The 57,671-nt window shown below is 36.0% G+C and carries 54 protein-coding genes and 4 riboswitches (2 of these 58 cut by a window edge); of the genes, 47 read left to right on the top strand and 7 right to left on the bottom strand.

Going from position 1 to position 57,671, the window contains the following annotated elements:
• The 14 genes from K412_RS0100815 to K412_RS21250 form a co-directional block, all read left to right on the top strand.
• Positions 1-321, top strand: partial view of a radical SAM protein gene (locus K412_RS0100815; protein ID WP_024831341.1) — the final stretch only. 636 nt of this gene lie to the left of the window's left edge; only the last 321 of its 957 coding nucleotides appear in the window; its start codon lies off the left edge, out of view; its stop codon occupies positions 319-321.
• Entirely contained in the window at positions 311-925 is a 615-nt protein-coding gene (locus tag K412_RS21265; protein WP_051461003.1) for a glycosyltransferase family 4 protein, read from the top strand. Before K412_RS0100815 ends, K412_RS21265 begins: the two co-directional genes overlap by 11 nt.
• Positions 926-948: 23 nt before the next feature.
• On the top strand, positions 949-1,434 hold the full coding sequence (locus K412_RS21260) for a glycosyltransferase family 4 protein (protein WP_340139731.1): 486 nt from the start codon (positions 949-951) through the stop codon (positions 1,432-1,434).
• Positions 1,431-2,870, top strand: a complete 1,440-nt coding sequence (locus K412_RS21255; RefSeq protein WP_024831340.1) for a tyrosine-protein kinase domain-containing protein — start codon at positions 1,431-1,433, stop codon at positions 2,868-2,870. Before K412_RS21260 ends, K412_RS21255 begins: the two co-directional genes overlap by 4 nt.
• Positions 2,863-3,591 carry a tyrosine-protein phosphatase gene (locus K412_RS0100800; RefSeq protein ID WP_024831339.1) on the top strand — a complete coding sequence of 243 codons (729 nt, stop codon included), beginning with the start codon at positions 2,863-2,865 and terminating at the stop codon, positions 3,589-3,591. The genes K412_RS21255 and K412_RS0100800 overlap by 8 nt, the downstream gene beginning before the upstream one ends.
• Positions 3,592-3,610: 19 nt before the next feature.
• Positions 3,611-4,279, top strand: coding sequence for a sugar transferase (locus tag K412_RS0100795; RefSeq protein ID WP_024831338.1), 669 nt, complete (start codon positions 3,611-3,613; stop codon positions 4,277-4,279).
• A 23-nt stretch (positions 4,280-4,302) separates the two neighbouring features.
• Positions 4,303-5,676 carry a UDP-glucose dehydrogenase family protein gene (locus K412_RS0100790; protein WP_117385183.1) on the top strand — a complete coding sequence of 458 codons (1,374 nt, stop codon included), beginning with the start codon at positions 4,303-4,305 and terminating at the stop codon, positions 5,674-5,676.
• The gene (locus K412_RS0100785; protein WP_024831336.1) at positions 5,663-6,934 is read left to right on the top strand and encodes an oligosaccharide flippase family protein; all 1,272 of its coding nucleotides are present in this window, start codon (positions 5,663-5,665) and stop codon (positions 6,932-6,934) included. Before K412_RS0100790 ends, K412_RS0100785 begins: the two co-directional genes overlap by 14 nt.
• Positions 6,935-7,138: 204 nt before the next feature.
• Entirely contained in the window at positions 7,139-8,326 is a 1,188-nt protein-coding gene (locus tag K412_RS0100780; RefSeq protein WP_024831335.1) for a glycosyltransferase family 4 protein, read from the top strand.
• Between the two features lie 20 nt (positions 8,327-8,346).
• Positions 8,347-9,321, top strand: coding sequence for a class I SAM-dependent methyltransferase (locus K412_RS0100775; protein WP_081741709.1), 975 nt, complete (start codon positions 8,347-8,349; stop codon positions 9,319-9,321).
• Positions 9,322-9,345: 24 nt separating this feature from the next.
• Complete coding sequence (locus K412_RS0100770; protein WP_024831333.1) at positions 9,346-10,020, top strand: methyltransferase domain-containing protein; 675 nt, start codon at positions 9,346-9,348, stop codon at positions 10,018-10,020.
• A gap of 181 nt (positions 10,021-10,201) precedes the next feature.
• On the top strand, positions 10,202-12,487 hold the full coding sequence (locus K412_RS0100765) for a Calx-beta domain-containing protein (RefSeq protein WP_024831332.1): 2,286 nt from the start codon (positions 10,202-10,204) through the stop codon (positions 12,485-12,487).
• Positions 12,468-12,998: a cadherin-like beta sandwich domain-containing protein gene (locus K412_RS0100760; RefSeq protein WP_024831331.1), complete on the top strand. Its 531-nt coding sequence runs from the start codon at positions 12,468-12,470 to the stop codon at positions 12,996-12,998. Before K412_RS0100765 ends, K412_RS0100760 begins: the two co-directional genes overlap by 20 nt.
• A 115-nt stretch (positions 12,999-13,113) precedes the next feature.
• Complete coding sequence (locus K412_RS21250) at positions 13,114-15,009, top strand: leucine-rich repeat protein (protein WP_024831330.1); 1,896 nt, start codon at positions 13,114-13,116, stop codon at positions 15,007-15,009.
• 405 nt (positions 15,010-15,414) lie between these two features.
• Here the strand turns inward: K412_RS21250 and K412_RS0100750 are convergent, their stop codons facing one another.
• Positions 15,415-16,470 carry a hypothetical protein gene (locus tag K412_RS0100750; protein ID WP_024831329.1) on the bottom strand — a complete coding sequence of 352 codons (1,056 nt, stop codon included), beginning with the start codon at positions 16,468-16,470 and terminating at the stop codon, positions 15,415-15,417.
• Between the two features lie 326 nt (positions 16,471-16,796).
• On the opposite strand from K412_RS0100750, the gene K412_RS0100745 reads away from it, so the two are divergent.
• Positions 16,797-17,708: a dockerin type I domain-containing protein gene (locus K412_RS0100745; protein ID WP_024831328.1), complete on the top strand. Its 912-nt coding sequence runs from the start codon at positions 16,797-16,799 to the stop codon at positions 17,706-17,708.
• 260 nt (positions 17,709-17,968) lie between these two features.
• Positions 17,969-18,922 carry a hypothetical protein gene (locus K412_RS0100740; RefSeq protein WP_024831327.1) on the top strand — a complete coding sequence of 318 codons (954 nt, stop codon included), beginning with the start codon at positions 17,969-17,971 and terminating at the stop codon, positions 18,920-18,922.
• 308 nt (positions 18,923-19,230) lie between these two features.
• Here K412_RS0100740 and K412_RS0100735 read toward each other — a convergent pair whose 3' ends face one another.
• Positions 19,231-19,851 carry an SOS response-associated peptidase gene (locus K412_RS0100735; protein WP_024831326.1) on the bottom strand — a complete coding sequence of 207 codons (621 nt, stop codon included), beginning with the start codon at positions 19,849-19,851 and terminating at the stop codon, positions 19,231-19,233.
• Between the two features lie 134 nt (positions 19,852-19,985).
• Between K412_RS0100735 and K412_RS0100730 the strand changes: the two genes are divergently transcribed.
• On the top strand, positions 19,986-20,273 hold the full coding sequence (locus tag K412_RS0100730; RefSeq protein WP_024831325.1) for a hypothetical protein: 288 nt from the start codon (positions 19,986-19,988) through the stop codon (positions 20,271-20,273).
• A gap of 3 nt (positions 20,274-20,276) precedes the next feature.
• Here K412_RS0100730 and K412_RS0100725 read toward each other — a convergent pair whose 3' ends face one another.
• Both K412_RS0100725 and K412_RS0100720 read right to left on the bottom strand, forming a co-directional pair.
• On the bottom strand, positions 20,277-20,510 hold the full coding sequence (locus K412_RS0100725; RefSeq protein WP_024831324.1) for a hypothetical protein: 234 nt from the start codon (positions 20,508-20,510) through the stop codon (positions 20,277-20,279).
• Positions 20,511-20,519: 9 nt separating this feature from the next.
• Positions 20,520-21,761 (bottom strand): DNA polymerase Y family protein, encoded by a 1,242-nt coding sequence (locus K412_RS0100720; RefSeq protein WP_024831323.1) that lies wholly within the window; start codon positions 21,759-21,761, stop codon positions 20,520-20,522.
• A 187-nt stretch (positions 21,762-21,948) separates the two neighbouring features.
• A riboswitch (FMN riboswitch) is annotated at positions 21,949-22,074 on the top strand.
• A gap of 83 nt (positions 22,075-22,157) precedes the next feature.
• Here K412_RS0100720 and ribD point away from each other — a divergent pair.
• The 5 genes from ribD (at position 22,158) to K412_RS0100695 (ending at position 27,067) form a co-directional block, all read left to right on the top strand.
• Positions 22,158-23,261, top strand: coding sequence for a bifunctional diaminohydroxyphosphoribosylaminopyrimidine deaminase/5-amino-6-(5-phosphoribosylamino)uracil reductase RibD (gene ribD / locus K412_RS0100715; protein ID WP_024831322.1), 1,104 nt, complete (start codon positions 22,158-22,160; stop codon positions 23,259-23,261).
• Positions 23,262-23,280: 19 nt separating this feature from the next.
• Positions 23,281-23,925, top strand: coding sequence for a riboflavin synthase (locus K412_RS0100710; protein ID WP_024831321.1), 645 nt, complete (start codon positions 23,281-23,283; stop codon positions 23,923-23,925).
• 25 nt (positions 23,926-23,950) lie between these two features.
• On the top strand, positions 23,951-25,207 hold the full coding sequence (locus tag K412_RS0100705) for a bifunctional 3,4-dihydroxy-2-butanone-4-phosphate synthase/GTP cyclohydrolase II (RefSeq protein ID WP_024831320.1): 1,257 nt from the start codon (positions 23,951-23,953) through the stop codon (positions 25,205-25,207).
• The gene (gene ribH / locus K412_RS0100700) at positions 25,197-25,664 is read left to right on the top strand and encodes a 6,7-dimethyl-8-ribityllumazine synthase (protein ID WP_024831319.1); all 468 of its coding nucleotides are present in this window, start codon (positions 25,197-25,199) and stop codon (positions 25,662-25,664) included. The genes K412_RS0100705 and ribH overlap by 11 nt, the downstream gene beginning before the upstream one ends.
• An 84-nt stretch (positions 25,665-25,748) precedes the next feature.
• A riboswitch (M-box (ykoK) riboswitch) is annotated at positions 25,749-25,917 on the top strand.
• A gap of 220 nt (positions 25,918-26,137) precedes the next feature.
• Entirely contained in the window at positions 26,138-27,067 is a 930-nt protein-coding gene (locus K412_RS0100695; protein WP_024831318.1) for a magnesium transporter CorA family protein, read from the top strand.
• 37 nt (positions 27,068-27,104) lie between these two features.
• Here K412_RS0100695 and K412_RS0100690 read toward each other — a convergent pair whose 3' ends face one another.
• Positions 27,105-27,329: a hypothetical protein gene (locus K412_RS0100690; protein ID WP_024831317.1), complete on the bottom strand. Its 225-nt coding sequence runs from the start codon at positions 27,327-27,329 to the stop codon at positions 27,105-27,107.
• A gap of 319 nt (positions 27,330-27,648) precedes the next feature.
• Between K412_RS0100690 and K412_RS0100685 the strand changes: the two genes are divergently transcribed.
• The 20 genes from K412_RS0100685 to K412_RS0100580 all read left to right on the top strand — a co-directional run bounded on the left by K412_RS0100685 (position 27,649) and on the right by K412_RS0100580 (position 49,870).
• Entirely contained in the window at positions 27,649-29,115 is a 1,467-nt protein-coding gene (locus K412_RS0100685; protein ID WP_024831316.1) for an NAD(P)/FAD-dependent oxidoreductase, read from the top strand.
• 19 nt (positions 29,116-29,134) lie between these two features.
• Positions 29,135-30,373, top strand: coding sequence for an NAD(P)/FAD-dependent oxidoreductase (locus K412_RS0100680; RefSeq protein WP_024831315.1), 1,239 nt, complete (start codon positions 29,135-29,137; stop codon positions 30,371-30,373).
• On the top strand, positions 30,366-30,746 hold the full coding sequence (locus K412_RS0100675; protein WP_024831314.1) for a DUF1667 domain-containing protein: 381 nt from the start codon (positions 30,366-30,368) through the stop codon (positions 30,744-30,746). Before K412_RS0100680 ends, K412_RS0100675 begins: the two co-directional genes overlap by 8 nt.
• A 13-nt stretch (positions 30,747-30,759) precedes the next feature.
• The gene (locus tag K412_RS0100670; RefSeq protein ID WP_024831313.1) at positions 30,760-30,945 is read left to right on the top strand and encodes a hypothetical protein; all 186 of its coding nucleotides are present in this window, start codon (positions 30,760-30,762) and stop codon (positions 30,943-30,945) included.
• Between the two features lie 96 nt (positions 30,946-31,041).
• Positions 31,042-31,263, top strand: coding sequence for a FeoA family protein (locus K412_RS0100665; RefSeq protein ID WP_024831312.1), 222 nt, complete (start codon positions 31,042-31,044; stop codon positions 31,261-31,263).
• A 35-nt stretch (positions 31,264-31,298) separates the two neighbouring features.
• Positions 31,299-33,122 (top strand): ferrous iron transport protein B, encoded by a 1,824-nt coding sequence (gene feoB / locus K412_RS0100660; protein WP_024831311.1) that lies wholly within the window; start codon positions 31,299-31,301, stop codon positions 33,120-33,122.
• 189 nt (positions 33,123-33,311) lie between these two features.
• Positions 33,312-33,752: a Fur family transcriptional regulator gene (locus K412_RS0100650; protein ID WP_024831310.1), complete on the top strand. Its 441-nt coding sequence runs from the start codon at positions 33,312-33,314 to the stop codon at positions 33,750-33,752.
• A gap of 136 nt (positions 33,753-33,888) precedes the next feature.
• Complete coding sequence (locus tag K412_RS0100645; protein ID WP_024831309.1) at positions 33,889-35,484, top strand: alpha/beta hydrolase family protein; 1,596 nt, start codon at positions 33,889-33,891, stop codon at positions 35,482-35,484.
• Positions 35,485-35,551: 67 nt separating this feature from the next.
• A riboswitch (TPP riboswitch) is annotated at positions 35,552-35,649 on the top strand.
• A 76-nt stretch (positions 35,650-35,725) separates the two neighbouring features.
• Positions 35,726-35,824: riboswitch (TPP riboswitch) on the top strand.
• 113 nt (positions 35,825-35,937) lie between these two features.
• Complete coding sequence (gene thiD / locus K412_RS0100630; RefSeq protein WP_024831308.1) at positions 35,938-36,750, top strand: bifunctional hydroxymethylpyrimidine kinase/phosphomethylpyrimidine kinase; 813 nt, start codon at positions 35,938-35,940, stop codon at positions 36,748-36,750.
• Positions 36,747-38,057, top strand: a complete 1,311-nt coding sequence (gene thiC, locus K412_RS0100625) for a phosphomethylpyrimidine synthase ThiC (RefSeq protein ID WP_024831307.1) — start codon at positions 36,747-36,749, stop codon at positions 38,055-38,057. The genes thiD and thiC overlap by 4 nt, the downstream gene beginning before the upstream one ends.
• Positions 38,058-38,072: 15 nt before the next feature.
• Positions 38,073-38,894, top strand: coding sequence for a hydroxyethylthiazole kinase (thiM, locus tag K412_RS0100620; RefSeq protein WP_024831306.1), 822 nt, complete (start codon positions 38,073-38,075; stop codon positions 38,892-38,894).
• Positions 38,884-39,516, top strand: coding sequence for a thiamine phosphate synthase (thiE, locus tag K412_RS0100615; protein ID WP_024831305.1), 633 nt, complete (start codon positions 38,884-38,886; stop codon positions 39,514-39,516). The genes thiM and thiE overlap by 11 nt, the downstream gene beginning before the upstream one ends.
• 165 nt (positions 39,517-39,681) lie before the next feature.
• Complete coding sequence (locus K412_RS0100610) at positions 39,682-41,025, top strand: glycosyltransferase family 2 protein (protein WP_024831304.1); 1,344 nt, start codon at positions 39,682-39,684, stop codon at positions 41,023-41,025.
• Between the two features lie 233 nt (positions 41,026-41,258).
• A complete protein-coding gene (gene chvE / locus K412_RS0100605; protein WP_024831303.1) occupies positions 41,259-42,395 on the top strand; it encodes a multiple monosaccharide ABC transporter substrate-binding protein in 1,137 nt (378 codons plus the stop codon).
• A gap of 145 nt (positions 42,396-42,540) precedes the next feature.
• Positions 42,541-44,076 (top strand): multiple monosaccharide ABC transporter ATP-binding protein, encoded by a 1,536-nt coding sequence (gene mmsA, locus K412_RS0100600; RefSeq protein ID WP_024831302.1) that lies wholly within the window; start codon positions 42,541-42,543, stop codon positions 44,074-44,076.
• Positions 44,076-45,248: a multiple monosaccharide ABC transporter permease gene (mmsB, locus tag K412_RS0100595; RefSeq protein WP_024831301.1), complete on the top strand. Its 1,173-nt coding sequence runs from the start codon at positions 44,076-44,078 to the stop codon at positions 45,246-45,248. The genes mmsA and mmsB overlap by 1 nt, the downstream gene beginning before the upstream one ends.
• A gap of 158 nt (positions 45,249-45,406) precedes the next feature.
• Positions 45,407-46,465 carry a substrate-binding domain-containing protein gene (locus K412_RS0100590; RefSeq protein ID WP_024831300.1) on the top strand — a complete coding sequence of 353 codons (1,059 nt, stop codon included), beginning with the start codon at positions 45,407-45,409 and terminating at the stop codon, positions 46,463-46,465.
• Positions 46,466-46,467: 2 nt separating this feature from the next.
• Entirely contained in the window at positions 46,468-47,997 is a 1,530-nt protein-coding gene (locus K412_RS20220; RefSeq protein ID WP_242835498.1) for a sensor histidine kinase, read from the top strand.
• A 48-nt stretch (positions 47,998-48,045) separates the two neighbouring features.
• Positions 48,046-48,231 carry a sensor histidine kinase gene (locus K412_RS22630; protein WP_242835496.1) on the top strand — a complete coding sequence of 62 codons (186 nt, stop codon included), beginning with the start codon at positions 48,046-48,048 and terminating at the stop codon, positions 48,229-48,231.
• A gap of 4 nt (positions 48,232-48,235) precedes the next feature.
• Positions 48,236-49,870 carry a response regulator gene (locus tag K412_RS0100580; RefSeq protein WP_024831299.1) on the top strand — a complete coding sequence of 545 codons (1,635 nt, stop codon included), beginning with the start codon at positions 48,236-48,238 and terminating at the stop codon, positions 49,868-49,870.
• A 127-nt stretch (positions 49,871-49,997) separates the two neighbouring features.
• Here the strand turns inward: K412_RS0100580 and K412_RS0100575 are convergent, their stop codons facing one another.
• Positions 49,998-51,362 (bottom strand): MATE family efflux transporter, encoded by a 1,365-nt coding sequence (locus K412_RS0100575; RefSeq protein WP_024831298.1) that lies wholly within the window; start codon positions 51,360-51,362, stop codon positions 49,998-50,000.
• A 104-nt stretch (positions 51,363-51,466) separates the two neighbouring features.
• Between K412_RS0100575 and hemW the strand changes: the two genes are divergently transcribed.
• The gene (hemW, locus tag K412_RS0100570; RefSeq protein ID WP_024831297.1) at positions 51,467-52,609 is read left to right on the top strand and encodes a radical SAM family heme chaperone HemW; all 1,143 of its coding nucleotides are present in this window, start codon (positions 51,467-51,469) and stop codon (positions 52,607-52,609) included.
• A 48-nt stretch (positions 52,610-52,657) separates the two neighbouring features.
• Here the strand turns inward: hemW and rpsT are convergent, their stop codons facing one another.
• Positions 52,658-52,915, bottom strand: a complete 258-nt coding sequence (rpsT, locus tag K412_RS0100565) for a 30S ribosomal protein S20 (RefSeq protein WP_024831296.1) — start codon at positions 52,913-52,915, stop codon at positions 52,658-52,660.
• Positions 52,916-53,172: 257 nt separating this feature from the next.
• On the opposite strand from rpsT, the gene gpr reads away from it, so the two are divergent.
• The 4 genes from gpr to K412_RS21245 all read left to right on the top strand — a co-directional run.
• Entirely contained in the window at positions 53,173-54,180 is a 1,008-nt protein-coding gene (gene gpr / locus K412_RS0100560) for a GPR endopeptidase (protein ID WP_024831295.1), read from the top strand.
• An 88-nt stretch (positions 54,181-54,268) separates the two neighbouring features.
• Complete coding sequence (locus tag K412_RS0100555) at positions 54,269-54,973, top strand: M50 family metallopeptidase (protein ID WP_024831294.1); 705 nt, start codon at positions 54,269-54,271, stop codon at positions 54,971-54,973.
• Between the two features lie 63 nt (positions 54,974-55,036).
• Complete coding sequence (gene ligA / locus K412_RS0100550) at positions 55,037-57,007, top strand: NAD-dependent DNA ligase LigA (RefSeq protein WP_024831293.1); 1,971 nt, start codon at positions 55,037-55,039, stop codon at positions 57,005-57,007.
• A gap of 294 nt (positions 57,008-57,301) precedes the next feature.
• A protein-coding gene (locus K412_RS21245; RefSeq protein ID WP_024831292.1) for a hypothetical protein crosses the window boundary here: on the top strand, positions 57,302-57,671 show its 5' end (the start). Its footprint extends 1,970 nt past the window's final position; only the first 370 of its 2,340 coding nucleotides appear in the window; the start codon lies at positions 57,302-57,304; the stop codon falls past the right edge of the window.

Below are 57,671 nucleotides of genomic sequence, written 5' to 3'. Positions count from 1 at the left end.
TTCAACGAAGGATTGGTCAATTTTATCCGGGGAAATGAGAGGCTTTTGCCTTGTGGAATGGGTAAAGATGTGTTTTTTGTGGACCCTTTTGGCGATATTATGCCGTGTAATGGACTGAATATGTCTATGGGAAATATAAAAGAACAATCATTTGAAGAAATATGGTTTGGTCAAAAGGCAAAGGAGGTTAGGTTGGCAGTTAAAGAATGTGACAAGAACTGTTGGATGGTTGGTAGTGCATCTCCTGCAATGAAAAAATCTATACTTGTTCCAATAAAGTGGATATTGCAGAACAAATGGAGAAAGGAAATTGGTAACTAAGATGAAGATTGCAATGATTGGACTCAAGGGGGTTCCGTCAAGAGCAGGAGGTATTGAGATACATGTAGAGGAGATAGGAAAGCGTCTTGTGAAAATGGGACATGAGGTGTGTGTTTATACAAGACCTCATTATATCGACAAAGAAGTGAAGGAGTTCGAAGGTATGGTTCTTAAAAGCATTCCAACCTTTCATACTAAACACCTTGATGCAATAGTACATACATTCTTGTCTTCTATTGATAGTTTGACAAGGGGATTTGACATAATTCATTTTCATGGCGTAGGTCCTTCTACAATGTGTTTTATACCAAAACTGGCAGGGAAAAAAGTGGTGTGTACAATTCATGGACTAGATTGGAAAAGAGATAAATGGGGGCCCTTTGCAAGTACGTATTTAAAACTAGGCGAAAGAATGGCAGTCCAAGTACCGGATATGACCATAGCTGTATCAAAAACAATGAAATACTACATAAAGAAAAAATATGCAAGGGACTGTCACTACATACCTAATGGGGTAAATATTGTACAGAAGTCCAAAGCCGGAATTATTAAAGAAAGATACTCCCTTGAAAAGGATGGTTTTTTCTTTATCTATCCAGACTAGTTCCGGAAAAAGGAGCCCACTATCTGATACAGGCTTATAAGAGACTTAAGACAGATAAAAAACTGGTAGTCGCAGGCGGAGCAAGTCATTCTAAAGAGTATGAAAAGTTTTTAAAAACTCTGGTGGAAGATAATAAGGGCATAATTTTTACCGGGCATGTGGAAGGCAGGGAACTTAGTGAATTATTTAGCAATGCATATACTTATGTTTTACCATCGGAAGTTGAGGGGATGCCAATAGCCTTATTGGAGGCCATGAGTTACGGGCAGTGTGTAATAGCAAGTGATATTAATGAAAACTTAGAAGTTTTGGAAGACAAAGGTTTTAGCTTTATAAGTGGAGATATAGAGAGTCTGTACGATATTCTGGCTTACACAGATGCTCATCCACAGGAAGTAGCAGCACAAAAGATGATGGCTGAGCAGTATATCCTATCCCAATATGATTGGGATAGGATAAGCTATGAAACCGAGGAGATTTATAAGGGTGTCCTGAAGGATAAGGTATGAACATTTCCATGAAAATTGATTTTTTTATAAAGGGTATATGCATAATATTGCTGCTTGGTTCATTAGGGTGCGGGATTTCAGCGTATATTTCTCTAACAACATATATTCCACAATACAAGGCAACCGCAACCATAATCGCTATAAATGAAGTAAATAGTTCTGCTATACAACAGACATATGCTGATATATTGGCGGGGCAGCAGTTGGTAAAAGAATTCAAGGAAATTATTAGGAGTAAATCAGTGACGGAAAAAGTTATTGAAGAGCTTAAATTGTACAATATGAGTCCTGAGGAACTGGCCAAGGATGTAACAGTAAAGCTTGTAAGTGATACTAGGATAATTGAAATTGAGGTGTTGAGCGTTTCACCAAAAACGTCTGCAAAGCTTGCAAATAGCTTTACCGAGGTTTTTAAAGAAAAGATACAAGAGATAATGAAAGAGCAAAATATTGTTGTTATTGATAAAGCTGAAGAAGGGAGCAAGCCGGTTGAGCCCCAACACAAAAAGAATGTTGTTATCGGAGGATGTACAGGATTACTAATGGGGTTCCTCATCGTCTATTTAAGACAGGAATTAGATAAAACAGTAAAGTCAACAGAGGATATCGAAAAGTTGCTGGAAGTAAAAGTTCTGGGAGTGATACCGAAGTCTAAAAAGAAAACGGTGAGTGGCAGTAGACGGAATAGATATAATAGGATATACAATGTAAAAAGTCCACCCATAGAGGAGGCATATAAAGCATTAAGGGTAAACGTGAAATTCAATACATTCAACAGTAAATGCATAGCCATTGCCATAGTTGGCTTTGCTCCGAAGCAGGGGAAGACATTTGTTGCAATAAACCTTGCAATTTCTTTTGCAAAAGACAATAAAAGAGTATTACTTGTGGATGCGGATTTGCGAAAGCCGTTAGAACTAAAACGGTTAGCCGGATATAATTCAGAAGGACTTGCCAGCTATCTCAGTTATGAGCAAATATCTTACGAGGAGATAATTCTTAAAACCAACATTGAGAATCTGTCATATGTACCTGCGGGAAGAAAACCCCACAACCCGACAGAGTTACTTGATTCTTTTAGGTTTACCGAGTTCATGATGAAGGTCAGGGAGAGTTATGACATTGTACTTGTTGACACTCCTTGCCTTGGAAATGTAATAGATGGGGCTATTATTGCTTCAAAAACAGACGGTAGCCTCATTGTAATTGCTCCAGACTCAGTTGATTGCAGTAGGGCCAAGGCTTTGAAACGGCAGTTGGAGGAGGCGAGTTCAACGGTTGTTGGAGCGGTCTTTAATAAGGCATCAGACTATTTTGATAAGAATAATGATTATTTTAATGAATTTTCATACTTTGATTCTATTAAAGATATTAGAAAATATACAAGGCAAAAATTTGTGAGGCCCAATAAGGGTAGGTGGAGAACTGGTGATTGACTTACATTGTCATTTGCTTCATGGCCTTGACGATGGTCCGGCTACAATCAGTGAATCGATTAGGATGATAAGTGAGGCGGAAAAAATCGGTATAAAGGAGATAATTACAACACTTCATTTACACGGCAATGTATTTAAATATAATGATGAGGACATATGTCAAAAGTTTTTTGACCTTGAGAATAAAACTAGTAACTTTAATATTTCTGTCAAAATTGGATTTGAAGTGTTTATAACATCTGTCTGTAAAGAAAATATGAACCTACTTGTGAATTATACCATGAACAATACGAGATTTATGCTTGTAGAAATTCCATATAGTGAATTCTCACTTCAGACATTTGAAAGAATACAACTACTAAGAAAGTATAGAATTATTCCAATCATAGCTCACCCCGAAAGATGCTGTGCTTTTTTCAAAAATTATAACTTGATAGAAAGCTTGATTGATAGCGGATGTCTAGTTCAGATTGATGCTCCGAGCATATTGGGGGTATATGGGAGCAGTGCGAAGTATCTGGCCAAAAAACTTATAAAGAATAAGGCTGCACATTTTATTGCCTCAAATGCACACTTTGCTTCGGATTATTCAGAATGGTATGAAAGGGCCTATTACACTGTGAAAAGATGGGCTGGAAACGAGTACGTGAAAAGGTTGTTTTGTGATAATGCTGAGTCTATAGTTCAATGTAATAAGAATAAAATCTCAAAAATTATTTAATACAGCCAAGGAGTTAAAAATGAATATTTTGCAAAACAAAATTAAAGAAGTTGTTGATGAAGGAGCCCTATATACAAATAAAAATTATTTATATGTTATTGAAAAAAGAGTGTTCGACATTGTGATATCGTCAATAGCTTTGATAGTATTGTTCCCATTGTTTATAGTTATCTCTTTTGCTATTAAGGTGGATTCACCCGGACCTGCTATTTTTAAACAAGAGAGAATGGGTTTCAGGGGCAAAATATTTAACATGTATAAATTTCGTACAATGGTTAACAATGCAGAGCAGCTTTTAGAAGAGGTTCAGCAAAGGAATCAGATGTCAGGACATATGTTTAAAATCAAGGATGACCCCAGGATTACAAAGTTAGGAAGAGTACTTAGAAAAACCAGCATTGATGAATTGCCTCAGCTTGTAAATGTGATAAAGGGAGAAATGAGTCTTGTAGGGCCTAGGCCGCCACTTATACGAGAAGTGGAAAAATATGACATATGGCACCATCTTAGGATGTCCATCAAACCTGGGTTAACAGGGATATGGCAGATTAGTGGAAGAAATAAATTGGGTTTTGATGGGATGATAAGGCTGGATCTTAAATACATAAGAGAAAGAAACTTTTGGTATGACTTGAAAATTATTATTAAGACTATGCCGGTGCTTCTTGGAGACAGGAATGCATTTTAATTATTGAAGGAGAGTGGCTTTTGATGAAAATTTCGATTATAGGGACAGGGTATGTGGGGCTGGTGACAGGAGCTTGCCTATCAGATTGCGGAATGGATGTTACTTGCATGGATATGGACGAGGAGAAGATTGCCAATTTGAGAGAAGGAATATTGCCAATTCATGAGCCGGGACTTCAAGAGATAGTTGAAAGAAATTATCAGGCTGCCAGACTGAAGTTTACTACAAATATACAGGAAACTGTTACGAGAGCCGAAGTCATTTTTATAACTGTAGGAACTCCTCCCCAGGAGGATGGTTCGGCTGATTTGAAGCATGTAAAAACAGTTGCAGGAGAACTTGCACAGTATATTAATGGGTATAAGGTTATCGTGAGTAAAAGTACTGTACCGGTAGGAACTGCGAAGATGCTCTCTTCTTTGATTCGTGAGAAGATGAACAGGCTAAAGAATGGGTTTGACTTTGATGTAGTAGCCAATCCGGAATTCCTTGGAGAAGGAACAGCTGTAAGAGATTTTATGCATCCAAGCCGTATTGTAATAGGAACCAGAAGCATAAAGGCACAGAAAATACTTAAAGGGATTTATGAATCATGCATAAAGGAGAAAGTTCCATTTGTACTGACCAATTTTGAAACAGCTGAGTTAATCAAATATGCATCAAATGCATTCCTTGCTACAAAGATTAGCTTTATTAACGAAATATCTAATCTATGTGACAAAATAGGAGTAGATATATGTGGTGTGTCGAGGGCTATGGGAATGGACAAAAGGATTGGCGAACGTTTCCTGCGTCCCGGACCGGGGTACGGGGGAAGTTGCTTACCAAAGGATACACGTGCATTAATAAAAATGGGCGAAGAATCAAGAGTGGACATGAGAATTATCAAATCGGTCTGTGAAGTGAATTATAACCAGAAGAATATAATGACAGATAAGATAGAAAGAAAACTACACGGTGTAATCAATAAGGTTATAGGTGTCCTTGGTCTTTCATTCAAGCCCGGAACTGACGACATTCGGGAATCGCCTTCCATTGGAATCATTAAAGAATTGCTAAACAGAGGTGCAAGTGTGAAAGTATATGACCCCATAGCAATAGAAAGTGTTCGTAGACAGCTAACTTTACATAAAACGATAAAGTATTGCAGTGATGAATATGAGTGTGCCAGGGACGCAGATGCAATTGTTCTGGCTACCGAGTGGGATTGCTTCAGGAATCTGGACCTCATGCGTATGAAAGCAAATATGCACGGCAAATATTTCTTTGATTTCAGAAATGTATATGACCCCAAAAAAGTGATTGCTTCAGGTTTTTATTACGAGGGGGTGGGAAGGAGCAATATAAGCACAGAAATAGAGTCGGTAGGGAGAGACATTTTTAATGACAATAAGTAAGAAAAAGGTTATAACCCGTGCTACATTTCTTTATGTGGGAGAGATAGTAAGTAAAGCTGCTTTGTTCTTAATGAATGCCATAGTAGCTAGAAAACTGGGTGTTGCCGGTTATGGGGCATATATATACGGTATAAATCTTGGATTACTGCTGATTAACTTTGTAGACTTTGGCACCAATAATTTTATACTGAAAAAGCTTTCAGAAGAAAGAGAAAAGAATGCGGTGTATATATGGAAGGTTATTGAATTTGAAGCCTTAGTTTCAATTATTTCATTTGTGGGACTTTATATTTATGTAACCAATTTTGAAAACTCTCAGTGTATCAGAAATGTTGTTATCATACTTTTCGTTTCAATTATATTTGAAAACCTTACAAATGTTTTCCGAAATGTGTTAAGGGCTATCGGCAGGTTCGCACTAGATGCATTTATAAGTATATTTAGTAGCTTTCTACGGCTAGGTTTAGGCCTAGCACTTTATTATCTTACATACAATATATACGGATTAAGTGCCGGAATCACCATCAGCACCCTTTTAATACTGTTTGTAGTGACATATATTATTTGGAGTATTTTTGGAGGGCCGAGGGTAATGTTGAAGCATCCCTCCTTAAATCTTAAGGTCATATTTAAAAGTTGTATTGTTTTTGCCATACCTATAATTATAAGAGGAGTATACTTTCGTGTTGATTCAGTACTGGTAAAGAGCTTTGTGAACAGTGCTGAAATGGGATTGTATAGCAGCGTGACAAAGCTTTTGTTTATACAGCAATTTCTTCCTAACGGATTAATACAGGTGATTTTTCCGATTTTAACAAACCTCTATTACAATAACGATTATAACGGAGCAAATAATCTATTTAATAGGATTTATATAGTTTTTATTGTGTTCTTTAATTTTATTCAGATGGTTCAGTATATTTTTTCAGATTATATAATTAAGTTGGTATATGGTTCAGAGTTCTTAGGAGCAACATTAATATACAAAACAATGATACCGTTCTTCGTTTTTACATCACTATCATTTCTTCTGGCTTTTTTGTTTATATCAAATAATAAAGTGAGCATGATGTATAAGTATTATCTAATTTGTCTGATTGAAAAAATAATATTGGTTATAGCTTTAACACTAAAATATGGTGCTATAGGGAGTGCTGTCGCGTTTCTTATCAGTGAATTTATATTGTTTGGGGTGCTTCTCTTTTCACTTCTATTAAAAACAATATCAATTTTAAATCAAATTACCTTACGACAGTAATTGCAATAGTTGTTGTTGATATGGGAGTTATGCTGTTTGGGAAGAGTGTCTTATTTCAAACCGCTATATTGATATTAGGACATATAATAATTTGCTATCTATTTAGAGTGAATTTACCGGGATATTTTAAAGAACTATTTATGAAAAAAAGTGATAAGAAGGTTACCCTTGATAATAATTAAAATGTAGATTTGAGGAGAGACTATGAAAATTCTTGATTCTCATGAATTTATTGAATTGTACAGAGGCGATAAAGATTTGAAGCTAGGCTTCCTGCTGTGTGAGAGGTATGATGACAAGTATACATTTCTATGTCCCAGAGTCAATAGTTATGCAGATGAGAAATTTTTTGGACAAAAATATTTTGACATAGGGAACGTCAAAAACATACTGGGGGATGTCCCCCGAAATATGAGATTTTACTTTTATAACTGCATAAGACTATATAAAAAAATATTCTATTTCAAGAAAGTTGAATCCACGAATTTTTTTAATCTGCCCATTGGCTACTTACTAAAACTAATACGTATAAAGCCTGATGTAATCATTGAATCGAATTATACAACATTGACTCCTAGGAGTTATTTGAACTATATGGCAAGCAGGATTTTTAAAATTCCTGTTTTATGGATAGATTGTGGAGACGGTGGTAAGATGATGTTCTTCAGAAGACTGGAGAAGATAATCGCCGGAAATGTAGCTAGAATAGTAACATATAGTCATGGTGGAAAGCAACGCCTTATAGATAAGTACAATATTTCTCCCCAAAGGATAATTGTTAAGCCTAAACCTATTGATTTGGAAAGATTTAAATTTTCCTTAACGAAGGAAAAAAGGAGAAAATGCTTTTCTATTGGATATATTGGCAGACTGGCGGAAAATAAAGGTTTTGGTTCTTTTGTAGGGTTAGCAAGACACTATTTACATAAGGATATATTTAAGTTTATTGCCGTGGGAGATTTTACTAGTCCCCACGAACGAGAGAAATATTTGCCTCTTATTCCTAGTAATATGCTACTTAGCGGTTATGTAGAAAACAAAAGCATACCTGAATATTTGGCAAAAATAGATTTGCTTGTGATTCCAAATATGACAAACCCTCCTGCATTTACCACTGTACTTGCAGAGGCTCTTGCAAGCGGTGTACCAAGCATTGTAGGTATTAAAGGCTATGAAGAATTCATACCTGTAAACAGACAAAATGCATGCTTCATTGTTGAACCTGACAGAATTGAAGATATTGTGGACAAAGTTGAATTTTTAATAAATAAGCCGGTGGACGAATATAACGAGTTGAAAAAACAGGCTAGAGCATATGCGGAAAAAGAACTATCATGGGATGCACAGTTGAGTTTTTATAAGTCCATACTGGAGGAATTGACACACAAATAATAAATCTGGATGAGGTAATTATGATGAAAACAACAACCTGCCCATTATGCGGGAAAGATGATTTACAACTTTTGCATGGTGAGAGCGGATTCAGTTTGCTTAAGTGTTTAAAATGCAGTCTGGTTTTTAAGAGTCTTGAGAACTCACTAGCGGAGCATATCGGAGATATGCCTGACAGACTGTATAATGACGTTGAAATCCGGGGAAGGGAGAAATCAAATATACAGAGGGCTAGAGATAGGCTGAATATCCTAAATAGATATAAGAAGCAGGGAAAGTTGCTTGAAATCGGATGTGCAACAGGTGAATTTTTGGAGACTGCCCAACATGTAGGATTTGATGTTTCAGGATTGGATGCATCCCAGGTATATGTGGAATATGCGTTTGGAAAAGGCTTGAATGTAAAGTATGGCCGACTTGAGGATTTCGATTATAATAAGGAAGAATTTGATGTGATTTGCATGTTTCATTTGATTGAGCACATACAATACCCTAAGGAATTTCTCAAACAGGTCCATGAGTACTTGAAGCCTGGGGGACTGCTATATATAATTACCCCGAATCTTGAATCTCATACTGATAAATTGTTTAAATACAAGCATCCCAATTTTGCTCAGGCAGACCACTTATTCTTTTACTCGAAGGATGTGTTGGGAAAGCTTCTCTCAATATCAGGATTTAGTATGGGCGGGGTGTATTCAAAGGAGTATGTTTATCATATTTTTACTTCATTTATACAGTTTCTAGCCACAAGGTTGAAAAGATATTCTTTGAAGTCTCGCACCCATTTATGTGACAAAGGAAGTTCAGAGTTTTTAAAGAGACAGAATAAAGGAAATTCCTTTATAAAAAGAATGGTGTATAAAATTTCCTTTTTAGTCGCTTACCTGTTTTATCCTGTTCTGAAGCCATATGGACTCATCCTTGACAGGTACAAAAAAGGGCATGAGTTGATTATTATTGCAAAAAAGCGCCCCTGTGTGAAAGGGCTATAATTATTTGAAGAGGAGATTTAGAGTATGTCTAGACTGGTTAAAGAGTTAGATTTTAAGTCGCAAAAATCCATATCCTACAAACTGAGAAGAAAAAGGATGCAATTACTTGAAAGGCTGCTTGAAGGTGTATGTCATGATTCGAATGGGTTAAAAATTATTGACATTGGTGGGACACAGGCTTTTTGGGACTGTTTGGCTCCTGATTTCATCAGCAGATGTACAGTAACATTATTAAATCTCAAGATAACTGCGGCAAATAGGGACAATTTTATAAGTATTTTGGGAGATGCGACTAATATGTCTGAGTTTGGGGATAAGACCTTTGATTTAGCATTTTCAAATTCTGTTATCGAGCATATAGGTGACTTTGAAGCACAGAAGAAAATGGCGATGGAAGTACAAAGGGTCGGTAAAATGTATTTTTTGCAGACACCTAATAAACACTTTCCGGTAGAACCTCATTTCATATTTCCATTTTTTCAGTATTTACCTCTTTGCATAAAAGTTTTTCTTATCTCGCACTTCAATTTGGGACCTTATAAAAGAATAACGGATAAAGATAAGGCGAAAGCCTTGGGACAATCAATTCGGCTGCTCACAAAAAAGGAGTTAAAAAAACTTTTTCCCAGCGCTAATATTTATGAGGAGAAGGTTTTAGGGTTGACAAAGTCTTTTATCGTTTATGATTTTAGGGTCTGACTTTACATTATAATATGTGGAGAGTGATTAACGCTTTCGCAAATATGGGTGTACATAACGCTATGTACAATCATAAGTCTACATGGTAAAATTTATTATTAATTACATAATAAGGAATATTGGATACTACTATAGAATCTGATCAAGTACTTACAAAATTCTTGGGAAAAGGAGATAAATTATGGGGTTTAGGAAAAAGTGTTTTGTATTTATGAGTAGTATTATATTGCTTTTAATGTTCATGCTTTCAAGCATATCTGTGTTTGCAGACGGAAATAATACTTGGACGAACAATGAAATGACTATAGCAAGGTCAGAATCTGAAGAAATAAATATAAACTTCCAACCCGCTGGCTCAGAGATACCGGAGGGATACATACCCGACTATGGAGATGTCTATGGGGTACGTAACGGTTACAGTTACGGTTGGAATGTATCGTATGCCGGAGCAATGAGGGACAGAAATCTAAATACAGATCAGAAGCTGGATACACTGATAATGCTTTACAAAGCTGGTAAGTGGGAGATGAAGGTAGAAAACGGTTTCTACGATGTTACGGTATGTGCAGGAGATGCAGAGTTTACTTCTACACCAACTGTGAACGTGGAAGGAGTCAACTACTGGTCTGGCATAAATCTTGGTGTAAATCAGTTTTCGCAGGTAACAAAGACTGTGATGGTGACTGATGGAAAGCTAACAATAGACAATGGTGGGACTGCAGACCAAATAACAAAGCTAAACTATGTGAAAATGGTTAAAAGCGATGTTACATTCCAAACTCCTATAAATATAAAAACAACAGCAGAAGATGAAAGCATCACCATATCCTGGGATATGGTAAACTATGCTGCAGGCTATGAGGTTGAAGCAGATGGGCAAAGCTATACGGTAACAGAGACGTTTTTTAATCATCAGTGGCTGGAAGTAAATACATCACATACATATAGGGTAAGAGCAGTGAATAATGGAATCAAAGGGACATGGAGTGAACCTGTCACAGCGACTACACTGCCAGAATCACCTGGTACAATAAAGATAAATTTCCAACCCGCTGGCTCAGAGATACCGGAGGGATACATATCCGATTATGGAGAAGTCTATGGGGTGCGTAACGGTTACAGTTACGGTTGGAATGTATCGTATGCCGGAGCAACAAGGGACAGAAATTTAAATGATAATCAGAAGCTGGATACACTGATAATGCTTTACAAAGCTGGTAAGTGGGAGATGGAGTTAGTAAACGGTTTCTACGATGTTACGGTATGTGCAGGAGATGCAGAGTTTACTTCTACGCCAACGGTGAATGTGGAAGGAGTTAACTACTGGTCTGGCATAAATCTTGGTGTAAATCAGTTTTCACAGGTAACAAAGACAGTGATAGTGACTGATGGAAAGCTAACAATAGACAACGGTGGGACTGCAGACCAAATAACAAATCTAAACTATGTGAAAATAGTTAAAAGCGATGTTACATTCCAAACTCCTATAAATATAAAAACAACAGCAGCAGATGATAGTATCACCATATCCTGGGATATGGTAAACTATGCTGCAGGCTATGAGGTTGAAGGGGATGGACAGATTTATACGGTAACAGAGCCGCTATTTATTCATCAGTGGCTGGAAGAAAACACCTCACATACATATAGGGTAAGAGCAGTGAATAATGGAATCAAAGGGACATGGAGTGAGCCTGTTACAGCGACTACACTGCCCGAAGCACTAGATATTTCAATAGGTGACACAACAGTTAATGAGGCTGACGGAATAGCTTATTTCACTGTTTCTCTTTCAGGAGCATGCAACAGAGATGTGGCAGTCAGCTATACTATTTCTGAAAATACTGCAGTAGCGGAAGTTGATTACACAAGTGTTTCTGGTACAGTAGTTATTCCCGAGGGTAATACATCTGTAAATGTTACAGTTCCAATAATTGACGATACGGATTATGAAGAAAATGAAAGCTTTTATTTAAAATTGACAAGAACTAGTGCAGGCAGAATAGCGGACAGTCAGGGAGAATGTATAATTATTGATAATGACAGCCCACCAACTGTTAACTTAAACATATCTGAAAGCAGTATTTCAGAGAATGGCGGTACAAGCGTAATCACAGCCACATTATCTAATAAGTCATACCAAGATGTAACCGTCAATATTGAGTATTCAGGAACTGCAATCAACGGAACAGACTATATAGCCTCAGGAAACTCAATAGTTATACCTGCAGGGGAACTGTCAGGTTCAGTTACTCTCACCAGTATAGATAATTCACTTTATGAGGCTGACAAAACAATAATAGTAGATATATCCAGTGTAATCAACGGAACAAAGGGAAGTATACAACAGGTGACAGCAACCATTAAGGGTGATGAACTGAATACAAGTCAATATCTGTCCGACCTACAAATAAGCAGTGGAATACTTAGCCCAATATTTAACAAGAATGTTTATAGTTATAAGTAGTGATGTTACCAGTATTAACGTCATACCGATTGCTGAAATAGCAGAATATATGGGTAAGAATGCAATAATAAAAGTAAATGGAACTGTTGTGACCAGCAGTTCGGGTGTAAATGTGGGCTTGAATTTAGGAGAAAATATTATAAATATTGACGTTACATCTGCAGTAGGAGGTGTGACACAGAGGTATACAATTGTTGTTACCAGAGTAGATACTTACCTCTCGGATATATCAATTAAGGCTTCTAAAAAACAGATTATTAATGATTTTAATATGTATACTACCAGTTATACTGAAACAAGCCCTAGTATTACCGCATTAACCATAATCCCAACTGCAAATGATCCTAATAATGTAACAATATATGTTAATGGGACAGCAGTTGTAAGCGGGAACAGTATAAATGTTCCTGTAACCAGTGGTAAGACTAATAATATAAGTATCATAGTTAAATCAAACATCTATTCAGACTATATACTTACTTATAATTTTGAAATTATGGTGGGCAGTTGAGCTAACAATGCAAAATATATGATTTTATAATCACACTATGTATCAAAAATCACATAACATAAAAGCTCTTTTTGTTATGTGATTTTTATATCCAATTTTACAGGGGGAATGTATTATGAATAAAAAATTATCAAAAGTAGTAGTAATGCTATATATCATAAGTATCTTGGGGATATTTAATTTGCAGCCAAATTCTGTTTTAGCGGCTATACCTTCAGATCAGTTATTTGACGGAAAGAGCTTAAGCGGAGTAAATTCACTGGTGCTAGATGGAATACGGTATACTACAAATAATAATACTGATTCACTTTACAACGGAATATGTGTTGGTGGGTGCGATGCATTTTGTTTAAACTATGGAAGTGCCAATAGTACATACTATTCGGGTCATGCATTGACAAATGATTTTAGCTTTTCTAAAGCTCCCACATTTTTTCAGATAAGCTCAGAGGATCTGGCTTTTAATTTTAAGATAAATTCAATGTATTATATAGCCACTGATGATGGTACCGGACATAAAATTAATATTGAGGGCTACGACGGAGATACTTTAGTTGCTAGTGTTTATGGTGTGGATATGGGTAAGTCGGGTACTTATGGGACCGGAATAAAAACAGTTACTTTGGAAAATGACATAAACAGTCAAGAAGATGCGGAGTACGGTGGACTTCTGACATTTGATTCCGGTTGGACAAATATTGATACAATACGTATAACCAACAATAATAATGGAGGTTCGGTATATGCTGTAATTGATTCACTGGACTTCTTGGAGAATGTAGGTACCGATGGAAGGCCTGTTGACTTAAGTTTATGGAATTATAGCAGTAATGGTAATTACTATACACTAATAGGTTACAAAGGCAGTATTAAAGACGGTAAAATTGAAGGAAGTGTACCTGCTATAATAAATGGACTGCCGCTTAAAGCAATGTATAATACATTTAGAGACTGTACAGGATTAACACAGGCCCCAGAAATACCGAATAGTGTAACGAATATGAGTTTTACATTTTATAATTGTATAGGATTAAAACAGGCCCCGGAAATACCGGAGGGTGTAACTGATATGAGTTATACATTTTCTGGTTGTACAGGATTAACCCAGGCCCCGGAAATACCAGAGGGTGTAACTGACATGAGTAATACATTTTTTGAATGTAAAGGATTAACTCAAGCCCCAGAAATACCGAATAGTGTAAAGGACATGAGTTATACATTTTATGGTTGTACAGGATTAACCCAGGCCCCGAAAATATCGAATAGTGTAAAGGACATGAGTTATACATTTTATGGCTGTACAGGATTAACCCAGGCCCCAGAAATACCGGATAGTGTAAAGGACATGACATGTACATTTTGGGATTGTACAGGATTAACCCAGGCTCCGAAAATACCGAATAGTGTAATTGATATTAGGTTTACATTTTGTGGTTGTACAGGACTAACCCAGGCCCCGGAAATACCGGAGGGTATAACGAACATGGATTATACATTTTGTGGTTGTACAGGACTAACCCAGACTCCGAAAATACCCAAGGGTGTAACATCCATGTTTTCTACATTTGCCTATTGTTCGCAATTAACCTGGGCCCCGGAAATACCGAAGGGTGTAAAAGATATGAGTTGGACATTTGGATATTGTACAGGACTAACCCAGGCCCCGGAAATACCCGAGAGTGTAAGGAATATGAGTCTTACATTTTATGGTTGTACAGGACTAACCCAAGCCCCGAAAATACCGGATAGCGTAACGGATATGAGTTGGACATTTGCATATTGTACAGGATTAACCCAGGCCCCGGAAATACCAGAGGGTGTAATTGATATGAGTAAAACATTTTATGGGTGTACAGCACTGACAGGAAATGTATATATTCCGGATTCAGTAATTAATTTAGATAATATTTTTTCGGGTACTTCAAAACCCATAAATATGGTTTATTCATCTACAAACAAAGTTGCAGGGGCATACTCTGCTCCAGGGAATGTAACAAAGATTGAATATTAATGTACCTGATAGTATTTGCTATAAAGGACATATTTCATTAAGTGCATGTATAAATGCAACTGATAATTATTGATTTACGGATAGGCTGTTCTGATTATATTATGTCGTCAGGGTGATATGTAAAAAAATGTCATTCTGGCGTTTTCTTTGTATGCAAATAACTTTAAAAATGATTATTATATATCACACAAGCTCAGAGGATTTGGCTTTTAACTTTAAGATAAATTCAATGTATTATATAGCTATTAATTCCTGCAGTTAATATATCTGCAAAAATTTCGGTTCCAATAAATATCTACAAAAATCAAATCAAAACACTGCATTTCAGCAATGGAATGCAGTGTTTTGTTGCAACGAATATTCTACATGTGATGTACTATATCATAATGATTTCATTTTTTGCTGTTAACTGAATTGTAGTGTGTTTAAGTCAATAAGATATGTTTTTCCATTACCAATAGTCGAATAAAATTGATATGTATCATATGTTAACAAAGTCCCAATTTCGAATTCATTGTTTGACCAAAATAAAATATTTTTATTGGCAATTTCATTCCCGAGTATTCTATCAACTCTGTATAATTCATTATGGCCACTTCCGTCTGAATACCAAGATGCCCTTCCATATATAATTCTGTTACCGCAAGATACCCAGCTTACAAAGTATGGTTTATTTCCTGTCGGATCGTATCCACCATCAATTATTTTACTTATAGACGGGTTAAAAAAATCAAATAAATAGAATGTCCTATACTCTCCAAATTCTGTATGTGAATACTTTTGAATAGGTACATATGCACTAATGATTCCGGCTCTGATGGAAAGACCGTTATAAGCACTTCCGCTGCCATAGGTTATCCCATTAAACCCTTTGCTGTAGCGCCCATTATTATATAAAGGATGGCTCTTATAATTCTGATTATATACAATTAAGCCGTGATCCTCAACTACAGGGCTTCCCGGATAAAAACTAACAGGATATACTATTTCCATTGCATAAAAATCCTGTCTTATGCCATTGATTGTTGTACTTAAAAGGTATACTGAATCTATTGCATAATTACTTGAATAACTTATAGTAGGGTTACTTTGTTTTATTTTGTTGAAAGTATCAGCTACACTAGCATTTCCTGGTGTATTTGGCATGTTGGAAAATTGTTGATCTAGAAAATTAATAAAAGGAGTATATGCGTTCGCTGATACTAAAGAATTTGAATTTCCCATTTTATTATTTTGCTTTGATTTCAAGTCACTGTTGGATTTACTAATTTCACTGCGAAGTTTATTTAAATCAAGATTTTTTAAAATAGGCTGGCTTTCAATACTTAAATTCTTAATAGAATCATTTTGAACATCTGACTGCTCAAAACTGCCAGTAGAAGCAAATACATTGCAGAATAGCAAATTAAGTATTACTATCAATATCCCTAGAGTTCTGAGTTTCATTTTTCTTTTAGTCATTTGAAGTACCTCCTATAATAATAAGTATCAAGCAAAGTATATGATTTTTTAAACTTATTGTCAAATATTTCCAACAGTATATTTCGACCTTAAATATTAGCTATTGCGAATTTTGAATCTCTATCTATTTTCATTAATTTGTATCTTTTTACAACATTTCCTTTCTTTAACCGCTAATATGTAATATAATGTAATATAAATGAAATTCACTGAATGCATTCGATGAAATTATAAAAATAGATTATTTCTTTGCTGCAGCCTCATATCAAAATTTTATAATCAAAAGTGAGTTCATACATTAAATTAATCTTTTGGAGGTTAAAATCATGAAAAAACTACTTTTATTTTCTATCATCGTGGTTGTTATTATGGCAAGCTTTGCACCTGCAACTATTTTTGCTGCTGCCCCTCAAATCAAGGGAAGTGACGTAATGGTTATTGGTGATTCATATTTCGCATTGTCTGGTGAAATTGTCAGAGCTTTAGAAAATGAAGCTAGAAATGCTGGTGTTTTAGGTGCAAATGATAGGTTTAGAGACTATACAGTATCTGGGTCTACATTGGCGAATAATGGCATACCTTCTCAGTACACAAATGGTATTAATTCCGGTAAAGTTAAGTATGTAATAATGGATGGTGGTGGAAACGATTGTCTACAAGGTTGGACTCCTGCACCATATAATGAAAACACTCCTTTTATTAAGAATGCTACAGATGCAGTTACTAATCTATTGAAAAAAATGAAAGCTGATGGCGTTGTTAAAGTATTTTATTTGTTCTATCCTAATCCAAACGGAGATCTCAACGGTTTAAAAGCAAAATTGGATGCATTAAGACCTATAATGCAATCTACAATAGCTAATACAACAGAAAAGCCGGAAACATATTTCTTTGATATAAGGCCAGCATGGGACGGACATTTATCAGAGTATACACTACCTGACGGTATACATCCTACTACAGCAGGAAGCGTGGCAACAGCAAAAGCTATGTGGGCAGAAATGCAAAAAGTTAACTTTTTCGGTACTAGTACTCCTACAATAAAATATGGAGATTATAACAATGATGGAAGCATTGATGCCTTGGATTTCTCAGCTTTAAAGATGCACTTGATGAATCCTACACATGCATACAATGAAGTTTTGGATCTTAATCTTGATAACACCATAGATTCAATTGATTTTGCTATTATGAAGCAGTACCTGTTGGGTATCGTAAAAAATTTACCTTACAAATAAAAATTCTGGTATAAACATCTGTCGTAAAAACCAAGGGATTCATCAAATAGCTGAGACCCTTGGTTTTTGTCATAGACTTTTGATATTATACAAGTAATAATATGATTAACATCCTAAAGGAATTTGCTTAATTTAATAATTTATCTATAGATATACAAGGATTATAAGTCTAAATGTACAGCCAATATTTCGGTATATGAATGGCGTATGGCGGTGTCTATTCTTAAAATACTTGTTTTAAATATTTAAGAGGTGATATTATGAAAAAACTTACATTAAAAGATTACAAAGAGATTGAATCGTGGATGTATCGTAATGCGAGACCCTTAGAATTAGCAATTTGGCAGTATTATTTTGAAAATGGCAGTAAAGAGGCAGTGCTTTCTGTTTTAGAATTTTATCAGAATGACGACGGTGGATTTGGCCATGTTCTTGAAGCAGATAGCTGGAATCCCAATTCATCGCCTTATACAACATTAAAGGCAATAAACATTTTAAAAGAAATTGGTTTTAATGATAAGCAGCATCCTTTAATACAAGGAATATTTAAATTCCTGGGAAGCAATGTCTATTGTTCTGAAAACGGATGGTATTTTAATATTCCTTCTAATGATGACTATGCTCATGCGCCTTGGTGGACATACAATATGGAAGCCAACGCTTTTGAAAGTATTGGACTAACCGCAGAAATTGTTAGCTTTATATTATTGAATGCGGACAAGGATTCTGAAATATTCAATAAGGCTCAAAGGATTTCCGATGTTATAATCAATAAAATCAGCACAGCGGACAATCATGGAGAAATGGGAGTTAGAGGTTACTGCGTGTTACTTGACGCTTTGGATAAAACAGGGTTGGCACTGAATTTTGACCATAAATCACTTACAGAAAAAGTAAAAAAACTAGTATATAATTTTATAGAAAGAGATACATCCAAATGGATTTATTACAATAAAAGACCTTCTGATTATATAAATTCTCCTGAAAGTATCTTTTATAAGGATAATCAGGATATTATAGCAAAAGAGCTTGATTACTTAATTGATACAAGGCCTCAAAATGGTGTTTGGAATATTACATGGAGTTGGTTTGAAAACAATGAGAAATATCCGAAGGAATTCGCTATAAGTGAAAATTGGTGGAAAGCCAGAGTTGCCATAGATAAAATTATTTTTCTAAAAAACTTTTGTAGGTTGGACGTTCCCTTGAAATAAATAATATTTATTGCCACACTACTACTAATAACTGTATGATAAGTCTAAATTAGGAAAATTAATTGGTTTATAGAGGTTGAATTCTATTGAAAAGAATACTATTAATTATTTGTTTAATGGAAGTTGTAATGAAGAATTCAAAACTAAGCCTGATGCAGAAATTACACAAAAGTGGTATAAAAATCTTTTTCAGGACAAATCTATAAGTTTTGTAGAATACTACTTTTGTATTTCAAGCATGGCAAAACTAATTTTAATGGCTTTACTATTTATTGGAATGTTAAGTTTTAAGATATTATTCGGTAAAATCACCCATTTTGGCTTAGCAAAATATCCCCGGCATAAGGTTTAAAAAACTTTGAAACCATTAAATAGTTACTATTGCAATCAAGCCAGACAAAAGAATCCTCCGGTCTCAAAATTACAGGCATCCTGTTGTGTATATATGACATTTGCTGGTTTGCATCAGTAGTCAGGATAACAAATCTGTTATCTACAGCTCCAGTGTTATCAATGAAACTGTTGTACAGTCCGGCCATATATATTACATTACTTGTTGCAGAGCTAATAAAATACTTCTCTTTTTTACTGTTGACTTTTCTCCATTCATAAAAACCACTTGCGGGGATAATACATCTTCTTGATATCAAAAGCTTTCTGAAAGTGGGTTTTTCGTGAACAGTTTCACTTCTTGCGTTTATAATAACACCGCTGGACTGTTTGAAATGGGGGAATCCCCACTTAAACAAATCAGTTGTTTTTTTACCGTCAGAAGAAATATCAGTTATAACTGGGACAGTATCAGTGGGAAAAATCTCACCTGTTTTCATTGCTGTGGCTTTTCCTTTAAGTTTTTCATTAATATCATTAACTATATTCCTAAGTTCCTGATTTTCTTCTTCTGTAAAAATAGCGTATCTTCCACACATAATTTTTGCTCCTCAAATTTACTTGGTGGCCTGCCTTGTCTATTATATATTTTACTCTATCAATGTAAAACAATAAATGGGGGTAAAAAAATGAAAAGATCGAATAAACTATTTTTTTAGTATTAATAATTTTAATGGTAACAGGGTTAAAAAATATAGTATACGCTGAAACATATGATACCTCAGCAGAAGATACTATATATGTTAGTGGATACATTTCTAAGAATACTACATGGACTAACGACTATACTTACGTAGTTGATGGAGGTATAATTATTCAGCCAGGCGTAAAACTTCAGATTGACCAAGGAGTAATTGTGAAGTTTACCAAAGGAAGTGAGATTGTTGTAAATGGTACACTAACTGCTTCGGGAACGGAATCAGATAAAGTTGTATTTACCAGCAATAGTGATGTAGCATAAGAGTTACTTGCCCTCTATAAACCACCGGCCTTCTTCGAAAAAAATAAATATTTCTTTTCCCATGACCCTACAACGGTAGCGGATACCTTGGCCACCTACCTTTAAGCTTGCCGCTTTTTTATGGTCATATACCTTGTCTATTATATACTTTACTCCATCTTCCCAGACAAAGGAAACAGGTATCAGCTCACCATTTGGGGAAAATGTTGCATTTAATTGAACAAAAACCTTTTTCATAACATCACCTTATCTAAAAAATGAAACAGGATGAATAATGTTGTCTTCAACAGGGTTGGCATTAAGGGCACTATCTTTAAGTAAAATTGCCTTTTGAACAGAGTAATGCCCAAATCTTTTACGAATTGCATCAATACTGAATTCCAGATTCTCTAATCGCGGACGTTTATTATAATCCTCAAAAAGGAAAAGCTGGGTATGAGTGTCCGCAGTAACTAAATCAGTTGCACGTACACCAAGAGAGCGTATAGGTCTGTGCCAACCCCAATTTGTATTAAAAATATCCATAGCTTTACGTGAAATTTCACCGGATATATAGCTGGGGGCCGGAAGCCTTCCTTGTCGTTCAATTGATGCAAGCTGGTTATCACGAATATAAATCTGTATTGTAGAACCCTTTAAATTATGTTTTCTAAGCCTATGTGCAACACTTTCAGCTAATACAGTAAAAGTAACTTTCACATCCTCTGTGTTTACAAGATCTCTAGCGGTTGTCATGCTGTTTCCTATGCCCTTTATAGTTTCATGATAATCTGTTGCAGTTACTTCGGAATAGTCCATGCCATTAGCAAAACTCCAGATAGTTTCGCCCCATTTTCCAAGATAACTTTTAATAAAAGAAAGAGGTGTTTTTGCAAGATCTCCGATAGTCATTATACCGACCCGGATAAGCTTTCTTCGTGTTGACCTGCCTACATAAAGCAATTCTCCAACGTCTAAATTCCAAACCTTTTCTTTGAAATTATTTTGATTAATAACAGTAGTAGCATCGGGCTTTTGTAAATCAGACCCAAGCTTTGCAAATATCTTATTGAAGCTGACTCCTATTGAAGCAGTAATGCCAAGTTCTGTTTTAATTAGTTCACGTATTTCATTTGCAATTTTTTCTCCGTTCCCGAAAAGATTTGTGCTTTCAGAAACGTCAATCCAGCACTCATCTATACCGAAACTTTCAACAAGATTGGAATATCTCGAGTAAATTTCTCTGGCTTCCTTTGAAAACCTCAGATATAAAGCATAATTTGGATTAATTACTACAAGGTTTGGACACTTTTGCTTTGCCTGCCAGATAGCCTCGCCTGTTTTTATACCAAACTTTTTTGCAATATAGTTTTTAGCCAGGACAATACCGTGACGCAAATCCTGACTTCCACACACGGCTAAAGGACAATCCCTATACTGTGGATTGTACAGACATTCAACAGAAGCGTAAAAATTATTGAGGTCACAGTGTAAAATTACTCTATCCATAAAGTCACTCCAGTCAGAACATTTGTTCGTAATAATATTATAAATCCGAACAAACGTTCTTGTAAAGAGGTAAAATTTTGTAATACTAATATTTGTGTGTTCTGTGTTTTGGTAATAAAACTATAGCTTGACTAATATATCCAATACTGCTATAGTTTACTTTAATAAAATATGTTAATAATGATAATGACACTTCAGGGATAGGTGAAAATCCTTACCGGCGGTAGATAGCACAAGCTATAAGCCCGCGAGCGAAAGCAGATCCGGTCAAACTCCGGAGCCGACAGTACAGTCTGGATGAAAGATAGTGTATTTAATTTTGCTATTTTGTCCCCAGGGGTTGTCTTCCTCTGGGGATTTTTAAATTTTAAGGAAATAAAAGCAAGGAGAACAAAAATGAATATACATGAGTTCTATATGAAAAGAGCATTGGAAATTGCAAAAGGAGGGTGGGGGAGAACAAACCCAAATCCATTGGTGGGAGCAGTTATAGTAAAAGATGGGAAAATAATATCCGAGGGCTTCCATGAAGCCTTGGGTTGTGCCCATGCTGAAGTTAGTGCTTTTAAAAATGCTACAGCGGATATTTCAGAAGCTACTCTTTATGTAAATCTTGAGCCTTGCTCACATTATGGAAGAACACCTCCGTGTGCAAAAGCAATTGTTGAGTCTGGAATAAAAGAAGTAGTTGTCTCAATGGTGGACCCAAACCCAAAGGTGTCAGGTAAGGGCATACAAATACTAAAAGATGCCAATATTAATGTCATAGTAGGAGTCCTTGAGGAAGAGGCAAAAAGGCTGAATGAAATTTTTATACACTATATAACTAAAAGGCTTCCATTTGTAATTATGAAAACGGCAATGACATTGGACGGCAAAATTGCATCGGTTACAGGAGATTCCAAATGGATAAGCGGTGAATCATCAAGGGAGTATGTCCATACTATACGCAATAGAGTATCGTCAATTATGGTAGGGGTAAACACAGTAATAAATGACAATCCTGCATTGACATCAAGACCAACCTTGGGAGAAGGCATTGATCCTGTACGTATTGTAGTGGACAGCAGCGGAAGGATTCCAATGGACAGTAGAGTTATTAATTGTGATTCTAAGGCAGGACTTATACTTGCAACAACAGATAAAATCAATAAAGACAAGGAAAACCAGCTTTTATCCCGAGGCGTTAGAATAATAAAAACGGATATAAAAAATGGAAAGGTAAATCTCAAGGAGCTTATGGAAGAATTATACAAGCTTGAAATTGACAGTGTCCTTTTGGAAGGAGGAGGTACCCTTAACTTTTCGGCACTTGAGGCAGGCATAGTGAATAAGGTAATGACCTTCATTTCACCTAAAATAATAGGCGGTAGTTCGGCTGTAACGCCTGTAGGGGGAAATGGAATAGAAAAAATGAAGGATGCAATAGCACTGTCGAATGTTAGAGTTGAAAGTTTTGACAGAGATGTACTTATTGAGGGATATATTGCAGACAAATAAGGATTTGGGAGGTGAAAGGGTGTTTACTGGAATTGTTGAGGAAATGGGAAGTGTAAAAAACATTGTATATGGCAGCAGCTCAATAAAACTTTTCATAGAATGTGCCACTGTAATTGAAGGCACTGTTAAAGGGGACAGCATAGCTGTAAACGGTATATGCCTTACTGTTACTGAATTAGGAGAAAAATGGTTTGCGGCGGATGTAATGCCGGAAACCATGCGAAAAACAGGACTTGAAAAGCTAAAACCCGGAAGAAAAGTAAACTTGGAGAGAGCATTAAGACTTGCTGACAGACTGGGAGGCCATATAGTAAGCGGTCATATAGACGGAACAGGGACTATTACCGGATTAAAAAAAGAGGATAACGCAGTTCTTATTACCATTACTGCACCCAAACAGATTATGAAATATATTGTTCAAAAAGGTTCTGTGGCTTTGGACGGTACAAGTCTTACCATTGCGGAGGTGACTTCAAATACCTTTACGGTTTCTCTCATACCTTTGACACGAGGATTCACCATACTTGGCTCTAAAAGTATAGGTGATGAAGTAAATATAGAATGTGACATTATAGGGAAGTACGTAGAAAAGATGTTAAAAGGTGAAATCTTGGAGTCAGAGCATTTATCAGCTGAATTTCTTAGAGAACACGGGTTTATGTAATATAAAATAAAAAGGAGTGAACTTCATGAATTTTAGTACTATAGAAGAAGCAATTGAGGATATCCGCCAAGGCAAAATAATTGTAGTGGTAGATGATGAAGACAGGGAAAATGAGGGAGATCTTATTATGGCAGCAGAAAAGGCTACCCCTGAAAGTATAAATTTCATGGCTACCTATGGCAAGGGAATGATATGCGTTCCACTGACAGAAGACAGAGCACAAGAGTTGGAGCTTTTTCCCATGGTAAGTCACAATGAGGAACGCCTTGGTACGGCATTTACGGTAACTGTAGACCACAAGGATTCAACAACAGGAATCTCGGCCTTTGAAAGAGCACATACAATAGTTGAACTTACAAATAAGAATGCACGTCCGGGAGATTTCAAAAAGCCGGGACATGTATTTCCTCTTACGGCACGAGACGGAGGAGTTCTAAAACGTGCCGGACATACCGAAGCTGCAGTTGATTTGGCTAGAATGGCAGGATTGCACCCGGCGGGTGTAATATGTGAAATAATGAATGATGACGGAAGGATGGCAAGGGTTCCTCAATTAATGGAATTCTGCAAAAAGCATGGTTTAAAGATAATAACTGTAGCAGGTCTCATTGAGTATCGCAGAAAAAATGAAAAGTTGATTAAAAGAGCTGCCGAAGCAAAAATGCCTACTGCTTATGGGGAATTCACAATAGTTGGTTATGAGAATACTACTAATGGAGAACACCATGTGGCACTTGTTAAGGGAGATGTTGCAGGCTCAACAGAGCCTGTTCTGGTCAGAGTACATTCAGAATGTCTTACTGGAGATGCTTTTCATTCCAAAAGGTGCGACTGCGGAGAACAGCTAGAAGCCGCAATGAGCAGAATTAACAGTGAAGGAAAAGGTGTTTTGCTTTATATGCGTCAGGAGGGAAGGGGAATTGGTCTGATAAATAAAATACGTGCATATGAGCTTCAGGACCAAGGACTGGATACCGTTGAGGCAAATATAAAACTGGGCTTTCCAGCAGATTTGCGTGAATACGGCATAGGTGCCCAAATCCTGTACGATTTAGGAATCAAAAAAATAAGGCTTTTGACTAACAATCCCAAAAAACTCATTGGGCTAAATGGATATGGTCTGGAGGTAGTTGGACGAGAGCCTATTCAAATAAAAGAAAATGAAAAAAATGAATTTTATCTTAGAACTAAAAAAGAAAAAATGGGCCATTTATTTGAAGGCTTAAATAATAGTGAGAAAAATACAACAGCACATCAGGAGGGAAATAAAAATGTCGATTAAAACAAATGAAGGAAATCTTATTGCAAGTGGTTTGAAGTTTGGAATTGTTGTAGGGCGTTTTAATGATTTTATAAGCAGTAAGCTTTTGTCCGGAGCAATAGACGGATTGGTAAGGCATGGGGCTGAAGAGTCAGATATCACTGTTTCATGGGTTCCAGGTGCTTTTGAAATACCAATAGTTGCACAAAAAATGGCAAGTTCAGGTAAGTATTCTGCGGTAATTTGCGCAGGTGCAGTTATCAGAGGCTCAACACCGCATTTTGACTATGTGGCCGGGGAGGTATCAAAAGGAATAGCTAAAATATCACTGGATACAGGGGTACCAGTTATTTTCGGAGTACTTACTACTGATACAATAGAGCAGGCCATTGAACGTGCAGGTACCAAAGCAGGGAACAAAGGCTATGATGCAGCAGTAACAGCAATAGAAATGGCAAACCTGCTTAAACAACTGTAAAAAATTCGATAAAAAAATCTAAAAAATTTAATTATTCATAGATATTGAAAAAAGAATAATAGAGGTATATAATTACTTTGTTAATTAAATATTCGTTAGGTGAGGTTCCTATACAGATATATGCTGCTGCCCGGAAACATCGAGAGATGCCAATGGGTCAACAGGTACTGCCGAAATAAGGTTTTACTTAATGTAGCTGGAGAGAAGTAGTCCAAAGCTGTATAGTGCTAAAGCTCAACGAGTGAAGGTTATTTCTATGACATAAATCCGTCACTCGTTTTGCGACGGTTTTTTTATTTCTTTTTAAATTTCTTTAGGAGGTGAACGGTATGGATTGTGACCCTGATAGTAATTCTCACATATGTAATTCGATAAATTATATGGGCTTGTTTGCTGTGCCGTTTACTTTGTCGACAAAGTAATGTATGCAAATAGTCCCTTAATGCAAGACTATATAGAGAAGAGGGATATCTATGATTGGAATATATAAAACAATAAATAACGAAATAGTGCGTACAGAAACATTTGAGGATGGAGTATGGGTGAATCTCATTAATCCTACTGAGGAAGAAATTGTAAAGGTACACAATACCCTGGGGGTTGAAATGGACTTCCTCAAGGCTGCACTTGATGAAGAGGAAAGAGCCCGTATTGAAAGTGACAATGGACAGACTCTCATAATTGTTGACATACCCATTGTAGAAAAAGAGGGTAAGCTCAATGTATATACAACTATACCTCTTGCAATTATACTTATAAAGCATATAATCATTACGGTGTGCCTGAAAGAAGACACTATACTTAATGATTTTGTAAACAACAGAGTTAAATCCTTTTTAACTCAATTTAAGACAAGGTTTGTGCTTCAGATTCTATACAGAAATGCAACAAGATACTTACAATACCTTAAACATATAGACAAAACCAGCAGCAGAATAGAGCAGGAAGTTTACAAGTCCATGAAGAACAAAGAAGTAATTCAAATGCTGAAACTTGAAAAGAGTCTTGTATACTTTTCAACAGCATTAAAATCAAACGAAGTTGTTCTTGAAAAACTGATGAAATTTGAATATATAAAGAATTATCCAGATGACCAAGAACTTCTTGAAGATGTTATTATAGAAAACAAGCAGGCCATAGAGATGGCCAATATATATAGCAGTATTTTGTCGGGAACAATGGATGCTTTTGCTTCTGTTATATCAAATAATCTCAATATAGTAATGAAGTTTTTAACATCAGTAACCATTGTTATGGCAATACCTACAATGATTTCAAGCTTCTTTGGTATGAATGTTGATTTGCCATTAAGAGGAGGACATTCATTCTGGTTTATAGTAATTATTGCTGTGGCCATGTGTATGGTTACAGGTTATACTCTTTATAAGAAAAAGTTATTTTAGAAACAAAAAGGGATGTCTCATAAGAGACATCCTATATTTATCTTTCACACATGTTTCCTGCACCGTCATAAAAACTTTCATCACATTTTCTCAAAAGACCCTGACTATCATAAAAGTTTTCATCGGCTTTTCTTAATATACTGAAATAATCAAAATAATCATCACCCGGATCCCTAAGTATACCTTCTTTATCGAAGAAACTTTCTCCCGGATTTCTTAAAATTCCCCGGCCGTCATAAAATTTTTCCTTACGGGAATACAAAATTCATCACTCTTCCTTTTAATAATCAATCAGAAAAATTATAACACATTGCTCATAAAATAGCCAAAGTCAGTTATTCTCTAAACTGACATGTTTATGTTCAATGTACAAGGAGTTGCCATCAAAAGACGGCAAGTATGTATTATAGCTTTAAATTCCTTGTTTATATTAATATATGCAAAGAATTTGATAATGTACAATTATTTCTCGGAAATATTAATCACATAAAACCTAAACATTTTTTTAAGAGTGGAATTGTGCTATAATTCAAATATATTTTTGTAAGAAAATAGGTATTGATGTCTCTCGGAGGGTAATAATGGAAATAAATTCTCAAAATAAATTTGATGTTGTAATAGTTGGGGCGGGTGCTGTTGGCTGCGCAATAGCAAGAGAGCTTTCCAGATACCAATTGAAAATTGCGGTTTTTGAAAAGGAAAGCGATGTGGCAGCAGGAACCAGCGGTAGAAACAGTGCTGTAGTGCACGCTGGCTTTAACAATAAGCCCGGAAGTCTTATGGCAAAGTTTTGTGTGGAAGGAAATGAAGGCTTTGAAAGCCTGTGCAAGGAGCTGGATGTTCCATATAAAAAAACAGGAAAGTTAATAGTTGCTTTTGATGAAAGCGACTTTGCCGGAATAGACAAGTTAATTGAAAACGGTAAAAAGAATGGAGTAAAAGGTCTTGAATTTGTAAATGCAGATGTTGTTAAAAAGCTGGAACCCCACGTTGGAGGAATTGGAGCAATGCTGTCTCCAAATACAGCAATAACAAACCCATTTTTATATACGGTGGCTCTTGCTGAAAACGCAGTACAAAATGGAGTTAAGTTCTTTCTGGAAACTGAAGTAAAGGGAATTTCAAAAAGAAATGATATCTTCCGCATAAAAGCCGGAGAATCTTATTACTACAGCAGATATGTTATTAACAGTGCAGGACTTTACTCAGACAGGGTGGCTTCAATGGCAGGAGAAATAGGCTACAAGATTTATCCCTGCAGAGGAGAATACTTTATATTAGACAAGCGTACAAGTCAATATCTGAATATGCCTGTTTACCCCGTCCCAAGGCCTGGAATAGGGGGACTTGGAGTTCACCTGACACCTACAATGGAAGGAAATATACTTATTGGCCCAAGTGCAGAGTATATTAAAACAAAAAATGACTATAGTGCTACAAAACCTGTAATGGACAAGCTCTTTAAGGAAGCAAAGGAACTTCTTCCTCCATTAAGCATGAAGCATATAATACGCAGCTATACCGGTATCAGGTCAAAAATAGTAGGGCCTAAAACCGGAGGCTTCGGAGATTTCATTATAGAGGAATCAAAGGTAGTACCGGGACTCATAAACCTTATAGGTATTGAATCACCGGGACTAACATCATCAGCTCCAATTAGTCGTATGGTTAGAGACATTATTGCAAATAAAGAGGATTTGATATCTAAAGATGACTTTATAGCTCAAAGAAAGGGAATTGTTCAGTTCAGGGAATTACCTGCTGAGGAAAAACAAGCATTAATTAAAGAATGTCCTGAGTATGGAGAGATAGTTTGCAGATGTGAGGGGATTACTAAAAAGGAAATACTGGACGCAGTAAATAACCCACTTGGAGTTACAACTCTTGCGGGAATAAAATACAGGGCAAGAGCAATGATGGGAAGATGTCAGGGCGGTTACTGTCTGACCAGAATTGTTGACATACTGAAAAATGAAAAAGGATTAAATCCTGAAGAAATAACTCTACGAGGTAAAAATTCAAAATTGTTTACCGGACAGGTAAAGTAAATAAGTATAGGTGAGGCTTATGATAATAAATAAAGATTTAGTTATAGTTGGCGCAGGCCCAGCAGGTCTGGCTGCGGCTATAGAAGCTAAAAAGAACGGTATAGAAGATATTCTGGTGGTTGAAAGAGAGCCTGTTGCCGGAGGCATATTAAACCAATGTATTCATGATGGATTTGGAATTGTAAAGTTCAATGAAGCCCTGACCGGCCCAGAGTATGCTAGAAAATATATAGACGAGGCTGAGAAGCTACAAATAGAAATAGCCACAAATACCATGGTCCAGGATATTAGCAGTAACAAAGAGGTTACAACCGTAAGTCCAGAGGGAATAAAAACCTATAAGGCAGGGGCTGTTATACTGGCAATGGGGTGCAGGGAAAGAACAAGAGGGGCAATATGCATACCGGGAACCCGTCCGGCAGGAGTCTTTACAGCAGGGGTAGCTCAGAATCTGGTTAATATCAGAAATATAATGGTAGGTAAAAAAGTAGTAATACTTGGTTCAGGGGATATAGGGCTTATTATGGCAAGAAGGTTGACCTTGGAAGGTGCTGAAGTTTTAGCCGTTGTAGAAAAACTTCCTTATTCCAGTGGACTTCAGAGAAATATAACCCAGTGCCTTGAGGATTTTAATATACCTCTTTTATTAAGCCATACTGTGACTAAAATAGAGGGCCATGAGAGGGTTAAAAGTGTAACTGTGGCAAAAGTCAATGAAAAGGGAGACCCTATACGTGGTACATCCATAAAATTTGACTGTGATACATTAATTTTATCAGTTGGATTGATACCTGAAAATGAGGTTGCTCTAGACGCAGGAATTATTCTGGACAACGTTACTGGCGGTGCGGCTGTGGACGAAAACCTTCAAACTAATATACCCGGAATCTTTGCATGCGGCAATGTTTTGCATGTACATGATTTGGTTGACTATGTTTCTGCAGAAGGTGAACTTGCTGCTAAAAGTGCAGTTTCGTATATAAGAAATAATAAACTTAAAGAATCAGAGATTACGGTTAAAGTCGGCAAGGGTATCAGATATGTACTTCCCCAAACTATTTCCGCAGACAAGGATATTACCTTTGCAATGAGAGTTAATGCTCCCTCAAAAAGAAAAACAATAGTTTTTAAAGACGGGGAAAAACAATTAAAGAAAAAATTCTTTGTGGCTCTAAATCCTGCCGAAATGGTAAGAATTGAACTAAAATCCCATGAACTTAAGGATATAGTTGGTCTGGAGGTATGCATAGATGAATAAAAGCCGTGAAATAGTTTGCATAGTTTGTCCAAATGGCTGCAGAATGAATGTTGTCTATGACGAAAACAACAAAGTAAAACAGGTAGAAAATGCCTCATGTAAAAAGGGTGAGGAATACGCTGTAAATGAAATTCAATGCCCAAAAAGAAGTATTACATCAACTGTGGGTGTAATAAACGGTGTTTTGCCTTTAGTTAGTGTCAGAACCGACAAACCAATTCCAAAAGAAAAGATAACAGAAGCTTTAGCTGAAATAAGAAAAATACGGCTTGAAGCCCCGGTAGCCTTTCATCAGGTAATTGTAAAAGATTTTTTAGAAACCGGAGCACAGCTCATATCAACCAAGGAGGTTGCAAAAGCAGAAAAATTGTAAACTGGAGGTTTTAATGGAACAGGAAAAAGTCAATTGCCTGAAATGCAAGTACTACTTTATAACTTACGATGCCAGAATGCCTTATGGCTGTAGGCTCTTTGGGTTTAAAGGCAGACAGATGCCTTCTGTTTCCGTTCGACAGTCATCGGGAAATGATTGTCAGGGCTATGATGAAAAGGTAAAACCAAATAAGTCTTGAAAATATTAGTACAAATTACCGTTATTTTATTGACAATGATTATCATTTAAGTTAATATATTATTGAGAATAGTTATCAAAAAAGGTGGCGGTTAATTTGACATTAGACAAAGTTAACAGAGGAGATTTCGTTGAAATTGTAAGTATTGAAGATAAGGATATCCGCGCCCAAGCAATCCGCCTTTGTATATATGAAGGCTCAAAACTGAAGTGTTCTGAAAAACTGCCTGCAGGGCCCATAATATTACAGAATAGACTTCAGGAAGTTGCAATAAGCAGAAAACTTGCAGAACACATAATTATTGAAAAAGTTAGCTGAAAAAACTGAAATTATTGGCATGCCTGGGGGATATTATGGAAAAGAGTAATAATAAAAAAGATTTAAAGCATCTGGTTCTTGTGGGAAACCCGAATGTAGGAAAATCGGTATTTTTCAATGCACTTACAGGAATGTACGTTGATGTATCGAATTTTCCCGGTACTACGGTAGATATAAGCACCGGGCGTTATGGAGATTATATAGTAGAGGATACACCCGGAATATATGGTGTATCCTCATTTAATGATGAGGAAAGAGTTGCCAGAGACGTAATAATTAACGGAGACCTGGTGTTAAATGTAATTGATGCCGTTCATATGCAAAGGGATATCTTTTTGACACAGCAACTTATTGACATGGGTAAAAAAGTAATTGTTGCAGTGAACCTTATTGACGAGGCGGCTAAAAATGGCATTAAAGTAGATACGAAAGAACTGTCCAGACAATTAGGGGTGGAAGTTGTTGCTACTTCCGCACTCAAAGGCATTGGCATAAATGAAGTTAAGCAGAAGATAGACAGTGCCAGAGTAGGTATAAAAACGGAAGGTGTTCAAGAGCTTTTGAGCAATTATGACCTTAATGAAATAACAGAAGCAGAAGCATTGATGCTCTTGGAGGACGATGAAGTAATTTCACAAAGAAAGGGTATGCCCACTGCGGGTAAACGGGAAGAGATTTATAAAAATAGGCGGAAAAGAGTAGACAAAATTCTGGAAAGCGTTCTTTCTGATTCATATAACGGAGTAAGTTTGGGAACTACCATTGGAAGACTTTTGCTAAAGCCTATTACAGGTATACCTATGTTGTTGGCAATAATGGCAGGTATGTTCTGGTTCATAGGAGTTTTTGTAGCACAGACAGTTGTTGATTTTACAGAAGGAACATTAATGGAAGGATATTATAAACCTTTTATTGAATCAATTTTAAGTTTTATCCCTAAAAATTCATTTATCGGAAGTTTGTTGATAGGCGATTACGGATTGTTAACAATGACAGTAATCTATATATTAGGATTGCTGTTGCCTTTGACTATAGGATTTTACATGCTCATGTCAATTCTTGAGGACTCTGGTTTCTTGCCTAGAATTGCAGTACTTTCAGACAAGACCCTTTCAAAGGTTGGCCTTAACGGAAGGGCAATAATACCTCTTATATTAGGCTTCGGTTGTATAACCATGGCAACAATGACCACACGTCTTTTGGGCTCAAGAAGAGAGCGTGTAATTGCTACTTTTCTATTGGGACTGACCATTCCATGTTCTGCACAGTTTGGTGTAATTATAGGATTACTGACGCCTTTGGGAATGAAATATATAATAGCTTATACGGTATTATTGATTTTAATATTCGGTATTTCAGGAGTTCTAATGAATAAAATCCTGCCGGGGGAATCTACACAGTTATTTATAGACTTACCGCAAATAAGGTTGCCTCAGTTTAAGAATGTTATGAAAAAGACATTTGTAAAGGCAAAAGTCTTCCTTATAGAGGCTACACCAATATTTGCCCTTGGTGCGGTTCTAATAACGGTATTACAGTATACAGGATTGCTTGGAAGGATAGAAAGTGCCATATCACCTTTGACGGTTCAGTGGCTTAAACTGCCTGAACAGGCATCAGTAGTATTCATAATGGGAATTATTAGAAGAGACTTCGGAGCGGCAGGATTAAGTCACATGGTTTTGACTAATCCTCAAATGTTGGTGGCACTTATCACAATTACCCTATTTGTACCATGTGTAGCCTCGATTATTATGATATTTAAGGAGAGGTCAAAGTTGGAGGCAACTGCAATCTGGCTCGGCAGCTTTGCTATAGCATTTTTAGTAGGTGGAATTCTGGCTCAGATAATAGTCTGACAAGGAGGCTTAAATTATGTTAGTTGTGTGCAGCCAGTGTAATTATCGGTTTGAGTATAATTCAGATAAAAAAGAAAGTACAAAATGCCCTAGATGTGGTAAAATATTTATAGAAAAGCGGGGATGTGAAAATTGCAAAGGATGTTCATTGTGGAAAACCTGCAAAAATAGTTGAAGGAGGACTACCTTTTGAATACTGGCGATAGCGGCTTATTAAAAGAAAAATTGAAGGAATGCGGATATAAATTTACAGGGCAGAGAGCAGCAATCCTTGATACATTGGTTCAGTGTTCCGGACAACATGTAAGTACTGAGGAGCTGTTCAATCTAGTTAAAGCCAAGCATCCTGAAATTGGCCTTGCAACAGTGTACAGAACTATGATTTTGCTAGATAAGCTCAATCTTGTTCATAAGCTTGATTTTGATGACGGTTTTAGCAGATATGAGCTGGTTAAGCCCAATGAAGATCACAGACATCATCATCTTATTTGCAGTTCCTGCGGTTGTGTTTCAGAAGTTGAGGAAGACTTGTTAGATAATCTGGAAGAAGAGATTCTTAGAAAAAATGGCTTTTTGGTAAAAGACCACAGAGTACAGTTCTATGGATTATGTAAAAAATGCAGAGAATGAATTATATAATTATATTTAAAGAGGGCATAGTGGAAAATAAGTAATTATTTATCTGCTGTGCCTTTAAATTTATTCAAATTGATATAGTTTATAGTGTATAATTAAGTTTGAAATTACAATAAATGGAGGAGGAGCAATGAGGAATTTTATAAAGCTAATAAGCTTAATGCTGATAATTCTGATGCTGGGCGGAACAGTTGCGTATGCTGCCCAAGAGAACAGCCAGTTGGCTTCAGAGGATATATATGTACCTGTCAAGTTTATTTGTGAGACCTTGGGTGGACAGGTTTCCTGGGATGCTAAAAAGCAAATTACTACAATCAAGCTGGGTAGCAATGAATTAAAACTTTTTATTAACCGTTGTGATGCTATATTAAACGGAAAAACAAAGGTTTTAAAAGAAAAAGTTAAGGTTCAAGAAGGAAGAACAATTCTACCATTAAGTGTTTTGAATTCCCAGCTGGGGCTTAAGCTTACAGGCGATGATTATATTAAACTCATTTCGGCAAAGTTCATAGACTTGGTTAAAGCAGGAAAGACTGGAGATACATCAATTCTACTTAGCAAAAGTTTTTCAAAGTATGTGACAACAGAATTTCTAAATTCTACATTGGCTCCTGTATTTTCAGTTGTTGAGCCTGACGTTAAAACCATGACTATATCAAAAAACACTGTACATCAGAATGTTTTTATACCATTTACAGCTCAGCAGGCCAAATACAATTTTATATTCAGATTTGACTATAACGGAAAAATAGATGAATTTAATCAGGCAGCTGATTCGTCACAAATTACATATTCCAAACCTTCATACGATAATTCTGCAAACTATATCGAAAAAGAGGCAACAATAGGAGAGGGAGAATGGAAACTTCCCGGTACGCTGACAATCCCAAAGGGTAAAGGCCCGTTTCCGGCACTTATTCTGGTACATGGTTCAGGCCCTAATGACAGAGATGAAACTGTAGGACCACTAAAGCCGTTTAGAGATTTGGCTGTAGGTCTTGCAAGTCAAGGAGTGGCAGTTTTGAGATACGAAAAAAGAACTTTGGAATATGGCGTTAGAACGCAGCTATTACCGAAACTGACCATGGTGGAGGAATTTGAAGAGGACGCTTTTGCTGCTGCAAAGTATCTAAAATCAATAGATAGTATAGATGCTTCAAATATTACTGTACTGGGCCACAGTGAAGGTGGATATGATTTGCCGAGGATACTTGACAGAGACAAAACAGGTATATTCAAAGCCGGAATCATAATGAGCGGATGTTCCAGACCATTGTATGAACTTTTGCCGGAGCAATATAAATATCTTGCAGATTTGGGTATGGCAACTAAGGAGCAGGCTGAGGCTGCAAAGGAACAGGTTGCTTTGATACAGGACAAGAGTTTTAATCCGGAAAATCCTCCAAAAGGGTATAGCCTTGGTATGCCATATTACTTCTATGATATGAAAAACTATGATGTTATTGGAACAGCTAGGCAAATAGAAAAACCAATACTTGTGCTGCAGGGTGAAAGAGATTATCAGGTTAATCCCCAAACAGACTATGAGGGATGGAAAAAAGCTTTTGAAGGTAAATCAAATGCAGAATTCAAGTTTTATCCCAAACTAAATCATATGTATATGGAGGGAGAAGGACAATCCACTCCTGCTGAATATTATGTAAATGGAAATATTCCTCAATATGTTATAAATGATATTGCAGGATTTATAAAAAATAATACTTAACTTAACACAATTTGAAAAGGGAAATTAGTTCTTTACCCTTTTGTTATATTGTGATAAAATTCAATAGTACTAGTTGCGGGGGGACCATTTTGGTTGAGAAGGTAAAACCTGACCCTTGGAACCTGTCGGTTAACACCGGTGTAGGGAAGCAAAATATTATCAGAAAATTTTTAAAATAAATTTTGATAAAGTCGCTTACCTTACAAGGGTGAGCGTTTTTTTATTATTAAAATATAATAGTTGTGACTTGTGGGGGGACCAATTTTGGTTGAGAAGGTAAAACCTGACCCTTGGAACCTGTCGGTTAATACCGGTGTAGGGAAGCAAAGAAGATTATTTATGGTAAAGGTTTAAATGTGCTTTCCTGCTGGAGGGCACTTTTTATGTGTCTTTTACTTTGTCAAAGGTCAAGTGAATAAATACCCCTGTTATATTAAGGAGGTGTAGCAATTAATGAAAAAAGTATTGACTATTGCCGGGTCTGATTGCAGTGGAGGAGCAGGAGTTCAGGCAGATTTAAAAACTTTTGCTGCTAATGGTGTCTATGGAATGAGTGTTATTGTTTCAGTGGTAGCAGAGAATACCTGTAGAGTTATTGATATTCAGGATATAACCCCTGATATGATTAAAAAGCAGATGGATGCAGTTTTTGAGGACATAATACCTGATGCTGTAAAAATAGGTATGCTGTCAGGTAAGGAGTGTATGGAAGCGGTTGCTGAAAAATTGGAAAAGTATAAGCCTGTAAATGTGGTTATTGATCCTGTAATGATTGCAAAAGGCGGTCATGCATTAATGAAAGAAGACTCTTTGGAGTTTTTTATAAAAAGGTTGATACCTTTGGCAGGCATACTAACTCCAAATATTCCGGAGGCTGAGGCAATAACCGGAATAGAGATAACTACCGTAGAGGATATGAAAAAGGCGGCTCTTAGAATATATGAAATGGGTGCGGACAGTGTTCTTCTAAAAGGAGGACATTTGGACGGAGACGCATTAGACATACTTTTTGACGGAAAAGAATTTTACATATATTCAACAAAAAGAATCCAGACAAAAAATACTCACGGAACAGGGTGTACATTATCCTCTGCCATAGCCTCAAACCTTGCTTTGGGACTGTCCTTTCCAGCAGCGGTTGAAAAGGCAAAAGCATTTGTCACAATGGCAATTGAGCATTCACTTGAAATCGGAAAGGGGCATGGCCCCACAAATCATTTATATGGAGTTTATAAAAACGGATTGGATTATTGGAGGTTACTATGAATTACAAAACGCAGATGGAAGCGGCAAAAAAAGGTATTATTACAAATGAAATGAGGATTGTTGCTAAAAAGGAGTCAATGGACGAAAACAAGCTTCGTGAGCTTGTTGGTGAGGGTAAAATAGCCATTCCGGCAAATATAAACCACAAGTCCTTGAGCCCAGAGGGAATAGGTCAGGGGCTTAGAACAAAAATCAATGTAAACCTGGGTATATCAGGAGACTGTCCTGACTACACAAAAGAAATGGAAAAGGTTGATATGTCAATTAAATTTGGCGTTGAAGCCATAATGGACCTTAGTAATTACGGTAAGACAAACACTTTCCGCAAAGAGCTTATTAAGCGTTCTCCTGCCATGATAGGAACAGTTCCCATGTATGATGCAATAGGCTATCTTGAAAAGGACTTAATGGATATTAAGGCTTCGGACTTTTTGAAAGTTGTTGAGGCTCATGCTGCAGAAGGTGTGGACTTTATGACAATCCATGCAGGAATAAATAAACGTGCTGTTGAGTGCTTCAAACGCTCAAAGAGGCTTACTAACATTGTTTCAAGAGGAGGTTCCCTTCTTTTTGCGTGGATGGAAATGACTGGAAATGAAAATCCTTTTTATGAATATTATGATGATTTCCTTGAAATTCTTAGGGAATATGATGTAACAATTAGTCTTGGAGATGCATTGAGACCAGGCAGTATCAACGATAGTTCAGATGCAGGACAGTTAAGTGAACTTATAGAACTGGGTAACCTTACAAAACGTGCATGGGAAAAGGATGTACAGGTGATGGTTGAAGGACCAGGTCATATGGCTATTAATGAAATAGCCGCAAATATGACTATTCAGAAGAGACTGTGCCACGGAGCACCTTTCTATGTACTAGGGCCTTTGGTAACTGACATAGCACCGGGCTATGACCATATTACTTCGGCAATTGGCGGAGCAATTGCAGCTGCAAACGGTGCAGATTTCTTGTGTTATGTAACTCCTGCAGAGCATTTAAGATTACCTGACCTTTCGGATGTAAAAGAAGGAATTGTTGCTTCGAAAATTGCTGCTCATGCTGCCGATATTGCTAAGGGAATACCCAATGCACGTGAAATTGATAACAAAATGAGCGATGCCAGACGACGAATTGACTGGGAAGAAATGTTCTCATATGCTATTGACGAAGATAAGGCAAGAGCATATTTTGAAAGCACACCTCCAGCTGACAGACATACTTGCTCAATGTGCGGAAAAATGTGTGCTATGAGGACTACAAATAAGATTTTAGCCGGTGAAAAGGTGGAGTTTGTAACAGAGAAATAGTAAAGGAGACCAATTATGAGTGATTATACAAAGCAAATAGCAAACTTAATTGCTGATGTCAGAAATAAAAAGCCCCTTATTCATAATATTACAAATTATGTAACCGTAAATGATTGTGCAAATGTTGTTCTAGCAATAGGTGCATCACCTATAATGGCAGATGATATTAATGAGGCTGCGGATATCACATCCATTTCTTCCGCACTTGTAATAAATATAGGGACATTAAACAAAAGAACTGTGGAATCAATGCTAGTATCCGGCAAAAAAGCAAATGAGAAGGGGATTCCCGTTATATTTGATCCTGTGGGGGCAGGGGCCTCAACATTAAGAAATGAAGTCACAAGAACTATTTTAAATACAGTAAAAATAAATGTTTTGCGAGGAAATTTGTCTGAGGTATCATACATAGCCGGACTTAATGCAACAACAAAAGGTGTTGATGCATCAGCTGCTGATATTGAATCCAATGACGCTACCACCGTTGCAAAAAAAGCCGCTGAAAAGCTCGGATGTATTGTAGCAGTAACCGGAGCTGTTGATGTAATTTCAGACGGTAAAAATCTTATAACTATCTCCAATGGACATAGAATGCTGTCAAATGTTACGGGAACGGGGTGTATGACTACTGCTTTGGTTGGCTCATTTTGCGGGGCAGAAAGAGATTATTTCAAAGCTGCTGTGGCAGGAGTGACGGTAATGGGAATAGCGGGAGAAATTGCTTTTGAAGCCGCAGGACATAAAGGTACGGGCAGCTATCATATTGCTATTATTGATGCTATTAGTAAAATGAATGATAATATTTTGGGAGAGAAGGCAAGAATAAATGAAATCTAAAATTGATTATACCCTTTATCTTGTAACCGACCGTGAATTAATGAGCACCAAAACACTGGAGGAAGCAGTAGAACAGGCGATATTGGGAGGTTGTACATTGGTTCAGCTACGTGAAAAAACAGCTTCTTCCCGAGAATTTTACCAAACTGCACTTAAAGTAAAAGCAATAACAGACAAGTATAAGGTATCCCTTATTATAAATGACAGAGTTGATATCGCATTGGCAATAGGAGCTGACGGAGTTCATGTAGGGCAGAGTGATTTGCCGGCTGCTGTTGTAAGGAAAATTATAGGTAAAGACAGAATACTTGGTGTATCGGCTGAATCTGTTGAGAAAGCACTAGAAGCTCAAAGAGACGGTGCTGATTATATCGGAGTAGGAGCCTTGTTTACTACAAGCACAAAAACAGATGCAAAGGCCGTATCTATAGAGACTCTAATGACAATTACGAAAGAAATATCAATACCAGTAGTAGGAATAGGTGGAATAAATGCACAGAATGCAGCTAAACTGAAAAATACGGGAATAAGCGGGATTGCCGTAGTATCAGCTATTATTGCACAAAAGGATATAAAATTATCTGCTAAAAAAATGCTTGAAATTTTTGGGAAAAAAGCTTAAAAAAAAACACCTCAAATCTTTGTGTAAGAAGAAAATATTTGAGGTGTTTTTTTATGCCATATTAATTAAAATTTAACAGTAGCATAATCAATATATTTGATTGGTAAAACTAAATTATCGTTAGTTAGCTTAGAAATTATTATATGACATTCAACGGAGCAAAGAATGAAGCGGATAACTACAACAACTGGGTTAAAGAACAAGAAGAAAAAGATTTATATCCCTGTAAAAAACAAGTTTATAATAAGCATGGCTGTGGGACTAATATGGATGGCTCTATCCATCTATTTTTCCATACCATGGATTGTTGATTTATCACTTTACATAACTTTGCCCATTTCTATACTGGTAATTGCCGGTATAGCATATATTCCCGGATATATGAATGCCTTCATGATATCAAGCCTATTATTGGATAGGCAGCCCGAACTTAAAAATTCCACACCCAAAGTCCCTGTAACCATACTGATTGCATGCTATAACGAGGAAAAAAGTGTTGAAAACACTATTAAATATGTAGCATCACAGGATTATGAGGGAGAAATAAAAATAATAGTAATAGATAATAATTCAAAGGACAAAACAGCAGAAGCTGCAATAGAAGCAGGAGAAAAAATGAATCTCAATCTAAAGGTAATACATGAGAGTACTCCAGGTAAGAACTTTGCTTTAAATGCAGCACTGGAATATGTAGAAACAGAATATGCTTTGACACTTGATGCAGATACATTGCTGCATAAATCTGCTTTGAGGAATATTGTTGCCCGTATGGAAAGTTCTCCTGACGATGTATGCGCTGTTGCAGGAACTGTTTTGGTCAGAAACAGTCGTGGAAATATACTAGCCAGAATTCAAGAATGGGACTATTTTTTAGGTATCGCAAGTATTAAAAGATTGCAGGGCTTATTTCAAAGCACATTGGTAGCACAGGGAGCTTTTTCATTGTACAAGACTGAGCTGATTAGAAAAGTAGGCGGATGGCCTGATGCAATCGGTGAGGATATAGTTTTGACTTGGAGTTTTCTAAGAAATAATTGCCGGGTTTATTTTGAGCCGTCGGCAGTTGCATTTACAGATGTTCCAACCTCCTTGAAACATTTTTTTAGACAAAGAAGCAGGTGGGCCAGAGGAATGGTTGAGGCTTTGAAGCTATTTAAGCCTTGGTCCCAACCAATTTATTCTGCGAGATATCTTACAGGGTGCAACCTATTTATGCCATTTATGGATTTTGTGTATACATTTTGCTGGCTGCCAGGGTTGATACTGGCCTTTTTCGGGCATTTTTGGATTGTGGGCCCGGCGACACTTTTTGTAATACCACTTGCACTATTCCAGAATTTTATATTGTACACCTATCAAAAGGGTGTTTTTAAATCTTTAAATTTACGCATAAGAAAAAATATTATAGGATTTATTTTATATGTTTTATTTTATCAGATGTTAATGAGTCCTATTTCTGTCTGGGGCTACATTCAGGAAACCCTTAAGCTTCGAAGAATATGGAAATGAGATTGTTTTTTGTACAAATTTTATAGTAAACAAATTATTTTTCTATCCTTCTTTGTCTATAATCACTAAAAATTTTCTAAAAAAATTAAAGGATTATAAAAAAAATCACATTTATTTAGAATATTCAAAAGATTAATATAACAATATAATACTTGACCGACAGAGTTAGTGTTATAAGAACTTATTTCTAATATAAGTCGGAAAAGTAAAATATTTTCAGGAGGAATAAAGACATGAAAAAGGTAATCGCTTTGATTTTGGTGGCAGTCCTTTCAGTAGGTATGCTTGCTGCTTGTGGAACTTCAACTGATAATTCTTCATCATCAGCTTCATCAGCAGCAACAACTGATTCTGCAAAAGGTACAGACACAGCTACTGGCGGACAATTAATTGGTGTAGCAATGCCTACTCAGTCATTACAACGTTGGAACCAAGATGGTGCTAACATGAAGAAGGAACTTGAAGGAAAAGGCTACAAGGTTGATCTTCAGTATGCTAACAATGATGTAAACACTCAAATTCAGCAGATTGAAAACATGATTGTTAAGGGTAGTAAAGTTCTTGTTATTGCAGCTATTGACGGTTCAGCTCTCACTGACGTTTTGAAAAAAGCAGCAGATAATGGAGTAAAAGTAATAGCTTATGACAGACTTATTATGAAAAGTCCTAACGTAGACTATTATGCTACATTTGATAATTTCAAGGTTGGTGTTATTCAAGGTCAATATATTGAATCAAAATTGGGTCTTAAAGATGGAAAAGGACCATTCAATATTGAACTTTTTGGTGGATCACCTGATGATAATAATGCAAATTTCTTCTTTAACGGTGCATATAGTGTTTTGAAACCTTATATAGACAGTGGTAAGCTTGTTGTAACAAGCGGTCAGAAAGATTTTGCAAAAATAGCAATCCAAGGTTGGGATTCTGCAAAAGCACAGGCAAGAATGGACAATCTGATTACAGCTAATTATGCAGGCGGTAAGAAACTTGATGCAATTCTTTCACCAAATGACAGTCTTGCAATAGGTATTATTGCATCTCTCAAAAATGCAGGTTTTGGTAGCAGTGACAAACCATATCCTATTATCACAGGACAGGACTGCGACAAACCAAACGTTATAGCAATGATTAACGGACAACAGTCAATGTCAATATTCAAGGATACTAGAACTCTTGCTTCAAAGGTTGTTGAAATGGTAGACGCTCTGTTGCAGGGTAAAGAAGCTCCTGTTAACGACACTGAGACATATAACAACGATAGCAAAGTAGTTCCTTCATTCCTCTGCGATCCTGTATACGCTGATAAAGACAACTACAAGCAAATTCTTGTTGAAAGCGGATATTACAGTGAAGCTGACCTGAAGTAATAAATTATAGTGATATGCAAATAATTTAATTATGCAAACTAATTACATTATGCAAACCGGACATAGATGTGTTCGGTTTGCATATGTCAAGGCTTGATTAGCTTTTATATATGCAAGCCGAATACAAGTAAAGGGAGATGAGGAAATGGCAGAGTTTATACTTGAAATGAGAAATATTACAAAGCTTTTTCCCGGAGTAAGAGCCCTTGACAACGTTAATTTTAAAGTGCGAAAAGGAGAAATCCACGCACTTGTTGGAGAGAATGGAGCGGGAAAATCCACATTGATGAATGTACTAAGTGGAATTTACCCCCATGGCACTTACGCAGGAGATATTATTTTTGATGATCAGGAATGTATTTTTAGTAATATTAAAGACAGTGAAAAGATGGGAATCGTTATCATTCACCAGGAATTAGCATTAGAACCTTATCTTTCTATTGGCGAAAACATATTCTTGCGTAATGAAAGGGCAAAGTACGGTTTTATAAACTGGAACAAAACTCATGTTCAAGCAACGGAACTGTTGAAAAAAGTACGTCTTAAAGATGACCCATATACACTTGTTTCAGAAATTGGTGTAGGTAAACAACAATTGGTGGAAATTGCAAAAGCCCTTGCCAAGAACGTTAAATTACTTATACTGGATGAGCCTACAGCTGCATTAAATGAAGATGATTCAGAAAATCTCTTAAAGCTTATACTCGAGTTAAAAGCAGAAGGAATCACTTCTATTATAATTTCTCACAAGCTTAACGAAGTTTTGGAAGTAGCTGATACTATTACTGTTCTTCGTGATGGAGCTACTATCGAAACTATAAAAAAAGATGAGGATTTAACTGAAGACAGAATAATAAAGGGAATGGTTGGACGTCAGCTGGTTGACAGATTTCCAAAACGTATACCTAAAATCGGTGATATTAATTTCGAAATTAAGAACTGGAATGTTTATGATCCTGCTATCGAAGGGAAAAAAGTTATAAAGAACGTAAACCTGAATGTTAGAAAGGGCGAAATAGTAGGGATTGCCGGTTTAATGGGATCGGGAAGAACCGAACTTGCAATGAGTGTATTTGGAAAGGCGTACGGTAAAAATATCAGCGGAGAGATTATCAAAGACGGAAAGAAGATTGAACTTCACAATATAAAACAAGCAATTGATAATGGGTTGGCTTATGTAACTGAGGACAGAAAGTCAGCAGGTCTTATCCTTATGCAGGATATAAAAAATAATATATCTCTGGCGGGAATTCAAAAACTCAAGAAAAATATGCTTGTAGATGAGAATCAGGAAATTCGCGTTGCTGAGGATTTCCGTAAAAAAATGAATATTAAGTCTCCAAGTATATTACAAAAAACCGGTAATTTATCAGGAGGAAATCAGCAAAAAGTTGTTTTAAGTAAATGGATATATACTGAGCCGGATGTGCTGATTCTGGATGAACCTACAAGAGGTATCGATGTCGGAGCCAAATATGAAATATATACCATAATAAACAGACTGGTAGACGAAGGAAAGTCAGTTATTATCATATCATCAGAGCTTCCAGAAATACTTGGTATGAGTGATAGGGTATATGTCATGAACGAAGGAAGGATTGTAGGAGAACTTGACAGGAGTCAAGCATCACAGGAAAGCATTATGAAATGCATTATGCAGAGTAACAGGGAGGTAGTATAATGGAAACAATTAAAAATATTTTCAAAAATAACATAAGACAGTATGCCATGCTGATTGCCTTGGTTGTAATAATGGCATTCTTTCAGATTGCAACGAAGGGTGTCCTTCTGTTACCAATGAACGTGTCAAACTTGATACTTCAAAACAGCTATGTCCTTATTCTTGCAGTTGGTATGACCCTATGTATTTTAACCGGCGGTAACATAGACCTTTCGGTAGGCTCAGTTTGCGCTTTCATTGGCGGAATCATGGGTATTTTTGTAATTAATATGAAGATGAATGTTGGACTTGCCATTTTACTATGCCTCTTAATTGGTCTTGTTATTGGAATTTGGCAAGGTTTCTGGATAGCATATGTAAGAATTCCTGCATTTATTGTTACCTTGGCCGGAATGCTTATTTTCAGAGGTCTTACAATAACTATGCTCAAAGGATTAACTCTTTCACCTTTCCCTGAAAGCTTCACTAATATCAGTGCAGGTTACATTCCTGATATATTTGGTGGGTTTGGTACAAAACTTAACATGTTGACTTTAGTTGTAGGATTAATTGTTTCAATTATATATATCTATCTTGAAATTAAGAAAAGAGCAGAAAGAAAGAAATATGATTTTGAAGTTACACCTGGATATCTGTTCGTAATCCAATTAATTCTTGTGGTAGCAGCAATAGGCGTTTTCACATACTGGTTGGCTATTTACAAGGGAATTCCAATAATCCTTGCATTAATCGGTATTTTGATACTGGCTTATTCAATATTTACAATGAAGACAGTACCTGGACGTTATCTTTATGCAATGGGTGGAAATGAAAAAGCTGCAAAACTATCAGGTATAAATACTAACAAGGTTCTTTTCTTCTCATATGTAAATATGGCGGTATTAGCTGCTCTTGCAGGTATAACTTTCACAGCACGTCTTAATGCAGCTTCCCCTCAAGCAGGAGTTAACTTTGAACTTGATGCTATCGCAGCCTGCTTTATAGGTGGGGCGTCTGCTTACGGTGGTATAGGAACAGTTGTTGGAGGCGTTATTGGTGCCCTGGTTATGGGAGTTCTGAATAACGGTATGTCAATACTTGGAGTAGGCAGTGACATGCAGATGACAATCAAAGGTCTTGTATTATTGGTAGCAGTTGCATTTGATGTATTTTCTAAATCAAAATCAAAATAAAAAGCAGTAAGCTTACAAATGTAAAAATAGGATTTCGTACTGTCCGTGGTATACTAGCGGTGGTAGAAATCCTATTATTTATATTTGGCCTTAGCCTCAATAATATAAAGATATTGAAGGCAAATTTTGATATAATTAAGGAGTTTTTGATTGAAACAATGAATAAAAATAGTTTTTTCAAAAAAACCAAATTCGTTTACTTAATATTGGTATTACTTATAGCTTTACCGGGATGCGGCGGTTCAATACCTGAAAAAAGTCAGGTAACTGAGCCAAGCACATCTTATGAGGAAAATTCAAATATTACTCCAAATAAGGACATTACAATAGCAATGGTTCCGAAATCTTTGGATAATCCCGTTTTTCTTGATGCACTTGAACAAGGTGAACGCATTGGTAGGGAATTAGGGGTAAAAGTTGAATGGCTTGGGCCTATGCAGTCTGACACAAATGTACAGATTGCTATAGTAGAGAGCCTTATCCGACGCAAAGTAGACGGAATTGTCATTAGTTGTATTGATCCCGCTAAAATAAAGCCTGTTATTAACAAAGCAGTCCAGGCAGGTATAAAGGTTGCTACATTTGATTCGGATTCTCCTGATAGTAATAGGCTTTTCTACTGCGGCACCGACAATTATGCGGCTGGTGTAGCTTGCGGAAAAGCTCTGATAAAAGAAGCTAAGGCAAGGGGAAAGGACAAGAAGGTACTAAATCTTTTAATAATGACTGCAGATAAAGAAAGTAACAATCTTAACAAGCGACTCAATGGTTTTCTTGAAACTGCTCGTGAAGGAGGAATTCAACTTAATATAATAGATACACTGTATTGCAATGACGATGTTAATATTGCAGGAGATATGCTTGAAAAGCATATTAGAACAGAGGATACCCCGGACGTCTTTTTTAGTACGGGAGGTTGGCCTTTTGTTTCACCGCCGGAATCACTTCCGGGCTTTCATGCATGGTGTAAAGATGGAGGAATTTCTATTCTTGTAGATACCTATTATCCGGTGTTGGAAGCTGCTGAAAAGGGCTTGGCGGATTCTTTGGTGGGACAGAATTTTAATAAGATGGGTGAACTGAGTATAAAAAATTTGTATAAAGCAATTAAGGGCGAAAAGATTCCTTCAAGTTTTATAAATACAGGACTTGAATTGGGTGATAAGAGTAATTTTGCTAAACTCCTTGAGGGAAAACAAAGATGGGAGATAAAATAGTTATGAAGGATAACTTTTTCAAAAAGTTTAGTATTTACAGCATAAGATCAAAAATGACCATTTGCTTTTTGGCTTTGGGACTTATACCCATCCTGGTTTTTGGTTTTATTTCATATCACCTTTATTTGCTAAACCTTCATAAAAATGTAGCAAACTATTCGGAACAGGTAATAGAAAGAGTCGATAAAAATTTGGAAACCTATATCAGCGATATTGAAAATATTATGAGGTTAAAAAGTAATTATTACTTTCAGCAGTATTCTAAATTAAATGAAACAGGAGATATTGAAGGAAACAGAAAATATATAGTAAGGATTTGGGAAACATTTGACAGTCTTAAACAAATGAAAACAGATTTGGTTGACATAAGATATATATCTTCCTCAGGAAGTGCCATTAGTTGTTATGGCAGATACTGGGGTGATTTAACCACTGAGCCGTTATATGGTGAATTGGTTACTAAAAAAAATGATGTTGTAGCCATACAGCCGCCACATTTAAATATTTTGAACAAAAAAGTCTTTTCCATTGGCCAGGCAGTAAATCGTACTGCAAAAGGAGATATGGGAATTATGGCTATTGATATAGATGTTAATTTCCTGAAAAAAATCTGTAGTGATATTAAGCTTGGTGATACAGGTTTTGTTTTCTTTGAAAAGGATGGTAAAGTGGTATTTACTCCTGAGAGTTCGGACAAGCCGGGACTTTCAAATATTATTACTCAAAATACTAAGCTTATAAATAGCAAAAATGGAAACCTTATAGAAAGCATAAACAATACAAATTATATTATTACTTATAAGACATCTGATATCACCAGGTGGAAAATAATAGGAGTTACTCCTGAAGCAGAGATGACCAGAGAAGTTAGTACGCTAAGAGAAGTGTTTTTCTGGATTATAACCTTAATAATCATTATAATTCTACTGCTTACTATATATCTTACTTCTGTTCTGACAAATCCAATGAGGAAGCTGAGGAGCATTATGAAACAAGCTTCTGAAAATGATTTATCTATTTATGCGGATATAAGAACCAGGGACGAAATAGGGCAGCTGGCAAGCAGTTTTAACAAAATGATGAATCAAATAAGAGAACTTATGGATAAAGTTAAAGACGATCAACAGAAAATAAGAGTTATGGAAATGAAGGCAATGCAGGAGCTTATTAAACCCCATTTTGTTTACAATACTCTTGATTCTATTATTGGACTTCTTGAACAGAATAGGAATGAGGATGCTATAGATATTGTTGATTCACTTGGCAAGTTCTTTAGAACAAGTCTGAGTCACGGAAGAGAAGTTGTTTTTATAAGGGAAGAAATTGACCACATCAGAAGCTATTTGATGATACAGCAATTTAGATTTTCTTATAAATTTGACTATTTGTTTGAAATAGATGATGGGATTTACAATTTTAAAACGGTTAAGTTAATATTACAACCCCTTGTTGAGAATTCTATCTATCATGGTATAAGAAATTTGGATAAAAAAGGCCTTATAGTTATAAACGGTTATCTAAAGGATGACTAGGTTATCTTTGAAATTTCAGATAACGGTGAAGGGATATACCAAGAAAAAATGGAGCAGCTTAACAGAATAATGGCAGGGGAGGAAGAGGTTGAGGATCAGAACATGTATTTTGGTATTAGAAATGTAAATGAGCGTATAAAATTAAATTTTGGAAGCGAGTACGGCTTAAAATACCAAAGCAAGGTATCTGTAGGTACAAAAGTAGTAGTAAATATTCCTCAGATAGGTGGGTGAGAGTATGTTTAGGCTTTTAGTTGTTGAAGATGAAGAAATGATAAGGAATAAAATAATATACAATACAAATTGGAAAGAACACGGATTTGTTGAAGTTTTCCAGGCAAGTAACGGCAAGGAGGCCCTTGACATTGTAAGAAAAAATAACATTGACATAGTAATTACCGACATACAAATGCCTGAAATGAATGGCATTGAGCTTATCAGAGAGATAAAGGGCCTAAATCGAGGTATCAAGTGTATAATTATTACTGCATATGCAGAGTTTGAGTATGCAAAGGAGTCCGTTAGACTCCATGTTAATGATTACATCCTTAAACCTTTTAAATCCAAGGATCTTTTAGACATTGTAAAAAAACTCTTGGAGGAAATTATAAGGGAGAGGAATGAGAGAGTAGAAGTTGAAAACCTTAGAAGGCAGTTAAGAGAAAACAAGAAAGCCTTACGGGAAAAACTTTTCAATGATTTATTAAGCAACAGCTATATAGGTGATATAGAGAGCGATTTAAACTATCTTGAACTTTCAGAATTAAAGGATAGGGATTATTTTATTGCAGTAATAAATATTAATAATTTTATGGAGCTTATAAGAGAAGAGGATGAGGAGCAGAAATATATAGTAAATCTGTCTTTTTATAACCTTGTAACCAAGTTTCTTTCATCTTTTGAAAGAGACTCATCCGAAACTAATGAAGATAAGCTTGTTTATTCTGTTATAAATTATAAAATAGATCAGCTTGTAATTGTCGCTCATGAAGATATTGATAAATTTATTCCTGCATTCGAAGACTTAATTAAGTCCGGAAGACTGGAACTGGGGTTTTCCATAACTATTGGTATAGGGAATAAATACAAAAACCTTACAGATATGCACATTTCTTATAGGGAAGCTTGTTCAGCAGCTTTACTTGATCGTGTTTACGGAAGAGATATTATTTATATTTTTAACGACCTTAACTTTGGTAATAAGGTTTACAGTAAACAACTTCATATTCTTGTAGATACAAAACTGTATGACGACCTTAAAATAGGTGCATTTCCTGAAATTAAAAAGGATATTGTTGAAATTATAACACAGATTAAGAGTTCCAAACTTGAGTTGGATGCAATAAATACAATTATTTATAATATAGTACTTTTATCCTGTAAAACCATAAATGAGTTGGGCTATGATGTTTTTGAAATAATGGGCGAAGATTTTAATCTTCATTTTGATGTAAAGGAAATAAATAATCTGGTACAGCTTGAAGAATGGTTACTCAGCTTTTTTTATAAAATTAATGAATACATTAACCAAAAAAGAAGCAACAGAAATGAAAAGCTCCTTTCCAAAGTAAAGGATTATGTGGATAGAAATTATAGTGAAAACATAACTCTCACAAGTATTTCAAAGGATTTTGGGATTAGTTCCGGTTACCTTAGTGTACTTTTCAATGACCATATAGGACAGAATTTTATAGATTATCTTACAAATCTAAGAATTCAAAGTGCTAAAAATCTGCTTAAAAGTACAGACCTCAAAATTTATGAAATTGCAGACAGGGTTGGTTACCGTGATGCATATTATTTTAGTACGGCATTTAAAAAAATTGTTGGTATAAATCCTACCGATTATAGAGAAAAGCTGAGCATGCTTTAATTTACGAAAGTATAAATTGCATAAATGAAAGCTTGGTTCAAGATATTTGCAGATGTTATAAATTCTTGCAAATATCTTGAAATCAATCATCGATATAGTTTTATACCTAACAGATAAATTTCAAATGCTAATCCCTTGTCACATTTCTAAGCCATTTAAGGCTTCTATATCTCCATAAAACCAGAGGAACTTTAATAATTTCATCACTCATGAGAATTAAGTATACAACAGGTACACTCCATTTGAAAATGAAAGCAGCCAATGCGCCAAATAGGATTGAACCAGCCCACATAGTGGATACGTCAAGGAATAGGCCAAACTTCGTATCCCCTCCGCCACGGAAAACACCAACTACAAGGGTAGTATTGTAAGCTTGTGCCACCACGAAATAGGACATGACGAACATCATAACAGATAAATGGCCTCTTGTTATAGGCGTTAGGTTGAGCATTGACATGAGAAAAGGTCTTACAATAAGTATAAGAACTCCTCCTGCTATACCTGCAAGTATACTTAGCTTTATAAAACGGTTTGCATAAGTTTTGGCACCTTCATAGTTGTTTTCTCCGATTGCCTTACCGACAATTATGGCTGTTGCATTTGCAAGACCAAATGCTATGACTGTAGCAAGCTGTCTGGTAATCTGAGCTACGGAATTTGCTGAGACTACCGAACTCCCCAGATGTCCTATTACAATTGCATTGGTAGCCACACCTGCACCCCACATGAGCTCATTTAATGTTACGGGGATTGAATAAGTTAAGAAATCCCTAAATAATAATTTATCCCGAACAAATAAATCGGATGGCTTGAATTTAATTAATTTGTTAACCTTCAAGTGATATATAATAACAATTGACAATTCAACTCCGCGTGCAGCCAAAGTTGCAATTGCTGCACCAACTATACCCATTTTAGGTAAACCAAAAAGACCGAAAATTAATGACGATGCAATTATTAAGTTTACAATAAGGGAAGCGAGGTATACAACTGTTGAAATAATTACGCGTTCTACGCTTCTCATAATATTTAAGTAAATCATGGTGATTGCCATGAAAATGTATGATAATGCTATTATTTTAAGGTATTTAGCGCCTTCCGCAATAACTGGTGCTTCATTTGTAAAAATAGTCATTACCTGTGTAGGGAATAACAATACAATTGTAGTAAAAAACAGTGCTACCAAAAGAGAAAATCTCATACAGATTCCCATGATTTTTTCAATGCTTTTGGTGTCACCTTTGCCCCAGTATTGGGATGTAAGTACTGCCGCACCTGATGTCAGTCCAAAAAATATAAGGGTCATTATGAACTGAACCTGACCTGCTAGAGAGGCAGCAGAAAGTACAGTTTCACTTACTTTTCCAAGCATAAGAACATCTATTGATGTTATTCCTACATTTATTAGGTTTTGAACAGCCATTGGAAGAACCAGAGCGAAAGCCATTTTGTAGAAGGATTTAGTGTCCTTGATGATAATGTTGTTTTCCATATTGAATACTCCGTTTTTTGAATCATTTTGTAACTAGTATACAATATCATAATGTGATACCATAAGTAAAGTTAATAAAACCTTACTTTTGGGAGATGAAGGCTTTGCTTTATAGAGATAATGCTGGTTTGTATATCCATGTGCCCTTTTGCAGTTCAAAATGTAATTACTGTGATTTTAACTCCTATGCAGGAAAGATTAATCTTGCTGAGGATTACTTTAAAGCAATGATAAAAGAAATTGAGCTATATAAAGAAAACATGAAAGATTATATAATTCATACGATATTTATAGGGGGAGGAACACCTTCGGTAGTAGATGTTAGGTATATTTCTAGAATTTTGGAAAAATGTAGAACTGAGTTTAGTATATCTGACAACTGTGAAATAAGTATAGAAAGTAACCCCGGTACATTAAGCACCGAAAAACTAAAGGTATATAAAAATGCAGGTATAAATAGAATAAGTATGGGATTACAGGCACAGCAGGACAAGCTTCTTAAATTTCTTGGAAGATGCCATAGCCACAAGGATTTTTCTGAAAGTGTAAAGAATGCAAGAGATGCTGGTTTTGAAAATATTAATGGGGATGTTATTTTTGGAATTCCCGGACAGACTCTTGATGACTGGAAAGAAACTCTTGAGTATTTGATTTCTTTGGGTATCAACCATATTTCAGCTTACAGTCTTAAAATTGAAGAGGATACCAAATTTGGAGTAATGCAGGAAGAAGGGGCTCTTGTTCCGGTGGAAGACGAGCTTGACAGGGAAATGTATCATTTTGCGGTTGATTACTTAAGTAAAAATGGATTAAAGCAGTACGAAATATCCAATTTTGCAAAAGAAGGATATGAATGTAAGCATAATCTCACATATTGGAAGTGTGTTGATTACCTTGGATTAGGGGCAGGGGCACATTCCTGTTTAAAGGACATAAGATTTTCAAACGAAGTATCCATTGAGGGATATATAGATTATCTGAAGGGTGGAGAAAAACCAGTTTGTGAGAAATTTTCACTTGAATTAGCAGATAAAATGTCAGAGTATATGTTTTTAGGATTACGGTTAACAAAAGGGGTAACAGGAAAAGAATTCTTCCAGCGCTTTAATCAGGACCTATTTGTAAAGTATAATGATTCTTTAAAAAAACTTGAAAATAAAGGACTTATAGAAATAGCAGGTGATTGTGTTAAATTAACAAGACTTGGTTTTGATTTGGCTAATCAGGTGTTTGTAGAATTTATATAAAATGAAAAAATAAAAACTCAGGGTTAAACCTGAGTTTTTGTTTTTAAATTATTTTGCTGCATTCATAGCTTTTGCTAATCTGGATTTCTTTCTCGCAGCGGTGTTTTTATGCATTAAGTTCTTTGCTGCGGCTTTATCTAAAGCCTTTGTTGCTGCTTTATAAGCGTCAGTTGTATTTTCACCAGTAGCGATAGCTTCCTTGCATTTTTTAATAGTAGTCTTGAGTGCTGACTTTCTGATAGTGTTCTTCAAAGTCTTAGTCTCAATTACTTTAACTCTCTTTATAGCAGATTTAATGTTTGGCACAGTATTCACCTCCTGCGAGCCGGTTTAGCATAATAAGTGAGCAAAAATTACAAAAAAATATGTTAATCGGTTTTAGAAACCGCTTCTTGCCCATAACAGATGATATTTTACCATGAAAGGTTTTAAATTGCAAGTACAAACTGGATAAATTTGATTATGCACCATATTTTTATTTGAAATTTTAATACTAAAAACATGAGATTTTGAAATAATATTAATAAATTTTAAATAGATTTATAGCGAAAGGAAAATTATTTATGATTAATTTGTCCAACAGATATACAGACCTTGCCATTGAGGCACATGAAATATTTATGAACAGCAGTGAAGCAAAGCAGCAAGCTCAGGAAGGAAAAACACCTCCTGGTGTGGTTATCGAAAATGCTGGAGATGAGGATGTAAAGATTACCAGGGTGCGTATTACCTCACGTACAGGAGAAGCATCTATAGGAAAACCGATGGGAAACTATATAACTCTTGAGGTTCCTGAATTAAAGGACAATAACGAGGATGTAAATAAGAAGACTATTGATGCTATGGCAAAAGAATTAAAGGATATGCTGAAGCTGAAAGAAGGCTCTACTACCCTTGTTATTGGATTGGGAAACTGGAATGTTACCCCTGATGCACTGGGGCCTAAGGTTGTTTCAAATCTGATGGTAACAAGACATCTTCTTCAATATGTACCTGAACATGTTGACGAAGGAGTTAGCCCTGTTTGCGCAATTTCTCCGGGAGTACTGGGGATAACTGGCATTGAAACAGGAGAAATTGTAAGAGGAGTTGTTGACAGGCTTAAACCTGATGCTTTGATTGCAATAGATGCTCTTGCTGCAAGAAGTATGGAAAGGGTTAGTACTACTATTCAGATTGCTGATACGGGTATTGCACCCGGAGGTGGAGTAGGAAACAAGAGAATGGAGTTAAGCGAGCAGACATTGGGGATGCCTGTGATTGCTATTGGTGTGCCAACTGTTGTTGATGCGGCTACTTTGACAAATGATGCAATGGATCTTGTGATTGACAGCCTCATAAATGAATCACCAAAGGATTCAGCGTTTTATAATACGTTGAAGGATATTGACCGTGACCAGAAGTATGAACTTATTAAGGAGGCTTTAAATCCCTTTGTAGGGCACCTTATTGTTACTCCTAAGGAAATAGATGATATCATTAGTCGTGTTTCAAAGGTAGTGGCAAACGGACTTAATATGGCTCTACATCAGGGAATTACACTTGATGATGTAGGCAGATATATTAACTGATATATATGATTATCTTCCCTTTTGCTGCTTCACAGGTTATAATTTTATTTGGACGTTTAACAATGACATTTCCCTTTAGGAGGCAATTTTGAAGCAGACAGGAAGATTTTTGATAATATTCGGCTCACTTATGATATTATGGAATACATTTTTGATTAAACCCATAAAATTGTTTACTGTTTTTCTTCATGAGTTGGGACATGCATTTATGGCTATTACCACCGGCAGCGGAATAACAGAGCTTAAAATATATTTTAATGAAAGCGGACATGTGATGTCACTTCCCAAAAGCTGGTGGTCAGCCTTTCTTATTGCCAATGGGGGTTATTTGGGGAGTGTCCTTTTTGCTATTCTGATACTGGTTCTTAAAAATACTCGTTTCAGAAAATACATAATAGGAGTTATAGCCATTATATTTCTTGGATTTACATTCAGATATTCCGGTATTATGTCATTTACAATGCTTTACTCGGTAATATTTGCTGTTTTTGCACTTATACTTTATATGGTTCAGAATGACAGCCTTAACCAATGGGTAATTGAAATAATTGGTATTGGAAGTGTTACATATGCAATATATGATACACTGGTGGATACCGTTATAATGCAGTTGAATTATCAGTTTGATTTGTTCAGAGTGGGCAGTATGCCGGTGACTGATGCTGTTTCTTTATCCAGACTTACTCATATCTCGGCTATAGTTTGGGGGCTGATTTGGGTAGGTATATCTATTTTTGCAGTTTATTCTGTTTTTCTAAAGAGCAAAAGTAAACCTTTACGTAAAAGATACTAATTTCAATAGGGTAATTTTAAATGTTAACATAAATATTTTTCACTTAACTAATCGGAGGTAAACATGGCAGATAAAATTCAATTAATGAAAGATAAGATTGAGATACTTAACAAAGCAGATAAAGCATATCATAATGATAACATTGAGATTATGCCCAATATAGAATACGACAAGCTTTACGACGAATTATTGGAACTTGAAAAAGAAACAGGTGTTGTATTATCAAACAGTCCGTCTATTCGCATAGGATATGAATTACTGAGCAATCTGCCTAAAGAGCGTCACGAAAAACCTATGCTGTCATTGGATAAAACTAAGGATGTTGGTGCATTAAAGGAATGGTTAGGCAGTCAAAAAGGGATTCTTTCATGGAAACTTGACGGCCTTACTATTGTGTTAACCTATCAGGACGGACATTTGGTAAAGGCTGTTACAAGAGGAAATGGTGAAGTGGGAGAGGTTATCACAAATAATGCAAAGGTGTTCAAGAACCTGCCGGTTACCATAGCACACAAGGATACGTTGATTTTGCGTGGAGAAGCAATTATCCGCTATTCTGATTTCATTAAAATGAATAATGAAATCGAAGATGTTGATGCAAAATATAAGAATCCCAGAAACCTGTGCAGTGGGTCTGTAAGACAGCTGAACAACAAGGTTACGGCGGAAAGAAATGTATATTTCTTTGCTTTTTCATTGGTAAAAGCCGAAAATGTTGAGCTTGAAAACTCCAGAGCTTCTCAAATGAATTGGCTGAAGAGTCAGGGGTTTGATATAGTTGAATTTAAAGAGGTAACAAAAACTAATATAGAAGAAACAGTTCAATGGTTTTCACAAAGTATTGAGTCAAACGACTTGCCGTCAGACGGACTGGTGCTTACATTTGATGACATAGACTACGGAGAGTCATTGGGCTCTACAGCAAAATTTCCTAGAGATTCCATTGCTTTCAAATGGAGGGACGAAATTAAGGAAACCACTCTTCTTAGTATTGAATGGAGTGCCTCCAGAACAGGACTGATAAATCCTATTGCTATATTTGAGCCTGTTGAGTTGGAAGGAACAACTGTAAGCAGGGCCAGTATTCATAATCTAAGCATTATGGAAGGACTGGAACTTGGGATTGGTGATACAATATGTGTTTACAAGGCAAATATGATAATACCACAGATTTCTGAGAACCTCACCAGAAGCGGTATGGCTCCTATACCTGATGAGTGTCCTGTTTGTAAGAGTAAAACCGAGATTAAGCAGGAGAACGGGGTAAAAACATTATACTGTGTTAATAATGAGTGTCTAGCAAAGCAGATAAAGTCATTTACCCATTTCGTCAGCAGGGATGCTATGAATATAGAAGGTTTATCCGAAGCCACTTTGGAGAAATTAATTGCGAAAGGCTTAATTAAGGAGTTAGCGGACTTATTTCATATTGAAAAATACAAAAATGAAATAATTGAGATGGAAGGCCTGGGTGAAAAATCCTTTAGTAAACTAGTGGCATCCATAAATAAGGCTAGAAAAACTACTGCCGTAAGGCTTCTGTACAGTCTTGGAATTCCTAATGTAGGTCTGTCAAATGCCAAGCTTATATGCAAATTTTTTAAATACGATTGGAATAAAATTGAGAATGCTAACTTTACCGAATTGATTCAGATAGGCGGAATTGGTGACATTATGGCGGAATCATTTATTAAATTTTTCGCTGATGAAAAAAAGAAGGTTATTGTTCATGACGTTTTAAAAGAACTTGAACTTGAAGAGATTCAGGTATCTCAATCAGAACAGATTTTTGAAAATATGAACTTCGTTATTACAGGTTCGGTGGAGCAATTTAAAAACAGGGATGAATTAAAGAATGTTATTGAAGAAAAAGGGGGGAAGGTTACCGGTTCGGTTACTTCAAAAACCAATTACCTAATAAATAATGATAATTTGTCTAATTCATCAAAGAACAAAAAAGCAAAAGAACTAAACATAAGTATTATAACAGAAGCCCAGTTCATCGATTGGCTAAATAACGGAGTAAAGCCTTAGTAGACAGTAAAAATACATTTGCAAAAAGTTAATCGGTTTAGCCAAAAGGAGTAAAGAGAATAGGTTCAACTCTAATTATTTTGGAGTTGAACCTATTTTACGCTAATATAATTATCATTTATATCAAAAAATCCTACAATTACAGTAATGAGTTACATTATATACAAATTAATTCAAAAAAATAAAAAATATTCCAAAAAATTCATAAAACCCATTGACGTTATAAATTGCTAATTGTATAATTATGTCAATTGGACTCTATTTTTGTTTTTTTAAAAAAAGGAGGCGATGTATTTGGAAAGTGAAATTTTTCGATTTGTAGGTATCAGGCCTGCACAAAAAGCAATAAATTATAAGGACGGTTTGAAACACCTGAATTATACGCAAGACATTGATGTTAACAAGACACATTCTATAGCAAGTAATAGAAACAGATATACCGTAGCAAAGAATATCCGCTCTTACACCGCTAAAATCCCACCTTCTTTTTATGATGTTATGCATTGCATATATAGTCTGGCGTCTAATATTCAAAAAAATGAGCATATTGAAAAACTCACACATGACATAGATGCTATTCTGATGGAGAAAGGGTATGCAAAAAGTACATTGGAGCTTTATAAATTGATTAAGAAGGAAGCTAATGAAAAAAATGAAAGTATTT

It is taken from the genome of Ruminiclostridium josui JCM 17888, assembly GCF_000526495.1.
Lineage (GTDB): Bacteria > Bacillota > Clostridia > Acetivibrionales > DSM-1351 > Ruminiclostridium > Ruminiclostridium josui.
This window is presented reverse-complemented; position numbering and strand designations above follow the sequence as displayed.

Excerpts from the sequence above, each read along its gene's own strand:
- K412_RS0100675 (WP_024831314.1), top strand. The coding sequence starts at position 30,366 with ATGAATAAAAGCCGTGAAATAGTTTGCATAGTTTGTCCAAATGGCTGC.
- K412_RS0100575 (WP_024831298.1), bottom strand. The coding sequence starts at position 51,362 with ATGGAAAACAACATTATCATCAAGGACACTAAATCCTTCTACAAAATG.
- K412_RS22630 (WP_242835496.1), top strand. The coding sequence starts at position 48,046 with ATGGAGCAGCTTAACAGAATAATGGCAGGGGAGGAAGAGGTTGAGGAT.
- K412_RS0100695 (WP_024831318.1), top strand. The coding sequence starts at position 26,138 with ATGATTGGAATATATAAAACAATAAATAACGAAATAGTGCGTACAGAA.
- K412_RS0100770 (WP_024831333.1), top strand. The coding sequence starts at position 9,346 with ATGTCTAGACTGGTTAAAGAGTTAGATTTTAAGTCGCAAAAATCCATA.
- K412_RS0100750 (WP_024831329.1), bottom strand. The coding sequence starts at position 16,470 with ATGACTAAAAGAAAAATGAAACTCAGAACTCTAGGGATATTGATAGTA.
- K412_RS0100705 (WP_024831320.1), top strand. The coding sequence starts at position 23,951 with ATGAATTTTAGTACTATAGAAGAAGCAATTGAGGATATCCGCCAAGGC.
- K412_RS0100645 (WP_024831309.1), top strand. The coding sequence starts at position 33,889 with ATGAGGAATTTTATAAAGCTAATAAGCTTAATGCTGATAATTCTGATG.
- K412_RS0100790 (WP_117385183.1), top strand. The coding sequence starts at position 4,303 with ATGAAAATTTCGATTATAGGGACAGGGTATGTGGGGCTGGTGACAGGA.
- mmsA (WP_024831302.1), top strand. The coding sequence starts at position 42,541 with ATGGCAGAGTTTATACTTGAAATGAGAAATATTACAAAGCTTTTTCCC.
- chvE (WP_024831303.1), top strand. The coding sequence starts at position 41,259 with ATGAAAAAGGTAATCGCTTTGATTTTGGTGGCAGTCCTTTCAGTAGGT.
- K412_RS0100775 (WP_081741709.1), top strand. The coding sequence starts at position 8,347 with ATGATGAAAACAACAACCTGCCCATTATGCGGGAAAGATGATTTACAA.
- K412_RS20220 (WP_242835498.1), top strand. The coding sequence starts at position 46,468 with ATGAAGGATAACTTTTTCAAAAAGTTTAGTATTTACAGCATAAGATCA.
- ribD (WP_024831322.1), top strand. The coding sequence starts at position 22,158 with ATGAATATACATGAGTTCTATATGAAAAGAGCATTGGAAATTGCAAAA.
- K412_RS0100590 (WP_024831300.1), top strand. The coding sequence starts at position 45,407 with ATGAATAAAAATAGTTTTTTCAAAAAAACCAAATTCGTTTACTTAATA.
- thiM (WP_024831306.1), top strand. The coding sequence starts at position 38,073 with ATGAGTGATTATACAAAGCAAATAGCAAACTTAATTGCTGATGTCAGA.
- K412_RS0100720 (WP_024831323.1), bottom strand. The coding sequence starts at position 21,761 with ATGGATAGAGTAATTTTACACTGTGACCTCAATAATTTTTACGCTTCT.
- gpr (WP_024831295.1), top strand. The coding sequence starts at position 53,173 with ATGATTAATTTGTCCAACAGATATACAGACCTTGCCATTGAGGCACAT.
- mmsB (WP_024831301.1), top strand. The coding sequence starts at position 44,076 with ATGGAAACAATTAAAAATATTTTCAAAAATAACATAAGACAGTATGCC.
- K412_RS0100670 (WP_024831313.1), top strand. The coding sequence starts at position 30,760 with ATGGAACAGGAAAAAGTCAATTGCCTGAAATGCAAGTACTACTTTATA.
- K412_RS21250 (WP_024831330.1), top strand. The coding sequence starts at position 13,114 with ATGAATAAAAAATTATCAAAAGTAGTAGTAATGCTATATATCATAAGT.
- K412_RS0100745 (WP_024831328.1), top strand. The coding sequence starts at position 16,797 with ATGAAAAAACTACTTTTATTTTCTATCATCGTGGTTGTTATTATGGCA.
- K412_RS0100580 (WP_024831299.1), top strand. The coding sequence starts at position 48,236 with ATGTTTAGGCTTTTAGTTGTTGAAGATGAAGAAATGATAAGGAATAAA.
- thiE (WP_024831305.1), top strand. The coding sequence starts at position 38,884 with ATGAAATCTAAAATTGATTATACCCTTTATCTTGTAACCGACCGTGAA.
- feoB (WP_024831311.1), top strand. The coding sequence starts at position 31,299 with ATGGAAAAGAGTAATAATAAAAAAGATTTAAAGCATCTGGTTCTTGTG.
- K412_RS0100740 (WP_024831327.1), top strand. The coding sequence starts at position 17,969 with ATGAAAAAACTTACATTAAAAGATTACAAAGAGATTGAATCGTGGATG.
- ribH (WP_024831319.1), top strand. The coding sequence starts at position 25,197 with ATGTCGATTAAAACAAATGAAGGAAATCTTATTGCAAGTGGTTTGAAG.
- K412_RS0100725 (WP_024831324.1), bottom strand. The coding sequence starts at position 20,510 with ATGAAAAAGGTTTTTGTTCAATTAAATGCAACATTTTCCCCAAATGGT.
- thiD (WP_024831308.1), top strand. The coding sequence starts at position 35,938 with ATGAAAAAAGTATTGACTATTGCCGGGTCTGATTGCAGTGGAGGAGCA.
- K412_RS0100765 (WP_024831332.1), top strand. The coding sequence starts at position 10,202 with ATGGGGTTTAGGAAAAAGTGTTTTGTATTTATGAGTAGTATTATATTG.
- K412_RS0100685 (WP_024831316.1), top strand. The coding sequence starts at position 27,649 with ATGGAAATAAATTCTCAAAATAAATTTGATGTTGTAATAGTTGGGGCG.
- K412_RS0100780 (WP_024831335.1), top strand. The coding sequence starts at position 7,139 with ATGAAAATTCTTGATTCTCATGAATTTATTGAATTGTACAGAGGCGAT.
- thiC (WP_024831307.1), top strand. The coding sequence starts at position 36,747 with ATGAATTACAAAACGCAGATGGAAGCGGCAAAAAAAGGTATTATTACA.
- K412_RS21255 (WP_024831340.1), top strand. The coding sequence starts at position 1,431 with ATGAACATTTCCATGAAAATTGATTTTTTTATAAAGGGTATATGCATA.
- ligA (WP_024831293.1), top strand. The coding sequence starts at position 55,037 with ATGGCAGATAAAATTCAATTAATGAAAGATAAGATTGAGATACTTAAC.
- K412_RS0100735 (WP_024831326.1), bottom strand. The coding sequence starts at position 19,851 with ATGTGTGGAAGATACGCTATTTTTACAGAAGAAGAAAATCAGGAACTT.
- K412_RS0100680 (WP_024831315.1), top strand. The coding sequence starts at position 29,135 with ATGATAATAAATAAAGATTTAGTTATAGTTGGCGCAGGCCCAGCAGGT.
- K412_RS0100785 (WP_024831336.1), top strand. The coding sequence starts at position 5,663 with ATGACAATAAGTAAGAAAAAGGTTATAACCCGTGCTACATTTCTTTAT.
- K412_RS0100730 (WP_024831325.1), top strand. The coding sequence starts at position 19,986 with ATGGTAACAGGGTTAAAAAATATAGTATACGCTGAAACATATGATACC.
- K412_RS0100610 (WP_024831304.1), top strand. The coding sequence starts at position 39,682 with ATGAAGCGGATAACTACAACAACTGGGTTAAAGAACAAGAAGAAAAAG.
- K412_RS0100795 (WP_024831338.1), top strand. The coding sequence starts at position 3,611 with ATGAATATTTTGCAAAACAAAATTAAAGAAGTTGTTGATGAAGGAGCC.
- K412_RS0100760 (WP_024831331.1), top strand. The coding sequence starts at position 12,468 with ATGTTTATAGTTATAAGTAGTGATGTTACCAGTATTAACGTCATACCG.